Here is a 48205-nt window from a genome sequence, read left to right on the forward strand (position 1 = left end):
GGACGTGCCCGGCGCGTCCGACCAGCGAGCGTCCCTTGGTGTCGGCCAGTACCGCCAGCACACGCCAGACGGAGGTGACCTTCCCCGTGCCGTCCTTCGGCAGCAGACTCCCGGCGTCGGCGACGCCGGGGCTCAAATCCGCGTCCAGCATGTGCAGGACCGGCGTCTGGGACGCGCTCTCGATCCACATCGGCGGACCGTCCGGCGGCGACGTGGGGTCGAAGCCCACGGAGACCGTGCCGCGTCCCACTTCGGTCATGGACGCAGCGTCACGCACGACGACGTCGACCGGCCCGAGCGTCGCGTGGGCGAGCAGGCGTACCGTTGGGCGGGTCGTATCGTCAGCCGCGCCGGGGTGCTCGTCAACCGTCAGGACTCCCGCCGGCTCGGCCTGGATCGCGAGCTCCGGCCTCGTCCACCCAGTGACGCCGGTGTCGATCCCGACGTCCACCCACGACCCCGGCCAGAGCGGGCCCGTCGGCACCCCGACATGGACACCGGGAGCCACGCCAGCCGACGCGTCGAGCGCGAGCATCCGCTGCTCCCCGGTCACCACGAGCATGTCCTCGACGAGAATCGCCTGCGAGGGCTGGGAGATCCCGCGCCCTACCAGCCGCTCCAGGACGGGCGCGCCCGCGGTCACGTCGACGACGCCGACCCGGTGCGCCGGCGCGCGCTCCGTGACCAGCAGCCGGCTGCGGTCCGCGTCCACCCAGGACAGGAAGAACGGCGAGACGAGCCCGCTGAGGACGACGTCGGCCAGGCCGTCGGGTGCGTGCCGGGTCAGGTTGCCGGACCCCTGCTCGGTCACGTACACCGCACCGTCCGGGCCGAGTGCCACGCCCACCGGTGCGGCGAGGCCCGACACCAGCACGGCCATGGCTCCGGTGCCCAGGTCGACGCGGACGATGCGACCGCCGGCGCGGTCGGCGACCAGCGCCGCCGCGCCGTCGGCAGTGCGGACGACCTGGTGCGCAGCGCCCAGTCCCGAGGCCACGATCACCGCGCTCGCGCGCCCGGGGGTGGTGAGGTCCTGCCGAAGCAGGATGCCCCCGCGCTCGGTGATGAGGGCGTCGTCACCGACCAGACTGAGGGACTCGGGCTCGGTGTACCCGTCGCCCCACGGGGTCAGCTCGCCGCGCTCGACCGTGACGGCGATCAGCCGGCCTCCCGACCAGTCCGCGGCGAGCACCGTACGCCCGTTCCAGACGTCGGCTCCCACGACGGTGCCCGCGACGCCGTCGGGCCCAGATCTGCGGTTCCGCCACGATGTCCTCCGACCCCGACTCCTTGCGCCGGACCTACCAGAAGCGGCACCGAGCGCGGCGGCCGCAACTCGGCCGCGGCCGAAGGGCTCCGGGAGTGCAAGCGGGTGCGAGCGCACCGGCATCCTCACTCTGCTCGCGCCCCCGAGCCGCGTCGACGGTGGGGAGGCGACGCTTCGCCGCAGGGTCGTTGGCCCCGGCATCTCAGATGAAGGACCTGCGGACGAACTCGCGCACTGGCCGGGGTGCGTAGTCTCGACGGATGCGGGTCCGGGTTCAGAACAGGCATCAGGTTCCTGACCGGCGGCCGATCACGATCAGGCCGGGCGAGCGCGTCGAGGTCGGCGATCGTGATGACGAGTGGCCGGCCTTCGTCTTCGTCACCAATGTCGAGGGCCAGGGCTGGGTACCCGAGCGACACCTCGACCTGGCGCGTCCGACGGCGACGGTCCGCACGCCCTACGACACGCGTGAGCTGGGTGTCTCGGCCGGCGCGACGGTGACCGTGATTCGGGACGACCCCGAGAGCGAATGGGCATGGTGCCGGGACGACGCCGGGAACGAGGGGTGGGTTCCTCATCGTGTGCTGGGCGCCGGGGTCGAGTAGCCGGGGAGGATCACGACGTCGTTCTCGAGCTCTCTGGCCAGCAGAGCGCGGCGCGTGGAGGGCAGCAGGCGGGCGGCGGCCAGCCGCTCGGTGTCAGCGCTCATCGCGGTCAGCGCTCCGGTGGTCGGCGCAGATGCGCGCAGCGCCGAGGTCGTCAGGTTTCATCCGTGTCGCCGGTGGCGATGCCGCACACGGCGCGTACCGCCAGCGCCAAGGAGCGCTGGGCGCGGGCGTCGACAGCGGCTGCCCCGGCCCCGCCAGCTGGGTCCTCAGTCCCGGCCCGGCAAGGCATGTTCTACCGCCTGTGGGGCGTCGTCATCGAGATCGAACGGCACCCCCACACGGCCGCCCGGCTCCACGCCGCCGAACGTGCCGTCGACGATCCCGACCCCGACACGCGGGCCAACGCCATCCGGGAAGCCGGAGAGATCGTCCGCGCCGCCCACCGCCAACTCGCCGGTGGCTGACTGCACCCCGAGTGAGATCGCCGGCAATGTCTGCGTCAGAAACCGAGGCGCTCGGGCGCGAACATGCTCACGTCCGCGTCGCTCCCACCGTCAACGGCGTACTGTGCCGCGATCTCCCCGAAGACCGGGGCCAGCTTGAAGCCGTGCCCGGAGAAACCGGCGAGCACCGTGACGTTCTCCCCCACCGGGCCGACGGCCGGGGTCTTGTCGCGCGTGAACGCGTCAGTGTGGACGGAGTGCCTGGCCGGCTCCGGATGCAGCTCCGGCAGCAACCGCTGCACGTGCTCGCCCAACGATCGCAGCGCTTCGTCCTCCAGCCAGCGCGGGACGGAGTCCGCGTCCGGGACGGTCCCCCACATCGGACTCCCGCTGACCTTCACGCTGTACCCGTCCAGCGAAGGGGCCCCAAAGATGTGGAAGTCGCTGGTGTCCCGGATGAAGGTCGGGAAGACCTCGGGCCGATAACGACGGACGTCACGAGGTAGGAACCAGGTCAGCACGATGGTCTTCAGCGTCAGCGCCGAGGCCAGGACGGGAAACAGATCCTGCGCCCACGGGCCGAGGGTCACGACCGCGTGCCGAACCCGGTAGCGGCCGGCGCCGGTGCGGACGATCACGGCCGGCCCGTCAGTCTCGATGCCGAGGACCGGTTCACGCTCGTGGACCTCCAGCCCGTTCGTCCGGGCGCGCTCCACGGCGGACGCCACCGCCACCTCGGGTCGGAGCGCGCCGCCGAGCTCGTCCAGGATTCCGCAGTCCGAGTCCGCTACGGCGTGCTGCGGATACCGCTGACGCAGTTCGTCGGCGTCGAACAGCTGGTGGGGCAGGTCGTGGCGTCGAACCGAGTCCCGGACCTCGGACAGTGCCTCGGTAGTCGGATCCCCGAGGGAAAGTGTCCCCGTGGGCAGAAGGAGTTGCCGCCCGGACAGCGTCTCCAGCTCCTGCCACAGTCGACGGGAGCGGAGCAGCAGGGGAACGTAGCCCGCTCCTTCGTGATACGCGGTGCGGAAGAGCCTCGACTCCCCCGCGGCCGCTCCCCGCGCGTGCCCCACGCCGAACCGCTCGAAGCCGATGACCCGCGCACGGGTCCGTTCGCTGATGCGCCAGGCGGCCATGGATCCCATCGATCCGAGTCCGATGACGGCGATGTCCCCGTCCACGTCAGCTCCACTCCGCCACGAGTTCGGCGGCCTCGATGTCCGGGTCGAGCGTGGCGACGACCGCGGCGAGCACGAGGGGGATGCCCATCGCACCGGGGTCCGGTGTCCCGAGTGCTCGTTCCCCCACATAGCTCGAGCGTCCCCGGCGGGGCAGCAGATCAGCGGTGGCCGCGGCCGCAACGGCGGCGGCGCGCACCACGTCGGCGAAGGAGCCGGGGGCCTGCGCCGCCGCGTGGAGCGCGTCGACCATCGTGCGGTCCCCGGGGGCAGCGCCACCGACGCGTTGCACCGCCGCCAGCGCCGAGGACAGGCCTGCGCGCAGCGCATCGACGCCGGTCGCCGCGTCGAGGGCGCGGCGCAGGTGCTGGAAGACCAGACCGTACAGCGGGCCGCTGGACCCGCCGACGTCGTCCAGGAACGCGTGTTCCGCCGCGCGCAAACCGCGGTGGGCCGGATCGGCCAGCGCGGCCCGAACGCCCGCCTCGAGGTTGTCGCCGAAGTCCCCGTCGCCCGTCACCTGGTCGAGGCGGGTCAATTCGGGCTTGGCGGCCGCGACGAGTCGCTGCAACGTCGTCAGGAGGGGGTCCTGGTTGACGGTGGGCGTCGCGGCAGCGGCCCGGGCCACGGTCGGGGCCGGGGCGACCGGCTCGGTGCTCGGCAGGGCCGGAGTCTCGGTGCAGGCGGCCAGGAAAGCCACCCACTCCGGTTCCAGAGCGGTGAACGTGATCGAGAACCCCCGCATGTCGAGGGCCGCGACGTAGGTACCGGCCAGCGCCGCGGCCAGCGGGATGCCGCGTTCGTCCAGCCGACGTGCCACCCGGTCGAGCACGGAGAACATCTCGAGCCCGGTCACCGAGCCCAGACCGTTCACCAGGACCGCGTATCCGGTCTCGGTGACCGGCAGCCGGCCCAGCAGGTCGTCCACCATGCGGTCGACGATCTCCGCGCTGCCGCGTCGGTCGACCGTGGCCACTGCGCGCTCGCCGTGGATGCCGACGCCGTACTCCAGCTGGTCCGGCGGCAGCTCGAACGCCGGTTCACCGCTCCCGCCGGGCGCGGTGTGGGCGCGGGAGGCGACCGCGATGCTGCGTGACGCGGCCACCACCCGCCGGCCGAGGTCGGCCAGATCCGGCAGGTAGGTCCCGGCGTCCGCGGCGGCGGCCAGAATCTTCTCGACGACGACGGTGGCCCCGGTGCCGCGGCGACCGGTCGCGGTGGTGTCGCTCTCGGTGGCCAGGTCGTCGTCGACGAGGACGGTCTCGACCTCGATGCCGTCGGCCCGCAGCCGCTCGGCGGCGATGCCGAAGTTGATGACGTCGCCGGTGTAGTTCTTCACGACGAACAGCACCCCACCTGGCCGGGCGACGGCCCGGGCGCCGGCATGGATCTGCCGGTTGTGCGGCGACGCGAAGACCTGGCCGGGGATCGCTGCGTCGAGGCCGCCGCGGCCGACGAAACCGACGTGCAGCGGCTCGTGGCCGGACCCGCCGCCCGAGACGAGCGCGACGCGGCGGGTCGGGGCCGGGTCAGCGGCGGCCACGAACGCCGGGTCGAGGCTCACGCGAACAGTGGCGCCGTGGGCGCGGGCAAATCCCGCAAGCGCCGAGGCGACCGTGTCGTCAGAGGTCGCGAAGCTGAGGGACACGTGGATCTCCTTCGAAGCGAACGCTGTCGCGGGACTCGGGGCGGCAGGCGTACCCCAGGGCGAAGTCGGCTCTGCGGCCGGTGCAGTCGAAGATCACCGAAGCCGCGGTGATGGTGGCCTCGTCAGCGGACTCGTGCCGGCAGATCGACAGCGGGTGGCCGTCGTGATCGGCAAGCAGGCGCGGCAGGGCGCCGGTGCCCGACGGCAGATCCTGAGCGAGCGTCGCGGCGCGGGTGTCGCGGTGCGCCGAGGACGGGTAGACGCGTCGTTGCAGCTCCGCGTCTTCCGCGTCGCGCCCCGGCGTCGTCTTGGCGTGGTTGGTGTGGGTCAGGACGGATCCGGAGCGCGCCACTGCGGCCTCACCGCCGGCGCGCGCCTCTAGCGAGATCAACTGTCCCGAACCGTCAGCCAGCAGGTAGCTGCGCAGCGCCGGATGCAGGACAGAGAGTGCGCGGGCGAGGGCGTCCTCGGCGCTGCGTTCTTCCAGGAGCAGACGGCGGATCACCTGGCTCGGCGCGGTGAGCGCCGTCGTTCCGCCCATCAGGTCGTTGGTGACCAGCGCGACGCCGTGCTCGTTCATCCCGATCCAGCCCAGTCCGCCCGGCGATGCGAGGACGACCACGTCCGGCCGCTGCGGGTCGCGCTGGAGATGGACGGCGAGGCCCGCAGCGAGCTCAGCGTTGGCGTCCCAGTTCTGGGCCGCCACGGTCCGACCTTCCGCGGCGTACACAACGGCCGTGCAACCGCCGCGTTCGACCATCTCGACCAGGTCGAAGGCCTCGAAGCAGTTGAGCCGGAAAATGTCCTCGAACGGCGTCCCCGCGCCGGCGGCGATCCCCTCCATCTCCTGGACGAGGTGCGGCGCGGCGACCGCGGTCGCCGCGATCCACGGCTGAACCGGCAACCGGGGTTGCTGGGCCAGACGCCGGCGGATCTGCTCGGCGCGTTCGCGGCCGTGCTGTACGCCCCGGGAGTACGGATCGCCGGTGAACGTGAACACCGCTCAGACCTCGAGCAGTTCGCGGGCCGTGCCGGTCAGCCGCTCGAATCCCGCCGGCGTGATCAGCACGGTATCGCTGAACGTCATGTCGAGCCCGACGACGGCGAGCATGTGGAAGGTCATCCCCGCCGCCAGCGTCACGGGCGAGCCCTCTCGGAAATCCGCGGTCTTTCCCTCGCCCGCGATCGGCGGGAATCCGATGCCCATCGAGTAGCCCAGGCGCAGCTTGATCGGCGCCAGGCCGCGGCCGGCGAGGCTCCGCCGGGCGCGGACGGTGACGTCGTGGGTGGCGGCACCCGGGCGGAGGTCGGCGAACACCTCTTCCTGCAGATTCAGCGCGACGGCGGCCCGCTCCCGGACGCTCGCTCCGGCGCGGCCGACCGACACGGCGCGGGTGATCCCGGCGTGGTAGCGGCGACGGACGCCGAGGAACTCCAGCTTGATCAGGTCGCCGGGCTCGAGGATCTTGTCGCTCCAGGTCGCGTGCCCCACCTCGCTGCGCGCTCCCGACGAGACGTAGTGCGGCAGCGCGGGGTACTCCCCGCCGGCCAGAATGTTGGCGTGGTGGGCGGCGGCGGCCACCTCGCGCTCGGTGCGCCCGGCCGCGGCCACCCCCAGCGCGGCGGCCATGCTGGCGTCGGCGATCCGTGCGGATTCCCGGATCAGCTGTTGCTCGGCCGGACTCTTGACCAGCCGGCGGGTTTCGACGAGGTGCCCGGCGTCGACCAACCGGTGGCGGTCGAGGCCGGCTTCCAGCGCTCCGGCGACCTGGGCGGTGACGAACCAGGAGTGCTTCTCCAACGCGACCCGCACACGCGCGCCGGCGGCGATCGCCTCGACCAGGTCCACGGTCGCCCGCAGGTAGTCAGTGCCGTCGCGCCACACGTACGCACCGGGCAGCCACGTGTGCTCGTCGACGTTGAGCTGCTCGACGTTGCGGACCAGCATCGTCGGTTCGCCGGCGACCGGTACGACCATGACCTGGTACTCGAAGTAGCCGGAGGTCTCGTAGCCGGAGAGGTAGCAGATGTTCTCCGGGGTGTGGACCAGCAGGATGTCCAGCCCGGCGCGGGCCATGTCGTCCTGCACACCGCGCAGCCGGTCGGCATACTCCTGCGGCGTGAACGCCGGCGTCGCGTCGCGTCGCCGCGCGGTATGCCACCCATCACCGACTCCGACGGCTTCGACAGTGGTGTTGCGGTCGGTCATGACGGGCCTTTCATGAGGGTGAGCACGGTGCGGTGGTGAGCAGGGTGGCGAGCCCGCGCACGGTGACGGGTTGCTCGGTGCTGAGCAGATCGGCCAGCTCGCGACGCACGGCCGGATGGTCGCGCAGCAGGTGGCCGTGCTTGGCCGGGAGGAAATCGTCCGGCAGCGGCACGGTCGGGTCGCCGAGAGCGGTGGGCAGGCTGAGCGTCCACGACCGGTCGTCGGTGGTGATCGTGAGCCGGACCGGAGTGCGCTCGGGGAACCGTGCGGTCAGGTCAGGGCTCTCCCGCAGCCGCACCTGCCGGGCGGTACGGCGTACGCCGTCGTCGAGAAGGCTGTTCGCGGTGAGCGGCAACAAGGCCCGCGCGTCGGCGTGGACGGCCAGCGCAACACAGAACGGGAAGCTGTAGTGGGCCGCCTCCAGCGTGGTGGGGCACGGATCGTTCGGCAGGGTCAGCGATCGGGCGAACGTGTCGATCTCGATGGCCCGGATCCGATCCGGCGCGGGGAGTTCCCCGTCGGCCTTGAGCCGGTAGAGCAGGTCCAGCGCCGGGTGGATCCAGCGGCAGCAGGCGTACCGCTTGAAGTAGGCGCGCTCGACCGCCGGCCCCTCGGGGGCGGTGGCGAACCATCCCTCGTCGTAGTCCGGGTGGTGGTCCAGGACGTGGGTCGGCGCTCCGACACCGGCCAGCGCGAGATGGAACGCGGTGATGCCGGCCGCGGTCGCCCACGCGGTTCCTTCTTTCAGCCCGTCGGGCGTCGCCGCGGAGGGATGCACCAGCTGCGGCGACAGGGAGCCCGCGTGGGCGAGGGCGTCGGTCAGCACCTGCGTCGGGGCGTCGGTCAGGGCCCAGAGCGCGGCGGCGACGCCGTAGGCCGCCCACCGCCCGGTGGCCATCGTGGGCAGCCGGGCCGCGGTGCGTCCGGCGGCCAGGGTGGTGGCCACGTCGTAACCGAAGGCGATGGGCGCGGTCAGGTCGCGATCCGGCGCTTCGGCCTCCGCGTAGGCCAGTGCGGCGGGCACGATCGCCCCGCCGGGATGGCCGATGGCACCCCGATGCCCGTCGTCGAGGTCGTCGGCGCCCACGGCGGTGGAGTTCAGGTAGGCGGCCGCGAGCAGCGTCGTACCACGGCCGCGGTACCACAGGCTCACCGAGCCCGGCCCTCCCCACAGCGGCTCGACGACGCGCGCGACCTTGGCGTACGTCGGGGCGCGAACTCCTGCCGCCGCGCAGGCCAGGGCATCGGCCACGCAGCGGCGGACCGCGGTGGACGTCCGGGGCGAGTAGTCGGTCCGGTGTCGGACCCACTGCGCCGTCAGACGCGGGAGCAGGCTCGTCACGATGTCCTCACGTTCATACCGTCGCGGACCGGGGTCAGGCAGGCCTTGATGCGGTCCGTGCCGTCGACGGTGACGAGGCAGTCGTCGCAGACCCCGATGCCGCACCGCGGCGCACCGGCGGTGGAAAAGACACCGAGAGAGAACAGCAACGCACCCAGGGTCTGTCCCTCGGCGACGAACGTCAGCGTGCCGTCGAGGTAGATGCTGACGGTCATGGACGGGTGTCCAGCAGCCGGGTAGGGCCGGCCGGGGCCGCCGCGAGCAACTGCAGGGTGTACTCGTGCCGCGGGTCGTCGAACACATCGTCGGTCGGCCCGAACTCGACGACCGACCCGTGGCGCATCACGTACACCTCGTCGGCGATGCTGCGTACGACGCCCAGGTCGTGGGAAATGAACAGCACGGCGGTCCGGTGGGCGTCCTGCATGCGCGCGAGAGTCTCCAGGATGGCCGCCTGCACGCTGACGTCCTGACCGGAGGTGATCTCGTCCGCCACGACTACCGCCGGGTCGGCGAGGAAGGCGGCGGCGATGGCCACGCGCTGCTTCTGCCCACCGCTGAGTTCGGCTGGGTAGCGCCGCAGCAGCGCGTCGGGCAGCCGCACCGCCTCCAGGATGCCGGGAACGGCGCTCGCCGGTCGGTCGAAACAGCCGGCGACGTGGGAAAGATGGTCACCCACGGTACGGCGGGGGTTCAGCGAGCCGGCGGTGCTCTGGAAGATCAACTGGATGTCCCGGCGGTCCGATCGCGACCGGCGGCGAGGATCCCGGGGCAGCACATTGCCGCGAAACTCGAGCTTGCCGCCGTCGGGTTTGCGGAGACCGGCGATCACGCCGCCCAGCGACGACTTGCCGCTGCCGCTCTCGCCCACCAGCGCAGTGACGTTGCCGGTCCGCAGCGTGATCGACACCTCGTCGACCGCGCGCACGCCTCGGGCGTACTCGACGACGACGTCTCGGGCGGTGAGCACCGCGGATCCGAGCTCCCGCCGGCGGCGGACCTCGTTCGACGTCGCCGGGGCGAGGTTCAGCTCCCCCGCGCGGTGGCACCGCACACGCTGCGCGAACTTGGGTTTCTCTTCGCCGCAGCGCGGCTGCGCGTGGGCGCACCGCGGCGCGAACGCGCACGCGTCGAGGACCACCCGGCCGGGCGGCAGGCCAGGGATGTTGACCGGCAGCTGCTTGCGGTGCGGGGTGGGGACGGCGTCCAGCAGCGCCCGCGTGTAGGGGTGGCGGGGGCGCTGCAGGACCGTGCTCACGTCTCCGTTTTCCACGATCTCCCCGGCGTACATGACCACCAGTTCATCGGCGTACTCGGCCAGCAGCGCGATGTCGTGGCTGACGAACACGACCGCGACGTGTTCCTGGCTGGCCAGCCGGCGCAGCACGTCGACGACCAGGCGCTGGGTCGTGACGTCCAACCCCGTGGTGGGTTCGTCCAGGACGATCACGTCGGGGCCGGGGGCCAGCGCCAGCGCGATCGCGATGCGCTGCAGTTGCCCGCCGGAGAACTGGTGCGGGTACTTCGTGAGCGCCTCCGCCGGGCGCGGTAGGCCGGCGACCTCGAGCAGCGCTCGGGCCCGGGCGTCGGCCTCACCTTTGCCCAGGCCGCGGTTCAGGCGCAGGCTCTCGCGGAACTGGTGGCGGATCGTGAACGAGGGGTGCAGGGCTCCGCCGACCTCCTGGGGGACGTAGCCCACGCGCCGCCCCCAGACCCGGCGGAGCTCCCGGTCGGAGAGCGCGCAGACGTCCTCGCCCAGCACGTGGCTGCTGCCGGCGACGCGATGCAGGGCCGGGGAGGTCCAGCCGATACCGGCAAGCACCGACGTGGATTTGCCGCTGCCGCTCTCGCCGACCACACCGTAGATGCGGCCGCTGGTCACCGTGAGAGCGAAGTCGGACACCGTTGGAGTGCGGCCGCCGCGGCTCACGTAGTCGACCGTGAGATCGCGGATCTCCAGTACGTCTTTCGTCGTCATCAGCGGCGTCCTCCCAGCTGGTCCTTGGCCAGGTACGCGGCGAGTTCGTCGGCCAGCAGGCTGACACCGACGGCCAGCGCGGCGATGAGCGCGGCAGCGGTCAGCGGCGCCGCAGGGTTGGTGCGCAACAGGCTGAGCGTCTCCGACACCATCAGGCCCCAGCTCGCCGCGGGCGGCTGCGTGCCCAGCCCGAGGAAGTTCAACGTGGCGACGAACATGATGACGTTGCCCAGCCGGGCGGCGAACTCCACGATCAGGACGCCGGAGATGTTGGGCACGACGTCGCGCCACAGCGTCGCGCTCGTGCTGAGACCGCGCAGCCGCGAGGCGCTGACGAAGTCGTTGGCGACCACGGGAACGGTCACCCCGCGCACGATGCGGGTGATTCGCGGGATGAAGAACGCCGCGGTCACCAGCACCAGGACGTGCAAGGAACTACCGAAACCGGAGATGAACACGATCGCCAGCAGCAGCGGCGGCAGCGAGATCAGCACGTCCACCGAGCGCGAGACCACGACGTCGAAGCGTCCCTGGACGTAGCCCGAGGCCATGCCCAGCGCCGTGCCCAGAACGAACGCGACAACGGTGGCCAGCAACGGCACTACGACGACGTCCAGGCCACCGGAGAGGATCCGGGAGAACAGGTCGCGGCCCAGGTCGTCGGTGCCGAGCGGGTGCGCGCCGGACGGCGCCAGCCGTGGAGCGCCCACCAGCGCGTTCGGTGCGTAGGGCCGCACCAGCGGACCCAGCAGGGCGGTGCACAGGCTCATCGCGAGGGCGATCACGCCCACGACGGCGGCGACGCTGGGCTTCCGGCGCGCGCTTTTCTCGCGAGTGGCCAGGCTCATCGCGTAGCTCCCCGGGTGCGGGGGTTCATCGCGGCGTCGAGCGTGTCGGCGGCGAGGTTGATCGCCACCAGCAACGCGGCCGTGGCCACCGCCACCGCTTCGATCACCGGCAGGTCGTTGGTCTGCACGCCGGTGACGAGCAGCGTCCCCAGGCCGGGATAGGAGAAGACGTTCTCCACCACCACCACGCCACCGAGCAGATAGATGGCGTTGAGCGCGACGACGTTGACGACGGCACCGCCGGCTACCGGCAGCACGTGATGGGTCGTGACCCGCCGGGAGGACACCCCACGCAGCGTGGCGGCGCGAATGAACGGCGCCTGACCGGCCTCGATGACGCCGACGCGGGAGAAGCGGTAGACGTAGGACACCGCCATCAGCCCCAGCGTCAGCGTCGGCAGCACCAGCGCGGCGAAATTGCCGTCCTGAATGCTGGTGCTGACGAGCGGAAGCAGGCCGAGTTGGGAGGCGAAGAGCCAGGCCAGCAGGATCCCGATGACGAACTCCGGCACCGCGCTCAACGAGACGGTCAGCATGTTCACGCCGGTGTCGAAGGCTCCCCCGGGTCTCCGGGCCGCGATCATCGCCAGCGGCAGTCCGATCACCACGCTCAAGGCGACGGCGGCGAGCGCCAGGATCGCGGTGTAGTACAGGCGGGGTGCGAGCTCGTCGGCGATTGGCCGGCCCGAGACGATGCTGGTGCCGAAGTCGCCGCGCACGATCCCGCTCGCCCACCGCAGATAGCGCTCCGCGGCGCCGTCGTTCAGTCCGTGTTCCTCGCGGAACTGGGCGCGTTGCGCCTCGCTCGATTCGATGCCCAGCGCGACCCGCGCGGGGTCCTGGGGCAGGACTTCGACGGCCGCGAACACCACGACGCTGGCCAGCCATACGGTCAGGACGCCGACCACGACTTTCGAGGCGACGACGCGCAGGAACCGCCACGACGGATGCCGGAAGGGAATGAGCGCGGGAGCGGCGGTGGACTGGCTCACGACGAGACGCTCGCCTTGCGCAGGTCCAGCCAGAACACCGGGTTGGTGGTCACTCCGCGCACCCGGTCCGAGATGCCGGAGAGCCGGGACAGCTGGGCGGAGACGATCGTCGAATTCCGCTGGGCGATGAGTCGCTGGGCCACCGCGTACTGCCGCTTCTGCTCCCGAACGTCGGTCGTGGAGGCCGCGGCGGCGACGGCCGCGTCCAATTGGGGATCGCTCTGCTTGGACATGTTCCACGCGCCGTCGCTGGTGAACGCCAGCTTCAAAATCTCGTCGGGCGTGCGGCGCTGGTAGTCGTTGGAGTAGAACGGCTTCTTCAGCCACGAGTCGTCCCAGTACGTCGCGGCGGACTCGCGCGCGATCTCGAACTTGACGCCGATCTCGGCCAGCTGCTGCTGGATGACCAGCGCCATGCTCGTCGCCGACGCCTGGTCCAGGCAGGTCAGCCGGGGCAGGGTCAACCCCTTGGCGTGTCCGGCCGACGCCAGCAACGAGCGGGCTCGGGCCAGGTCGCGCGCCGGCTCGGGCAGGCCGGCGAAGGACGCGTCGTCCGCCGGGATCGGGGTGTCGTAGCCGACCGTCCCGTAGCCGCCGAGGCCCACCTCGACCACCTTCTTCCGGTCGATCGCCAGCTTCATCGCCTTGACGACCTTCGGGTCGTCGAATGGTGCGACGGTCGTGTCCAGGGCCAGCGGGATCCAGGTGGCGCTCTTCTGCTCGAGGATGCGCAGACCGTCGGCGCCCGTGATGTCGGCGGCCGCGGCGGCGGCGACCTCGAACATCAGATCCACGTCGCCGTCGATGAGCGCCGAGAGCCGGGTGGACTCGTTGGGGTAGTTGATGACCGAGACCTGCTCGATCGCCGGTGCCTCGCCCCAGTAACCCGCGAACCGCTTCGCCTCGAACGACTGACCGGCCTTGAACGAGGCGAAGGCGAACGGCCCGGTTCCGACCGGTTCGTCGAACGAGGTGGTCCCAGCCCGGTAGATGCGGGCGAACCGAGTGGCCATCGCACCAGGAAAGAACACGTATTTGGTGTCCAGCGAGAATTTGACCGTCCGGGCGTCCGGGGCCGTCATCCCCCCGGCACGCAGAATTCCCTTGAGCTGGCCGGCGAGAGAATTCCCCGACCCCTCGTTCGGGTCCAGGGCGCGCGTGATCGAGTAGATGACATCGGCCGGAGTGAGCGGCTTACCGTCGTGGAACGTCACGCCGTCACGCAGCGTGAAGGTCCACGTGGTGCCGTCGTCCTCGGTCCGGAACGACTCGGCCAGGCGGCCGACCGGCTGCATCCGGTCGTCGAAGTCGACGAGCGACTCGTACATCAGGCACGCGGTGAGGATCTGCATGGCCCGCTCCAGCCGTAACGGGTCGTAGCTGTCGTTGGTGTTGCCGTCCGAGGTCGCGATGCGCAATACGTTCGCGGAGCTGGACGAAGAGCTCCCGCCGACGCTCGGCGAGCACCCCGCGGCGCTGAATCCCACTGCCGCAGCGCCGCCGGCCGCCAGCCCCAGAAATCTGCGGCGCCCCAGTGCCTGCGGGGAACGATCAGCCATGGCGATCTCCCGGTCCATCTCTGCTCCGCCCCTGGTAGGCGAGCCGTGGGGCTAAGCATCGCCAGGAGGAACTCCATCTGTCTATACGGATCGAGAGATGCTGAGTATCTTGATTCGAGATGGAAATACGGCAGCTCGAGTATCTGCTGGCGGTGGCTGACGAAGGCTCGTTCACCCGCGCCAGCGCCCGGCTGGGCGTGGCCCAATCCGCCGTCTCCCACCAGATCGGCAAGCTCGAAGACGAATTCGGGCTGCGCCTCCTGCATCGCGACCGGCCCGCCGTACGGCCCACCGAGATCGGTGCGATCTTCGTCGGCCGGGTCACGCGTGCGCTGGCGGAGCTGGCAGCTGCGAAAGAGGAAGTCCTCAGCCTCAACGGTCAAACCGTGGGCAACGTGACGTTTGGCGCTACCTTCCCCACCGGCTCGCTGGACGTGCCCGCCGTTCTCGCCCGGTTCCGCACCCACACACCTGCCGTGCACGTCACCCTGCGTGAGGGAACGACCGTCGAACTGCTAGAGCTCGTACGCACGGATGTCGCCGACATGGCCGTCGTGGCCGGAAAGCTGCGCGACCTGCCGCAAAGCCTGGAAGGCGTGGTCGTCGGGCACGACGACCTGGTTCTGGCCGGCCCGAGCGGCCACCACCTGGAGGGGCTGTCCCAAGTACCACTACGCGAACTCAACGGGGAAGCGATGGTGGGATTCCGTCGCGGCGCCGGACTGCGGGCAGCCGTCGACGCGGTTCTCGCCGAGGAAGACGTGTCGGTCAACATCATGATCGAGTCCAACGAGCTACCGGTGCTGATCGGTCTCGTCCAGCACGGGCACGGCCTCGCGGTCCTCCCCCGCCGCTTTCTCGTCGGCGCGCCCGCCAAGGTCTGGCATCGAGACCTCCAACCGCGGATCAACCCGCCCCTCTTGCTGGTCTGGCGACGAGGACGCCGGTATCCACCCGCCGCCGAGGAATTCCTCCGATTCATCGTTGCCGAGGCGACGCGCACCGGCACCTAGCCACCGCCGCACGCGGAGCCGATGCGAAAACCGCTCGGTCGCGATGGAGTTGGCGGCGGCAAGCAGTGATAGGGGCAGCCGAGCATTCTATTGAATGTGGGGCGTAGGCGCTGGAGTGACGATCTCCGCGTGCGCGTCGCCGGTCGTAGTGATTCCTCGGGCCAGCGGCTCGTAGAGATGCCAACGCCCAGACGTAGCCGGCGGCGAGTCTTTGACTTTGCGGTGATGGACGGTTCGGCTACGGCCTGAGGCGGCGACGGAACCGGGACGGTCGCCCACCGTGGAACGGTGGCGGCCCGACCATGGCGTCCGGTAACTCGACGGCCGACGGTCGCGCTCGGATCTTCCCCAGATTCATGACGTTCTCCTTTGTGGCCCAGCCGGCGAGCGGGCGCGGCAGGACGGCGTGGCGCCACTCGGCCGGCGTCACCCTCCCCGAGGGTCACTGGCAAACGGCCGAGGCTCGTTCGCCGGGCGACCGCCACGGAGCTGCGGCACTCCAGGTCGTCGCGGATCCGCGCGTCGGCCGGGACGTACCACCAGGGGTCCATCAGTCACGGGGGACGACGCCGGGCACGCGGCCGTCGACGAAGAACTCCCCGGCCCCAGCCCAGCGCCGCCGGCAGCGCCCGGGCGGAGGCGCGGCCCGACCGGTGCACCCGGGCCACATCCAGGAGACGCCCGAGAGCTGATCCACAGGACCCGTACGGCTCAGCCGCTGAGGAGAGCCTGGCGTTCGGTGTCGGCCTCGCCGAGCGCGGCCCCCGTGGTCGCCATGCGACGGTCGAGGTGGGCGATGATCTGGTCGCAGGTGCGCAGGGCGTCGGCGACGCGGTGGCGAGCCTCACCGATGCGTCCACCCACGGACAGGTCGGTGAAGATGTTGTCGAACCAGACGTCGACGAACCGGGTCGTCGGGCTCAGGACGAGCGCCGGCGCGATCGGGGCGCCGACCGCGACATCGGCCAGCTCGATGCGCAGCGCGGCGAGGCACTGGTCGGCGTAGGCCGCCGCGCGGGCGGCGTCGTCCAGTTTGGAGTGCTTGACCATGGTGCTGAGGCCGCCACCGCCGAGGACGTCGAAGGTGGACCAGCCCGCCGCGCTCCGCAGCACGGACAGGACGTGGAACAGCGCGGCGTGAGCGGCCCGCCCGGCGTCCTGGGCCTCGCGGAGCTCGGTCAGCTCGGCGGTGAGCCGACCGCGGTCGGCGGCGAGAGCGAGCAGGCGGGCGGCCCGGGGGTCGCCCGACTCGCGCAGGCGCTGTTCCTTCAGGTCGAGGAGGCTCGCGTAGGTCGAGGGCGCCCCGGCGAGGGCGTGGAGGCGCGCCCGGGCTCCGGCGATTCCGCGCGTGGCCGCGTCGCGCCTGGCCTCGGCCTCGGCGAGGCGGTAGCGGGCGACGTCGGCCTCGGCCTTCTCGCGCGCCAGTTCGTCGTCGCGGGCGCCGTGCAGTGAGGCGAGCACGCGGGTCAGCGACAGGCCCTCCAGGCGCGCGACGTCCCTGTCCTCGACGGCGGCCTCGGCCCGGCGTGCGCTGATCTCCTGCTCGACGCCGGCCAGACGTCGTTCGAGGTCGGTCAGGCGTCGTGCGGTGAGTTCGTGCTCGTGGGCGTCCCGGGCCGCGGCGGTGAGACGGTCCTCGAAGTCGTCGGGCATGGGTCCAGTCGAGCACGGTGGCATCGTTGAGTGCGTCGACCGGCCGACACCGAGCGTGTCAGGTCCACGACACGCCCACGCCGAGAGCACCCACCGGCCACCCGCGCCTCCAAGTCCGTTCGCCGCTGGTCATGGGGTACACGTAGCCTTGCTCAGCCGGGGTCAAGCATTTTGGGCATCCGCACGAAGGAGGCACGGTGGCCGACCAAACCGTCCATCAGGATCCGCCGAACCCGTTCTACGAGACCGAATTCAGCACCTACTCACTCGGGACCGAGGAGGAGTTGACGGACGGGCCGGGCGTGATCATCAACGCCGTGGTTGCGGGCGTCGATCCCAAGGTGTTCGCGATCGTCCGGAACACCGAGGACGGAAAGGTCCTGCTCGAACTCACCAAGGATCTCCCCCGCGGCCGGGGCGGGAACATCATCGAGTTACGGACCACTCCGGCTGAGATCACCGATGAAGACGGCTGGTACGCCCGAAAGCGAGCCAGAGATCTCGCGATCAACGCGCTCAACGACCTGAAACTGCACACCGAGCTCCGCAACGGCCTACGGATCGAAGTCCTCAACCCCAATTACGCGTTCGTCAACACCGGCCGCGTGTCCGGCGACAAGATTCGGGCCACCGGCAAACAGGCCACCATCGGCATACCGTTCACCGAGATCGGGGACAACGCCGTCCTCGACTTGGAGAGCGGAGAACTCCACCAATACCTGAAACTGCCCTGGTACCGGCAGGAGTTCGTCAACCATGCCGGTATCCCGGTGACCTTCTCCCCCACCGAGAAGGTTCACGCCGCGATCGTGCTGTCGGCGGCGCTACGGACCGCGCACATCCTCGACAGATACGGCAGCATGGGGAGCGCCTCGGCGAAGGACGCCTGGGACGTCCGCCCGCGGACGCCGCCGATCAATCTGTTCCCCGACGGATTCGAGGAGCGGCTCGAGGTCATGGGTCTGCTCGTCGGGTTGCCGCCCTTGACGTGCAGGCAGGACCCAACGCCGCCGAGCAGCGACAACTGGATGATGGCCCTGCACTTCGTCGTCAAGGGGCTCCCGCTCGGCGGCACCGATCTGCCCGGCAACGAGGTCGGCGACCTTCCCGCCATGCTGTTCGAGTACCGCAGTTCGGCGTCGATCCCCGCGGCGTTCGACATGGCGTTCTGGAAGGCCGCGTACTGATCCACCCGTCCGGGGCCGGCCCACCCGTCAGGTGAGGCCGGCCTCGTGGGCCAGTAGCGCGTCCTGCACCCAATTGCGGGAGCGATCCGGAGTCGACAGTCCACTCGCCCGGGACCGCGACATGGTCCTCGACCTGACCACCCGTGACGGAAACCTGGACGCCTGAGGCACGGTCTCCGGTCCGGCGATCCGCGCCGCCCTGGCCTCCAGGGCCCAGCGTGGCCTCACCGAGTTGCACCGAGAGCTGCGGCCACCTGAGCTCACTTCGCAACTTCGGATCCAATCCTTGGATATCTGTATCCCCTAGGTACAGTGCCAGTATGACCGTCGCGCTGGCCGCCCCGCATCCCGCCGCCCTCGACGCCGCCCGGACGGTTGTGGCCGCCGGAGGTGGCGCCGTCGACGCGGCGGTGGCCGGCGCGGCCGCGCTCGCGGTGGCCTACCCGCACCAATGTTCCGCCGGCGGTGACCTGGTGGCGCTGTTCCGGCCCGCCGACGGCGGGACACGGGCGGTGCTGTCGATCGGCGCGGCCGCCACCGGTATCGACGTCGCCACGCTCGCGCGCCACGAACGGATGCCGTTCGCCGGGCCCCTGACCGTCACGGTGCCGGGCGCGGTCGCGGGTTGGGCCGGGCTCGCGACGCTCGGCGCCCGATTACCGCTGGCCGACCTGCTGGCGCCCGCTATCGCGCTGGCCGCCGAGGGCGTTCGGGCCAGTGAAGGCCTCCGGAGGGCGACCCGGAATCGGCTGGACGCCGTCCGCGCCGACCCCGGCCTGGCCGCACTGCTGATCGACACGGCGGGTGAGCCGGTGGACGTGCTCCGCCAGCCCGCACTCGCCCGGACGTTGAGCACGATCGCGGATGACTGGACGTCGTTCTACCGCGGCCGGCTCGCCGAACGGCTCCTGGCCGGGCTCTCCCGCCTGGGCAGTCCGCTGGAGGCCGCGGATCTGGCGGCCCACCGTGCCGAGGTGGTCGAGCCGCTCTCGACGACGGTCGGCGGCGTCACCTGGCATGCCGCCCCACCGCCGGCCCAGGGTGCGACGCTGCTGGCGTTACTGGGCTCCGACGACCTGCTCACCGACGCCCACCGCGCTCAGTTGGCTCGGGACGCCCTGCTGGGGGACCCGCGAGGAGGACCGGTCGACGTCGACGGTCTCCTGCTGCGGTCGCCGGTACCAGCAGGCCGGGAAGACCCTTCCCCCAAGCCCCGCGGCGACACGGTGGCGGTCACCGCCGTGGACACCGACGGCACCGCGGTGACGCTGATCCAGAGCGTCTTCCAGAGCTTCGGGTCCGGCCTGCTGGAGCCCGGCACCGGCCTGGTGCTGCACAACCGCGGCGCGGCGTTCAGCCTCCGGCCCGGGCACCCCGGCCGGCTGCAGCCCGGAGTCCGGCCGCCCCACACGCTCTGCCCGGCGCTGGCCATCACGGAGGACACGGTCGTCGCCCTGGGCTGCCAGGGCGGCCGATCACAGGCCTGGATCCTGGCCCAGGTAGCCGAGGACGTCGTCGACACCGGCGACCTGGCGTCCGTGCTGGCGCGGCCCCGCTGGGTGATCGGCTCCCGCGACCTCGGCCGCACCGTCGACACGCTCCTGCTCGAGCCGGGCATCCACGGGCTCGGGGCTACGGCCGCAGCACTCGGGTTCGCCGTCGAAACGGCGGCCGGGCGCCACGACGACGCGGGACACGTGCAGGTGGCCCGGTTACGCAACGGCGTGGTCGACGCTGCGGCTGACCCGCGCGCCGATGGCCTCGGCGACACCCTCACCAGGAGTCGGTGATGCCGGCACCCACAGCGCTGACGTTCGCGGGCGCCGAATATGCCGGACGACGCCACCGCGTGCGGGCGGAGATGTCCCGCCGGGACATCGACCTGCTGCTGGTGACCAGTCCGTCGAACCTGTACTACCTGTGCGACTACGCCGCGTCGTGGTACCCGCCCCGGTTGCCGGTGGCGCTGGCGCTCCGGGCGGACTCCGAGCACACGGTCTTCTTCGATTGGGTCCGGCACGCCGATCACGTCGAGCACAGCACACTCGCCGACGAGGCGGCCTACTACGAGTACGGCGAATCCGCCGCCGTGATCTCCGGGTTCCTCGCCGCTCGCGGAGCCGGTGACGTCGTCGCGCTCGAGTGGTCGTCTCCGACACCGTCGCCGCAGGTGGTCAACGAGCTGGCCGACGCGCTCCGATCGGCCGGCCTGCGGGTGGAGTCCGGAGACTGGATCGTCGACGACGTCCGCCTCTACAAGTCACCTGCCGAGCTCGATCGGGTGCGCGCGGCGGCCCGGATAGCGGACGCCGCGATGCTCCGCCTGCAGTCGGCCATCCGGCCCGGCATGACCGAGCTCGAGGTGTCCGCGCTGGCCACCTCCTTCCTGGCGGAGCAGGGCGGCGAGGTGGCGGCCCAGAACCCACTGGTGTCCTCCGGCCCCACCGCCTGGCGTGACGTCCACAATTTCCCGTCCGGCCGCAGGCTTCAGGAGGGGGACCTGATTTCTCTGGACCTGTCCGGCGTCGTCGACCGGTACCACGCCAACCTGGCCCGGGTCTTCAGCCTCGGCCGGGAACGACCCCGGCCGGCCGCCTGGCTGGCGGCTTCCGGGCGCGCGCTACAGACATTTCTGAACGACGCCCGGCCCGACGCCGACCCCGCGCCCGCGATGCACGCCGCCGAAGTCACGCTCCGCAGCGAGGTGCCCGCCGAGAACATCTGGTGGGCCGGGGGGTATTCGCTGGGGGCCTGCTTTCCCCCGAGCTGGGGTGGCCACGCCTACCTGCACAACGACGGCCCGACCGACGTAGCGCTCCGGGAGGGATGGGTGTCCAATTTCGAGACCGTGCTGGTCGACCGGGCCGAGGGCTGGGAACTGGCGCCGATCGACACCGTCGTGATGACCGCGACGGGGGCGGAAGTGCTCTCCGCGCTACCCCGCACGATGGTAGTCGTCCCGACGACCTGATCCCCGCTCCACGGCGCCCCGAGACGCGAAAAGAGACTCCGTGCCCAGCCATCCAGAGGCCACCGCTCGGGCCCGCTCCGTCCGGGACGTCTCGGAGCCGATCTCACCGTCGCGCAGGGATACGCGGCCGCCCGGAAGACGGCGATCAACCTGCTCGGCCTGATCGACCTGGCGGAAACCCGGAACCCCTGACGGGGGAGCTCGCCGGTCGGCGTCGGCTACTGCCCGAACATCGCCCGCCGCGGGTTGTCGACGACCATCTCATGCAGAACGTCCTCGCCGATGCCCGCCCGCACGGCCGCGGCGCGGAACTCCTCCAGCACGAACGTGAGGCCCGGGTCTCCGAGCGCGGCCTGATGCGACCGCTGGCTGACGTCCGGGGACAGCAGGATCCGGCGGTGGTGCCCCTCGTCCACCAGTTGCTTGAGGTACTGCACGCGCCGGTCGAGCTCCCACGGCACCAGCCGGCCGCCGCTCTTGCAGGCCGTCATGCAGTCGTACTGGATCCAGACGCCGCGATCGAGCAGGTCCCGGTGGTAGCGGATCTCCTTCACGGTGTCGGTGTGGCCGACGACGATCCGTTCGGGATCGACCCCTCACCGGTCAGCAGCTCGACCTGGTGTAGCCCGGCGGGAAACGTCGGGGCGTGCGTCCCGGATCGCACTCGACGACGCTCATCGAACCCTCTCAGTGGCAGCAGGAGTCGCCGGTGGCGGCGTGCTTCCTCGGTGCGGGCAGGTCCAGGGCCGGGCTCCGGTCGAAGAACCCGTCGGGTTCCAGCCGCATCCCGATGCGGTGTGCGGCCATGATCGGCCACTCCTCCGGACGCGGGTCGTGGTGCACACCGACGACCGGCCAGAGCACCAACTCCGCTCCGTCCAGAGACCGGTCGGCCCGCTGCCAGACGTGCACGCCGTCCTCCCCCAGCGGCGCCTGGTTCGGGTACTCGCCGGCGATGAAGCGTTCCTGCGAGTCGTACGCCGAGGCCCACAGGTGCCGGGAAACGAACGGGGCCTTGCGCTCGACCACGCTGCCGGGACGCGCGAAGAGACGGGTCGTGTTCGGCAGCGTCAGCCGGTACCCGGTGGCGTCGCCGAACCGGTTGGTGCGGGTCGTGCTCTCCACCAGCCAGTGCACGGCCCGGGCCGGGTCGGTCCGGCGCGCCGCGTCGGCCTCGGTGCGGATCGGGGTGCGGACCATCTTGCAGGCGTTGCCCCAGGGGTTGAGCTCCTCGTCCTCCTCGACCTCCGCGTGGATCTCCGACAGCCGGTTGAGCGGCCCGTCGATCCCGGTGTCGAGGCGGAGGCCGAAGTAGTGCTGGTGGTTGGGTGCCTGGACGTTGGGGCTGACCAGGCGGCCGTACGCCGGAACGGTGTCGTCCGCGATCCCGGAGACCGACAGGATCCCGGTCAGCTTGATCTCGAGGTCGACCATCCCGTCCTGGTAGAAGTTCCAGTAGAACCCGTAGTCGTAGTTCGCCACCGTCGCGAAGAACGACACGACGAGCCGTCGGCTGCGGCGGACGTCGGCCTCGCCCGTGCGGGTGTTGACGTGCTTCCAGAGGATCGAGTGGTCCTCCTCGTGCAGGCAGATCGCATTGCTGATCGTCCTGGCCTCACCGTGGCCGTTGAGCACGGCGGCGTCGAGGTAGCGGATCTCGCCGAGGCAGTCGCAGCCCAGTTCGAGGGAGGCCGTGAGCGGCCCGGCTCCGTACTCGCCCCAGTCGAAGAAGTTCTTGCGGTAGGCCGTCGGGTCACTGTCGAGGTAGGGCACGTACATCTCGTTGACCGAGGCCCGCTTGAGTACCGGCCGGACCTGGTCGCCGTCGTGGTAGTTCACCTCGTGCAGGACCAGCCCCTCCCGGTGCGTGAACCCGACCCGGAACGACCAGTTCTGCCAGGTGACCAGGCTGCCCTGGATCTCGAACCCGACGCCGTCGGGCTGGCTGATCTCCAGCCCGGAGACCTCGCGATCGGGGCCCCACGATCCGGAGCGGTAGTTGCCGTGCTCGGAGGCCATCGGCAGTACCCCGTGGTCCTCGATCCGCAGGACTTCCAAGCTTTCGAGGTCGAGGATCGGCACCAGCCCGGCCACCGGGCGGGCGTACCCGTTGTCGTCAGCGGTCTCGCGGTGCCAAACGGTTCCCCAGGACAGCCGGCGGTCGGCCAGGTCTTCGGGCTCGAAACCGGTGATCGACTCGGGGTCCACCCACACCAGCGACGGATCGGTGATGCCGCGCTTCGCCAGCGCGGCCTGGAACGCGGGGTCCTCGCGGCACGCCTGGGCGATCAACCGCGCCTCTTCGCTGGAGACGCCCGGACGCCGGGCGTCGACGGTGCTCCACGAGCCGATCGACGCGTCCCGATCGGTGCCTGCGGTCCACCCCGTCACTTCCCAGGCCGCGTGCTCGTCCGGGTTCATCACGACCAGCCGGACCGGCCGGCCTTCACCGGGCGCCAGGTTCCGGGCGAGCGACTCTTCGACCGCGATGCCCCAGAACCGGGGCCGCGCACCGAGGCGGGGATCGGTGCGGAGCAACGCTACGACACCGGCGATCTCTTTCTCCGTCAGCGGGTCGGACCAGTGGGCGGAGCGGCTCATACGAATCTCCTCGCAGGGATGGGGAAGACCACTCGGCCACCGACAGCGGTCTGGAGTGTGCGTGCGTTCCGGAACGCCTCGGGCCCGGCAGCGACCGGGTCGATGTCGAAAACGGTCCAGTCGGCCAGACAGCCGGCCCGGAGCATGCCGCGGCGGTCACCGGCGAACGACGCGGCGGCCGCGGCGGACGTGTAGCCGCGGAGGGCTTCCTCCATCGTGATCGCCTCCCCGGGCGCCAGCGGCGCGTCGAACCCGCGCATCCGGCGGGTGACCGCGGAGTGGATCAGTTCGCGCGGGTCGAACGGGAAGAACGGGCCGTCCGAGCCGAGCGCGACCCGCGCGCCCGCGTCCAGCCAGCTCCGCATCGGGTTGAGCGTGTGCGCGGACTCCCCCAGCTTCCCGACCAGCCCGGCGGCGTTACGCAGCGCGATCGAGGGCTGCAGGCTCGCGACGACGCCGAGCCGGGCCGCTGTGCGCATGGCTTCGACCGGCGTCTCCAGGTACCCGTGGATGATCTGCCACTGCCTACCGGCGATCGACGCCGTTGCGTCGGCCGCTTCGAACGCGGCCACCACCGCCGTCACGGCCGCGTCGCCAACCGCGTGAACCCCGATCGACCATCCGTTCTCCGCGCAGAAGCCGGCCAGCCGCGCGAACTCCTCCGACGGAATCCGCTGGTAGCCGCACGAGCCGGTGTCCGGCCACGGCGTCGAGCGCAGGGCCTGCGACTTCATGCCCTCGCCGTCGAAGTAGACCTTGATGCCGCCGAGGCGCAGGACGTCGTCGCCGAAACCGGTGCGCACGCCGATGCCCCGCAAGCGCTCGATCGCGGCGTCGACGCCCGCGTCGACGTCTGGATACGGCATCGCGACGACCCGGATCGTGAGCTCCCCGGCCTCCCAGGCGGCCTGGTAGGCGGCCACTTCCTCGTCGGTGGCCGCCGGGTCGATCACGCCGGTCAGCCCCAGTTCGTGCAGGAGCGGCTGGATCCGGCGCAGCCCGGCCAGTCGATCGGCCGTCGTCACCGGAACACCGTCCGGGTCGTCGGCGAGCCCGGTGGCGTCCATCGTCGCCAGGAAGTCGGCCAGCGGGTGCTCGGCGTCACCCATCTCCTGCAGCAGTTTCACCCCGCCGCGGACCAGGTGGAGGTGGGCGTCGATGAGCCCGGGGAGCACCGTGGCGGTCCCGACGTCGTGGACCGGCGTCCCGGCCGGGCAGGAGGCGAGCACGGTCTCCCGGTCTCCGACCGCGACGATGCGGTCGCCGTGCAGTGCCATCGCCTCGGCGAGCGGTCGCTCGGGGTCCATCGTGCGCAGGTTTCCGGCTACGACGACGATCACCGCGCCGCCAGCCAGGCGTGCACGTCGGAGGCCCGCACCAGGGCGTCGCGCTGGAGGTACCGCACGGCGTCGAGCGCGGCCAGGTGGGCCTTCTCGCTGGAGCCGCCGACGCAGTCGGTGAGCACTTTGACGTGGTAATCGTGTTGGTGGGCGTCGACCGCCGTGTAGTGGATGCAGACGTCGGTGAGCCCACCGACCAGCAGCACCGTCTCCGCCTTGTACGCCTTGAGCACGATCTCGAGCTCGGTGCCGAAGAAGGCGGAGTACCGCCGCTTCCGGATCACGAACTCCTCCGGGCGCGGCTCCAGCCATCCGGCCAGTTCGGTCTCCGGCCAGCCCTCGACGCAGTGCGGGCCCTCGGCGCCGTCCAGCTCGCGCCCGATGTCGACGAGTGAGGGCTTGTGGACCTCTTGGATGAACACGACCGGCACGTCGTTCTCCCGGCAGGCCGCGATCAGGTCGCGGACCCGGGGCGCGCGCTCCTGCCTGCCGCCCATCTCCGGGATCTCGCTCTGCGAGGCCTCGGCCGGCACCGAACCGCCCTGGATGTCGACGACGATCAGGACCGCGTTTCCTACGACGTTCATACTGCCCTCTCTCCGCGGTCGAGCAGCCGGCGCGGCTCCTCGACGAGCATTGCTGCGACGCGGCTCTCGGAGACGCCGTCGTCGAGCAGTTCCGGCACGATCCGCCCGAGCAGGTGCTCGTAGCCGTAGCCGCCGTAGTGGCGCAGCTGCGCCTTGGTCCAGGTGGAGCCGCCGAGCACGAACCGGGCCTGCGGGTGGTCGGCCAGGAAGTCCCGGAAGAACGCCAGCCGCTGCTGGTCGGACGGGTTCTCGACGCGGCCCTTCTGTCCGGCCTCGGTGCCGAAGCACATCTCCAGGACGGCGCCGGCCGCGGTCAGCTCCGCCCAGTACCCGGCGTCCAGATATTCGTCGGCGTTGGTGAACACGACCCGGTCCGGCGGCAGGTCGCAGGCCGTGCAGAGCGCGAGCACGTCGAGGCCGGGGCGGGCGTGCTGGTCGAGGCGGACGGTCAGGGCCGCACCCGCGCGGGCTGCGGCCCGCGCGCCGGCCCGGAGCCGCATACGCTCCTCGGCGGTGACGTCGCCGGTGGTGCCCATGATGCCGAGCAGCCCGGCGCGATAACCGGTGCCCGGTACGGCGTCGGTCAGCGCGAGGTAGAAGTCGTCCTCCAGCTCGGCCTCCCCCAGTGCGGCGATCGGGGACGGCAGCGTCCGCGGGAGGTAGGTGCCGTAGGAGCACACGATCGTCATGCCGGAGCGGCGCGCGATCTCCGGTAGCGCCGCATGGGAGGGCCCCAGACCCCAGGACGTTGCGTCGACCACCGCACGCTGCCCGGCGGCGACGGCCAGCGACAGCTCCTCGACGGCCAGCTCCGGATCGTCGAGGCGCAGGTTGTCGGCGAGCGCCAGCTGATTCCAGCGCAGGTGTCCGAGCATCTCGACGGTGACCTTGTCGCCGGCCGGCGCCGGCCCCCGACCCGGCCGGTGCAGACGGGAGGAGTCGGCCAGTACGTGGTCGTGCATCGAGGTCACGCCCAGGCCGGCCGCTGAGAGGGGGCCGAGGACGGTTTCGATCACCACACCCACCTTCCGCAAAATTGGATCCACTATAGGATCGCATGGATCCCTAAATGGCGACAGAGGCGAGGCGCATGACGCTCTCCGAGAACGACCGCTACATCCTCGAACACCGCGTCGCGCCGCTGATCACCGCCGACGTCATCGCCGAGCAGCGCGCCGATCCGTTCGGCCGGCAATCGCCGGACCTGACCGAGGTGCTGGACTTCCTCCGGCGCAGCCCCGATCCCGACCTACCCCGCTACATCGTGCTGGATACCGCCGACGGCTACGAGGTCGCCGTCCGCGCGGACACCCCCGGCGATCCCCCGGTGTCTCTCGCACCGCGCGAGGTACTGCCCGACCGCGGCGCCGCCGAGCATGCGATCTTCCTGCACCGTCTGCGCGACTACGGAGTGGCTCGATGAACGGTCTGATGGGTTACACCGGCGTCGTCTCCGCCGAACCCGGCGACGTCGTCGACCTGTTCGTCAGCGCGACCGGGGCGGAGTGGACCGCCGATCTGGTCCGGCTCTACGCGCTGGAGATCCCCAGCGCGGGCGTCGCGCGCCGGGAGGAGCCGGTGACGGCCGTCGCGCCCGTCACCCGGCCCGGCCTCGACCAGCCCAGCCCGATCGGCTCGTACGTCCTCGTGCCGCCGGACCCGTCCGACACCGCGGACGTGGCTCTCACGCTGACGTTCCTGCCGACGGCACCCGGCGGCACCGCCCAGACCGTCTTCGGGCAGCGCAACGAGGCCGGCGACCAGGGCTGGACGTTCGGCCTGGACGAGGCCGGTCACGCCGTGCTGACCGTAGCCACCAGCGGGGGAAAAGCCACCGCGACCACGGACGTCCCCCTCACGGCCGGCTGCTGGTACGCCGTCCGGGCCACCGTGTCCGGCGGCGTCGCCGAACTGACCGTCACCCCGGCGGGAACATTCGAGAACAACCGGGTGGTCACCGGGGTGGTCGCGCCGGCCCCGGCACGCACGACACTGACCGGCGAACCGGTCCGGGCCACCGACAGCCCGATCCTCTGGGGCGCCGGGTACCTGGCCGACGGTCGCTTCCCACGTGACTGCTTCGACGGCAAGATCGAGAACCCCACGCTGGGGACGCTGCGCTGGGACCTCGCCCACGGTATCGGCCGTGCGGGTTTCGCGCGGCCGAGCCACGTCGAGGAGGCGAACGGCCGCCACGGGCGGGCCGTCAACCACCCGACCCGGGCGGTGACCGGCTCGACCTGGGCCGGCGACACGATGGACTTCCGCTACGCACCGGACGAGTACGCGGCGATCCACTTCCACCGCACGGACATGACCGACTGCGGCTGGGAGTCGCAAACCACGATCGCACTCCCGGACACGCTTCCCAGCGGCGTCTATGCGGTCCGGCTCGTCGACTCCGACGGGCTGGAAGACCGGGTGCCACTGATCGTGCGCCCGCCCGCCGGGACGACGACCGCCGACGCGGTGCTGGTGCTGCCGACCAACTCCTACCTGGCCTACGCCAACGACCACGTGGGCGTCGACAGCCCCCGCACCCAGGTCTGGGACCAGGCCGTTCAGGTGCTCGACCCGTGGTGGCTCTACCGCGACGCGCATCGCGAGCTGGGCCTGTCGATGTACGAGTCGCACTCCGACGGGCACGGCGTCTGCTTCTCCAGCTGGCGGCGGCCGATCCTGACCCTGCGCGCGACCGTCTACAACCACGACGGCCCGGTCTGGCAGTTCACCGGTGACCTCCAGCTGATCGACTGGCTGCAGGCCACCGGGCGCACGGTCGACGTCGTCACCGACCTGGACCTGCACCGGGAGGGGCCGGACCTGCTCCGGCGGTACCGGACGGTGCTCACCGGCACCCACCCGGAGTACCCGTCGCAGGAGATGCTGGAGGCCTACGAGACCTACGTCGGCGAGGGCGGCCGGCTGATGTACCTGGGCGGCAACGGCATGTACTGGGTGACCGGTTTCGACCCCGAGGACGAACAGGTCATCGAGATCCGGCGCTGGGGCGCCACCCAGGCCTGGCTGGCCCCGCCGGGCGAGTACCACCTGAGCGTCACCGGGCGGCAGGGCGGCATCTGGCGGTTCCGCGGGCGCCCACCGCAGAAGACGTTCGGCGTCGGGTTCGTCGCGGCGGGCAAGACCAGCGGCTCCGCCGGGTACCACCGGCTGCTGCCCGCCGACTCCCCCGCCGCCTGGATCTTCGCCGGCGTGGAGACCGCCGACTTCGGGTCCTACGGCACGTCCGGCGGTGCCGCCGGACTGGAGATCGACGCGGTCAACCCGCTGCACGGCACTCCGGAGACGACGTTCACGCTGGCCACCTCGGTCGGGCACACCGACGACATCCTGGAGGCGCGGGAGAACTTCAACATGACCAGCCGGGTACTCGGCGGGGCCCGTAACCCCAAGGTGCACTCCGACCTGGTCCTGGTACCCCGGGAGAACGGCGGAGGCGTGTTCTCCGTGGGATCCATCGCGTTCGCCGGAGCGCTGGTGAACGACGACTACACCAGCGAGATCTCGACGCTTCTGGGCACCGTGTTCGACCGGTTCGTCTCCGGCGCCCCGCTACTCGATCAGGAACCGTGACACTCGTTCCCCGATGACGACCACCGGCATCGCGGTGGTCGCTCGGGGGACGCGCGGCATGATCGAGGCGTCCGCGACATACAGCCCCGCGACGCCGTGCACCTGACCGCGGTGGTCGACCACCGCCGCCGGGTCGGACGCCGGGCCCATCGCGCAGGTGCCCACCGGGTGCCAGTAGTTGTCCGGGTTGGCCACCACGTGCACGACCAGGTCGTCACGGGTCGGCGCGGCCGGGCCGGGATGGATCTCCGCACCCACCAGCGCGGCCATCCGCGGCACCGCGGCGATCTCGCGGAGCTGCTGCATGCCCTCGGCGAGCACCTTCGCGTCCCGGCCCTCCGGGTCGCTCAGGAACCGGTGGTCGATCAGCGGCTTGGCCTCCGGGTCGGTGCTCAGGATCCGGACGTACCCCCTCGACTCCGGCTGCAGCGCGCTCGCCCCGCAACTCCACCGCTTCGCGTCGCCGCGGTGGCTCGGGCTGTACGGCAGGAAGTGCAGGTCGAAGACGTCCGGGTCGAAGCTGGACGACGCCTTGGCCATGGCCTGCTCGTCCGGCGCCCAGCCGGCCCGCCGGGCCCGCGTCATCTCCGCCGTCATCCGGTCGCTACCCGCCCAGCTCATCAGCGCGAACGGCTGGTCGTGCAAATTCTCGCCGACGCCGGGCAGCGGCACGACGACCGGAATGCCGAGCGACCGCAGCAGCACGACCGGGCCGATGCCGGAGCGCTGGAGCATCTGCGGTGAGTTGAACGCGCCACCGGCCACCACGACCGTGCCCGCCCGGACGGTGTGCACCCCACCCTGGAACAGCACCTCCACGCCCTCGGCCCGGCCGTTCTCGACGAGCACCCTGGCCACGTGCGCGTCGCCGACGATCCGCAGGTTCGGCCGGGATCGCACCGGGTCGAGGTAGGCGAACGCGGTGTTCCAGCGGATGCCGTCGACGATGTTGTTGTCCTCGGGCGCGAAGCCGACCGTCTCGTCGAGGTTGTTCAGGGTTTCCAGCTGCGGCAGCCCGCGGTCGACGCCGGCGTCGTACCAGGCGTGCTGCCACGGGGTCAGCTCGGCGGCCCGGTAGCGCTTCACCCGCATGCGACGGGTGGCTTCCTCGAACAGCGGGAGCAACTCGTCGGTGGTCCAGCCGGCCGCACCCCAGCCGTCGTAGTCGCGCCGGTGGCCCCAGGTCTGGGTGGTGCCGTTGAAGTCCGAGCAGCCGCCGATCGCCCGGGCCCGCTCGAAGCCGACCCGCACCGGCAGCGTGTCGCCGGAGTCGTAACCCCAGTCGTTCGAGTGGCCCAGCCGGGTTGCGTCCAGGAGGTCGGCCGGCCAGGCGTCGGAGCCGAACGGGCCGAAGTCCGGGCCGGCCTCCAGGACCAGCACGTCCCTGCCGGCCTCGGCCAGCCGCGCGGCCACCACATTGCCCGCGGTGCCCCCGCCGACGATCACGTACTCCGCTTCGAGGGGAAGGTTCACAGCAGGTTCTCCGGTGCGAGGAAGTCCAGATCGGGGCGATCGACGCCCTCGACCAGGTCGGCCAGCGCCGCCCCGATCGCGGGCCCGAACTTGAATCCGTGCCCGGAGCAGGCGGCCGCGACGAACGTGGCCGGACGGCCCGGTACCGCGCCGATCGCGAACCGGTTCCGCGGTGCCATCGTGTACCGGCAGGTCAGCGATGACTCGACCGGCCCGTCGGCGGCCGGTACGTAGCGGCGGACGTACCGCTCCAGCGTCGCGAGCTCGGCGGCCGACGGCGGTGGAGTCCCGGTCAGCGGATCGGGCGGCCCGTCGTCGAGACCGATCTTCACGCCCCGGCCCTCGAACGCCGGAAAGCCGTAGAGCAGGCGCTCGTCGTCGGTCTGGAACGAGAAGACCCCCAGCTCGGGAGCGGTGACGCGATCCGAGGCCGACGAGGAGAAGTACGCGTTGACGATCCGGAGGACGTTCAGTACCGGCGCGAACTCCGGCAGCAGGGCGCCGTTCCACGGGCCGGCGCAGACCACGACCCGTCCGGCCGAGATCGTCCCGGCCGAGGTTTCGACATGCACACCGTCACCCGATTCGGTCCACCCCCGCACCCGGGCCGACTCGATCACCTCGACTCCGGCCACCAGCCCCAGCCGGCGCAGTGCGCGCATCGCGGCGTCGGCGCGCAAGATCCCGGCGGCCGGGTCGTAGAGGGACGTGCTCCCCTCCGGCACCCGCAGCCCGGGGAACAGCTCGGCGGCCTCGTCCGGGCCGACCAGGCGGCACCCGGGGCCGCGCAGGCCACCCTCGGTGCCCGCCGGGCGGGAGTACAGGCCGCCGACCGTGGTGAGCAGCGACTCCCCCGCCGCGTCCGCGAGCGCGTCCCAGGCCTTGTAGGCGGTGTCGACGAACGGGTCCCAGATCGGGTTCGGGTAGGCGCGGCGGATCATCCGGGTCGCCCCGTGGGAGGAACCCTCCTGGTGCCCCTCGGCGAACTGCTCGACCTGCACGACACGCAGTCCGCGCCGGGCCAGCTCCCAGGCGGTCGAACGTCCGTGCACACCGGCGCCGATGACGACGACGTCCGCCCGGCGGCTCGTCGCCGGCGCCGGGCGTGGCCTGCGGATCACGTCCTCCACGGCATCTAAATCGGTCGTGTCGTTGTAGACGTGCACCGATGCGCGGACCACCCGCTCCAAGCCGCGGCGGCCGAGGTCCCACTGCCCGTGCGCGGCGGGGACGGCCAGGACGTGGATCCGGGCCTGGGCCAGCCGGGCCACGGTCTCGCGCGGGTCTTCGCCCTCGACGACGAACGTCACGATTCCGCTGCCGGCGGCCGCCGGGGGGTCGGCCGGCACCACGCCGGGCAGCGCGGTGAGCCGCGCCCGCAGGTCGCCGGCGAGGCCGCCGATCCGCGCGGAGACGACGTCCGGTCCGGCCTCGCGCAGCTGGTCGAGCGCGACGCCCAGCCCGAGCCGCAGCGCGTGCGACGCCTCCCAGGTCTCGAATCGACGGGCGGTGTCGCTCAAGTCGAAGGTGTCCTGGCCGGTCCACTCCGCGCCGCGGACGTCCGGATTGAGCGGCCGGAGCCCGGCGCGCAACCGCGGCGACACGTAGAGGAAGCCGGTGCCGCGGGGGCCGCGGAGGAACTTGCGGCCGGTCCCGAAGATCGCGTCGGCGCCGGTGAGCGCAGCCGTCACCGGTAACTGCCCGACCGATTGGGTCGCGTCCAGGATGAACGGCACACCGGCGGCGGCGGACAGCGCACCGATCCGCGCGACCGGTTCGATCAGCCCCGACGACGTCGGGACGTGCGACGCGGTGACGAACGCGGCCGGACGGCGCAGCGCTTCCGCGAGCGCGTCCAAGTCCACCCCGCCGGAGGCGTCGCACGGCAGCACCTCGACCCTGATCCGCCGGTCACGTTCGAGCTCCAGCAGGCTCAGCGCCATGCTGACGTAGGTCGAGCGGGCGGCGATCACTCGTGCACCCGCCGGAAGCCGCAGGGCGTCGAGCAGCCGCTGCCAGGCCACGGTCGCGCTCTCGACCAGCGCGATGTCGTCGGACTCCGCGCCGAGCAGGCGGGCGACGCTCGCGTACACGGCGTCGGTCTGCGGCTGGCGCAGGACCGCGGCGGCGTACCCGCCGATCTCGGCCTCCAGCTGGAGCTGGTCGGTGACCGCGGCCAGCACTGCCGGGGTGGGCAGCGCCGCGCCGGCGGCGTTCAGATGCCGGTGGCGACTCATCAGGCATCCACTCCCCGCGCGTGTGCGATCATGCATTGGATACATACTTTATCATTTTGGATCCCAGATGAAGCATCCGTCCGTAGCCGTCTCGCTCTGGCTCATCGTGGCCGCGTCCACCTGCGCGTCACTGGCCAACGGAGCACTGACGACGTTGCTGCCCCTGTACGCCGACGACGTGCTGCACCTCGACGCGCTCGCCAGTGGCGTACTGGTCGGTGTCGCCCCGCTCGTCGGCCTGGCGGCCCAGCCCCTCGTCGGGCGGCTCGCCGACCGGAGCGGATACTTCTGCACCTGGCTCGGCGCCGGCGTCATCGGCGTGGCCGGAATCCTGCTCATGCTGGTCAGCGGCGGATTCGGCGGAGCGCTGGCCAGCCGGACGCTGTTCGGCATCCTGAGCTCCGCCGCGGGCACCGTGATGGCCGCCTGGGTGATCGGCATCGTCCCGGCCGCGCAGCGGGGCCGGGCGCTGGCGCGGTTCGGCGTCAGCGTCTGGATCGGACTGGGTGCGGGCCCCCAGTTGGGCCAGGTGGTCATCGACCGGACCGGGTACGCGGGGCTCTGGATCGTGGCGGCGGCCTTGGTGCTGGCCTCCATCGTGCTTGCCAGGCCGTTACCGGAACCGGAACTGCCCGGCGTGGCGCCGCACGCGGAGAGTGGCCAGTGGATCGCGGCGGCACGGGCGGTGCTGCTCCCCGGCACGGTGGCGGCACTCGCCTGGTCGTCGGAGGGCGTCATTCTGACCTTCGGCATCGTGCACCTGCGCGACGCCGGGCTACCGGTCGGCGGCCCGACCGGAGCCACCACCGTGCTCACGGTCTTCGCCGCCAGCGTGATCGCCGTCCGGTTCCTGCTGGGGTCGGTCACCGACCGTCTCGGTCCCGCGCGCACTGCCATCTCCTCCCTGATCCTGCTGGCCATCGCCCTGGTCGGACTCGCGCTGGCGCAGGACTTCCGGGTCGCCGCGCTGTCCGCGGTCGTCCTGGGGCTGGCCTTCGCGCCGCTCTACCCCGCGCTGACCCTGCTCGCCGACGACCGGCTCGACCCCCGGCGGCGGGCCACCGGCCTGGGCATCTTCGGCGCGCTGACCGGGGCCGGTGTCGGCGCGGGCACCCTCTACGGTGGGGCGCTGAGCGCGTGGTCGGGCACGGCGGCCGCGTTCCTCGCGACCGCCGCACTGCAACTGGCGGGGATCGTGCTCACCACACGCCGGCGATGAGCGCCGGTCAGACGGTCAGTGGCGCGACCGCGGCCTCCACCCCGATCACGTGGACGCGGGACGCGTCGAGGCAGCCCAGTCGCGCCTTACGGCCCGGCACCAGGTCGTCGGCGTCCCAGCTCGCCGGTAGCGACGCGACGACCCGGGCACCGTCCGGGGTCTCCAGCTCGAGCCGGTACCGGGTGCCCTGGTAGCTGACCATCCGGGTGACGCCCTCGACCACCCAGCCGTTGTCGGGGGTGTCGGCGTCCACCAGCACCAGGTCTTCCGGACGGATGACCGCGGTACCGGTCGTCGCGTGGGCCGATGCCGCGGGCTTGAGCCCGGAACCGGCGATCGGCAGCAGATTCGCCTCACCGAGGAAGGTTGCGACGTAGGCGTTCACCGGCCGCCGGTAGAGGTCCTTCGGCGAGTCCACCTGCACCAGGCAGCCCTCGTGCATGATCGCGACGCGATCGGACATCGTGAGCGCCTCGGTCTGGTCGTGCGTCACGGCGATCGTGGTGATGCCGACCTCCTGCTGGATCCGCTTGATCTCGACCTGCATCCGCTCGCGGAGCTGTTTGTCGAGGGCGGCCATCGGTTCGTCGAGCAGCAGCACCGCCGGATTCGCCGCCAGCGCCCGCGCCAGCGCCACCCGCTGCCGCTGTCCGCCGGAGAGAGACGCGGGCGAGCGGTCGGCCATCCCGGTCAGCTGCACCAGGTCCAGCATCTCGGCGGCCACCCGGCGGCGCTCGGCCGCCGGCCGCTTCGCGGCGCGCAGCGGGAAGCCGACGTTGTCCCCCACGGTCATGTGCGGGAACAGCGCGTACGACTGGAAGACGACGCCGACGTTGCGCTTGCGCGGTGGTGTGTCCCGGACGTCGTCGCCGCCGAAACGCAGCTCACCGGAGTCCATCGGCTGCAGTCCCGCCACGACGTTGAGCAGCGTCGACTTGCCGCTGCCGCTGGCGCCGAGCAGCGTGACGAACTCGCCTTCGGCGACGTCGAGGGAGATCCCCTTGAGCACCGGGTTGTGCCCGAGCGTCACCCGAACGTCGGACATCGTCAGCGAGACGGTCATGCGGTGGCCTCCACGGGGGCGGGACGGGAAGCCGGGGCCGACCTCCGGCGGGTGAACAGGTTGCCGACGCCGAGCACCAGCAGCGCTGCGAGGGAAACCAGAGTCGAGGCGGCGGTCAGCTCCGGGGTGACCGACTCCTGCGACTGGTTGAGCATCAGCAGCGGCAGCGTGGTGGAGCCCAGCGGCGCCACGAAGACCGCGAGCACCACGTCGTCGAACGCGGTGACGAACGCGAACAGCGCACCGGCGAAAACGCTGCCGGCGATGAGCGGGAGCTCGACCCGCAGCAGCACCATCGGCCACGGTGCGCCCATCGTGGCCGCGGCCTGCCGCAGCGCCGGGTCCAACCGGCCGACGGCACCGGAGACGACGACGAACACGTACGGCAGCGCCAGCACGGCCTCGCCGAGCACCAGGGGGGTGAAGGTCCCGTAGAGCACCGGCACGTCCAGGTTGATCCCGTAGAGGCCGACCGCGTACGCGACCGGCGGCAGCGCGATCGGCGCGATGAACAGCGTCCGCACGACCCGGGCCAGGCCACGACGGCGCAGACGCGCCAAGGCCAGCGCGCCGCCCAGGCCGAACACGGTGGCGATCAGCGTCGCCAGCGCGGAGATCCAGATCGACAGCCAGGCCGCCTGGCCCCAGTCGGGGCTGGTCAGCACCGTCCGGTACCAGTCGAACGTGAAGCCCTCCGGCGGGAAGAGCGCAAACGCGTTGTCGCTGAACGAGGTGGCGATCACGACCGCGAACGGCACCAGCAGCAAGGCCAGCGCCACGACGACGGCCACCCCGAGCGCGACGAACCGGGATCCGCCGAGCACTCCGGCGAGCGGACTCTTCATCCCTAGCCCCACTTCTCGCTGACCCGGAACAGCCGGTCCGCGGTCAGGTAGATCACCAGCGTCGCGGCGACCAGCAGGAGGCTCATCGCCGCCCCGACGGCGGGTTCGTCGGCCTGCGCCAGCTGCAGGTTGATGACACCCGAGACGGTCTGGTTGGCCGGGCCGCCGAGCAGCACCGGCGTGACGTAGAACCCCAGCGAGAGCACGAACACCAGTACGCCGGCCGTGGAGATCCCGGCCGCCAGGTGCGGCAGGATCACGGTGCGCAGCGTGAGCAGCGGCCCGGCGCCGAAGATCGTCGCGGCGTTGAGCTGGTCCGAGTCGAGGCTGTTCACCGAGGCCAGCACCGGCAGCACCGCGAACGGCAGCATCACGCTGATCATCGCCGGGTACATGCCGAGCGTCGTCTGGTAGAGCGTCACGGGTTCGTCGGTGAGGCCCAGGCCGTGCAGCGCCCAGTAGAGGCCGCCCTGCGGAATCTCCAGCAGCTGCCAGCCGAAGGTCCGCACCAGCACCGACGTCCAGAGTGAGAGCAGCAGGGCGACGACCAGCAGCGCCCGGAGCCAGGACGGGGCCACCGCGACGCCCACCGCGTACAGGGTGCCGACCACCACCACCAGCACGGTGACGATCAGCGCGAGCAGCGCGGTGCGGCCGAGCGCGGCGACGAACAGGTCCGCCTCGAACGCGGCGACGAACGCGTTGCCCCCCGTGCTGTCACCGCGCAGCGCCTGGACGACGAGCTCGGCGAGCGGAATGCCCAGCGCGACGGCGAAGAACGCCAGCGGCGGCCAGAGCAGCCAGCGGACCTCGCTCCGGTCGAGCGAGGCCGGGAGCCGCCGGCGCGGGGACCGGACCGTAGCCGGATCCGGCGTGAGAATCGTTGCCACGGGCACGTCACCCTTCCTCACCGGTCCGGGGCGGGAACGCGCGCTCCCACCCCCGGACCGTCCGTCACTTGGCGGCGGCGAGCCAGTCGCCGTAGGCCTTCAGGCAGTCGTCGTACTGCTTGGCGCGAGCCACGTCGTCGACGTCGATGACCTTGCCCTGGTTGGCCTCGGCGGTCGGCAGGTTGGCCATGGTCTTCTCCGGGACGTACTGCAGCGCGTCCTGGTTGCCCGGCGCGTAGTTGGTCAGCTCGGCGAACGCCGCCTGCTTCTTCGGGTCGGTGAAGTCCTTCGCCAGCGCGATCGCGTTCTTCTGGTTCTTCGCCCCCTTCGGGATGACGAAGACGTTCCAGGCCAGCAGCGCCTGGTTCCAGGTGACCGACACGTCGGTGCCGGCTGCCCGCAGCCCGGCGTACTGGCCGGTCGGGCTGAAGGCGATCGAGGCGCTCTTCGAGGCGAGCAGCTGCTGCACCTGCGGGTACTCGGTGTAGAAGACCACATGGCCCTTGAGCTGGTCGAGCTTCTTCACCGCCCGGGTGAGGTCCATCGGGTACAGCTTGTCCGGCGCGACGCCGTCGGCCAGCAGCGCGGCCTCGAACATGTAGTCGAACGACGCCGGCACACCCGGGATCGCCCGCTTGCCGGGGAACTTCGTGAAATCCCAGAAGTCGGCCCAGGACTGCGGACCGCCATCGGGGAAGGTCGCGGGCAGGTAGCCCTGCGCCTGTCCGACCCCGAACGTGCCCAGCGCGTACTGCCGGATGTCGGCGGGCAGCACGTCGTTGGTCCCCGTGCCCGACGGCAGCGCCACCAGGTCGTCCTTGTGGTTGTAGATGTCGTAGACGCCCGCCTGGACGACGTCGTAGTCCCCGGTGCCGCCGCTGAGCATCCGGGCGAGGACGGCGTCGGCGATGGTCGTGCTGGTGACCTTGACGCCGGTCTCCTTCTGGAACGGCGTCAGGAAGACCTTGTCCCGGCTCTTGTGGGTCGGGCCGCCGTAGTCGGCCCAGACGACGGTCCCGGACAGCCCGGAATCCGACGACGACGCGGTGGAGGACGAGGAAGAGCCGCAGGCGGCCAGCGCGAGAGCGGAGGCGGCCGCGGTAGCCGCGACGAGCAACTGTCTGCGGGACAGGGAGGAGGCGGGGGCGAGTCTCATGGGGGCAAGACCTCTCCGGAGGATGACGGGCGATGCGCGAATTGCAGGACGGCCCGGCGGTGTCTAAGAGTGGATCCAATCGTATGGTTACTGGATCCCGGTAGGTTTCGCCAGTGATTCCAGCGTGTTATTCCTTCGATGGGAGCTACAAATGAGCACAAAGACGTCACCTGAAGATCGAGTCCGCGACCTGGGCCTCCACATCCCGGACTATGCCCAACCGCCCTATGGAGGGCGTTACGGGAACGTGAAACCGTTCCACCGCAGCGGAAGCATGCTCATGCTCAGCGGGGTGACCCCGGAGGACCGCGCGGGTAACCGCTTGCACCCCGGGCGCTTCGGCGACGACCTGACCGTCGAGCAGGGCTACGCGGCTGCGCGGATGACGGCGATCAACGCGCTCGGCCTCGTCCGGCTGGCCGTGGGGAGCCTGGACCGGGTGTTCGCGATCGGGCGCAACCTGTGCTTCCTGCGGACCACCGACGACTTCGACGATCTCCATCTGGTGTCCAACGGCGCATCGGACCTCTTCATCGACGTCTTCGGCCCCGAGGCCGGTGCGGGCGGGCGCGCGTCGATCGGAGTGGCCGCCCTGTCACGGCGCAACTGCTTCGAGCTCTGGACGGAACTCGAAGTGTCCTAGCCCGACGAGACGCTGAGTAGGTATCCTCTTTTAGCTACCCTGGATCCAAACGGCCCCGGAACGAAAGCAGCATGGACGAGCAGACACCCTCGCCGAGCGCCCTGGTGGACGACACCGCGGCGGCCATCCGCAAGCTGATCATGACCGGTGAGATCCCGATCGGCGCGCAGCTGCGCCAGGCCGACCTCGCCAACCGGCTGGGGATCAGCCGCACGCCGATCCGGGAGGCCCTCCGCCAGCTGCAGAGCGGTGGTCTGATCGAGGTGGTCCCCAACCGGGGAGCCGTGGTCCGGGTACCCGCCCCGTGGGAGGTCCGCGAGGCCTACGAGGTGCGCGCCGAACTCGAAGGCCTCGCCTGCAAACGGGCCGTGCGTGTCGTCACCGACGACACGCTCGACCGCCTGCGGGAGGCCAACGAGCTGCTGCGCCGGGACGCGGCGCCGGCCCAGACCTCCACCACCGCCGCCAACGACGACTTCCACACGCTGATCCACGAGATCTCCGGCAACGAGCGCCTGGCCAAGGTGATCAAGGAGATCAACGAAGCATTCCCGCGCAACGTCTCCGCACTGGTGCTGCGGGACAGTCCACGGCACCGGGACGACAACTACAACGAGCACGTGCGCATCATCGACGCGCTGGCCGCCGGCGACGCCCGCACCGCCAGGCGCGAAATGCAGGCGCACGTGACCAGCGCCGGCGAGCAACTGGCCCGGTGGTACGAACGCCGGTCCGGGGTCGTCTTCAGAGGCTGATGACGACGCCCTTGCGTTCGCAGTAGCCGAGCACCGAGTCGTCACCGAGGTCACGGCCGAGCCCCGAGTCGCCGACCCCGCCGAACGGGAGTGCGGCGTCGAAGATGTTGTAGGTGTTGACCCAGACCGTGCCGACGCGCAGGGCTCGCGCCATCCGGTGCGCCCGGGACAGGTCCCTGGTCCACACTCCGGCGGCCAGGCCGTACGCGGTGTCGTTGCCGATGGCGATCGCCTCGTCTTCGTCCTCGAAACCGATCACGCCGGCGACCGGCCCGAAGATCTCCTCGCGCGCGATTCGCATGCTGTTGGTGACACCGGTGAACAGCGTCGGTTCGACGAAGTAGCCGGCGCGCTCGGGGCTCCCGCCTCCGACCGCGACCGTCGCCCCTTCCTGCCGCCCGATCGCGATGTACGACAGCACCTGCTGCCGCTGATCCTCCGAGACGAGCGGACCGACGGTGATCCCGCCGTCCAGTCCGTTGCCGACCGGGACCTTCCGGACGGCTTCGGCCAGGCGCTCTTCCATCTCGGCCCGGATCGAGTTCTGGACGAGGATGCGGCTGCCGGCCGTGCACATCTGACCGGAGTGACCGAAACTCGCCCGCATCGCGGTGAGGACCGCGGCGTCCAGGTCGGCGTCGGCGAAGACGATGTTCGGGCTCTTGCCGCCGAGTTCGAGCGTGAGGCGCTTGGTGGTGGGGGCGGCCGCGGCCATGACGAGGCGACCCACTTCCGTCGACCCGGTGAACGACACCTTGGCGACCTTCTCGTGCTGGGACAGCTGCGCCCCGACCCTGCCGTCACCGGTGAGCACGTTGACCACGCCGTCCGGGACGCCCGCCCGGCCGCAGATTTCGGCGAGCCGCAGCATCGTCAGCGGCGTTTGCTCGGCCGGCTTCACCACGACCGGGCAGCCGGCCGCCAGCGCCGGGGCCAGCTTGAACGACGCGGTCATGATCGGGAAGTTCCACGGCAGGATCAAGGCCGCGACACCGACCGGCTCCAGCGTCGTGTAGACGTGGTGGGCGCCGCCGTCGATCGGGACGACCGTGCCGGTCAGCCGGCCGGGCGCACCGGCGAAGTGCCGGAACGCCTTGGCGCCGGAGAGGACGTCGGCCCGGGAGCGTTCGATCGGCTTGCCGTTGTCGCGGGTCTCCAGCACCGCCAGCTCTTCGAGGTTCTCCTCCAGCAGATCGGCGATGCGGCTGAGCACCTTCGTGCGGTCCAGCGGGGCGAGCCCGCTCCACCGCCGGTCGGCATGGGCCGCGGCCGCGGCGGCGACCGCGGCGTCGACGTGCTCCGGGGTGGCCTGGGCGACGGTGGCGATCGGCTCCCCGGTGGACGGGTCGAGCACCGGGAATCGGTCGTCACCGGTGATCCACTCGCCACCGACGAGAAACGGCTGGAAAGTCATGAAGGTCCTTAGAAGAGATCGAAGTACTCGCGCTGTTCCCAGTCGGAGACGTGCGCCAGGTAGCGGGCGAACTCCGCGCGCTTGAGCCCGGCGAACCAGGCGACGACATCCTTGCCGAGCGCCTCGGCGAACGCCGGGTCGGCGTCCAGCGCGTCGAGCGCCTCGCCCAGCGATTTCGGCAGCCCCCCGGCCGGTTCGGCATAGGGATTCTCGGCCGGCTGCCCGGGGTCGAGTTCGGCCGCCAGTCCGTCGAGACCGCTGGCCACCTGGGAAGCGACGTAGAGGTAGGGGTTGGCGGCCGGCTCCCCCGAGCGGTTCTCCAGCCGGATGCCGGAGTCCAGGCCGTTACCCGCCACCCGCACCATTGCGCCTTTGTTGTCCACGCCCCAGACGACCCGGTCCGGCGCCAGCGAGTGCGGCAGGTATCGCTTGTAGCCGTTGACGGTCGGCGTAGTGAACACCGCGGCCGCCGGGGCATGCGCCAGCAGCCCGCCGAGCCAGTGCTTGCCGGTCCGCGAGAGCGGGTCACCGTCGAACGCTGGTGTGTCCGTCGGAATTTCACGCAGGGACTGGTGCAGGTGCCAGCCGGTGGACGCGGTCTCGGTTCCCGCCGGGCGGGACATGAACGTGGCGTGGTACCCGCGCCGGCGGCAGAGCTGCCGGATCGCCGAACGCACCAGCACGACGGCGTCGGCGGCCGTAGCGGCGTCGCCGGCGTCGAGGGTCAGCTCCAGCTGCGAAGGCCCGAACTCCACCTCCAGCGTGCGCAGCGGCAGATCGAGCCCGGTCAGACCGGCGTGCAGCAGCTGGACGACATCGTCGAGGCGGTCGGCGTCCTCCTCCAGCAGCAGCTGCGACCCGCGGCTGGTCGGCGCCACCTCGGAGGGGGCGCCCGGCCGGCCCGGCGCGCCGACCTGATCCGGCTCCAACCCGCCGGCCAGCGATCGGAAGACGTGGAACTCCAGCTCGACGCCGACCGTCATCGCGTAGCCACGGCCGGCCAGCCGGCCCAATTGATCGCGCAGGACGCTGCGGGTGCAGAGCGGCGTCGCCGACCCGTCCGGACGGCGGACGTCGCACAGGATCCAGCCGGTTTTCGCGGCCCACGGCAGCACGCGGAACGTCAGCGGATCCGGGACCAGCACGACGTCACCGGCGCCGGTGAAACCGCCGAAGCCCTCCGCGTCGAAAACGGGGAAGACCGACCGGCCCGACGTGTCCTTGAGCAGCAAGGACGACGGCGCAGTCAACCCCGAGCGCAACGCCGAGGCGACGCCGGCGCGGGCCACGGTCTTGCCGCGCAACAGGCCGTGGTGGTCGGCGAAGGAGAAGCGGACCAGGTCCAGCCCCAGCTCGTCGATCACGCGCCGGACCTGCGCGGCGGCGGCGTACTGCTCCGCGCTCCACAGGTCGTGCCGCTCGATGAAACCGCCGCGCTCAGCGGCGAGCATCGGCCGCGCGCCACCGCCACCGTCGGCGTACGACCGCTCGTCCGCGCTAGACATTCGTGGCCCAGGGCGACTCCGCGCGACGCTCGGCCTCACGATCGCGCCAGTTCTGCTCCCAGCCGTCGTTGCGCGCGATGGTGTCGATGCACAGCGGCCCGGTGAGCGCGGCCGCCGCCGCCTCGTCCGGCGCGGCGCCGGGCGTCGGATTGCCCGACTCGAACGCGTCGATCGCGCGCAGCAGCAGCCGCCGGTTGGCGGTGACCGCCCGGTCGGACACACCGAGCCGCTCCACCGTCCGGTCCTGGATCCGGCCCATGCTCTCCACCGCCCACTGGTCGTGGACGTTGATGTCCAAGCCCATCCCGGTGTAGGTCAGGTCCCGCTGCTCGGCCGGGTCGAAGCCCCAGTTGTTGGCGCGGTTGCGCAGCGGTCGGTAGTCCGGCAGTTCGACTTCCTTCAGACGCTGCTCGAGCAGCGTCGCCTGGTCGGTCTCCTCCCGGAAGTCGTACAGGATCATGTACCAGTAGTGGTTGAAGTCGTCGACCGGCACGTGCCACTGGATGAACGCCTTGCCGTTGCCGAACGGCACCACGAACGCGTTCGGGAACACCAGGTTGGTGATCCGGACGTGCTTGATGTCCTCGGTGAGCTGACGTAACGCGTAGACACGAAGCCCGTGCTCCACGGTCTCCACTTCGATGTCCGGCCGAAAGCTGTCGCCGACCAGCTTCGAGAGCTTCATCCCGGTGCCCTCGACCTCTTCGCTGAACTGCTGCCCGTAGACGTCACGCGGGTCCTCGCCGACGAACTTGTGGAGGAAGCTCACGTGGCTGGGGTCGATGCCGCCCTCGACGCCCTGCAGCCAGTTGCACTCCCAGAGGCCCTTGAACGCGAACGTGTACTGCTCCGGCGCGGTGAAGCAGTCGTAGTGCGGGAACGGCGGCGGGTCACCGGCGCCCAGGTACGCGAACACGATCCCGTTGCGCTCCTCGCACGGGTAGCTCGGGATGCTGATCTTCTCCGCGAACCTGCTGTGCGCGGGCTCGGCCGGCTGCTCGAGGCAACGGCCGTCCGCACCGTAGAGCCAGCCGTGGTAAAGGCAGCGCAGGCCACCGTCTTCGTGCCGGGCGTACGCGAGATCGACGCCCCGGTGCGCGCACCAGCGCCCCACCAGGCCCCAGCTGCCGGACTCCCCCTTGAACAGCACCAGGTCCTCACCCAGCAGCCGCACGGGCTTGACCGGACGGTCCGCGGGCATCTCCGACACCAGCGCGGCCGGCTGCCAGTAGGCCCGCATCAGCCGGCCCAGCGCAGTGTCCGGCCCGGTCTGTGTGACGCGCTCGTTGTCCGCCTGACTGAGCATGCCCGACCCTCCCGTTAACGCATCCCGTTTACCGGATTTTGGATCCAATCTACGGTCACGGGAGTGCGTTGGCAATGGAAGGGCGACTCTCTTGCCGCTGGACTCGAGAGTCCCGGGCTCATCCACGACAGCGCTGTCCCGGCGAAGACCTTGCCGTGTTGCTCGTGGACAGCCGGCCGATGGATGATCGCCGCCGCCCGCAGCCGCGAAAGGCCACAGAGAACCGCTCGCCCGCTCGCCGTGCCACCCTCGAAGGCCTCACCACCGATCTCGCCGCGGCCTTCGGACTCTGTGAACCCGCGATCGCGACGACCGCGAAGCCCACCGCATCGCCCGCGACCTCCTGCAGCCACTCACTACCCTGCCCGCCGTCCGGCGGCTCATCGGCACCCGCCGCCCCCCGCTGCCCTCACTCGGCCACGCGCTCGCGGACGCTCGGGCCGCCCTGCCGGAGGCGACCACCGGGCGTCGGTGCCGGCCAGTCCGTCCACCCCGCCCGACGTGTGCCGGACGGTCACCGAGAACCGGGCGCGTCGGCCCGGCGCTTCGCCTCGCGCCGGAAGCCGTGCAGTACCGGCTCGGTATAGCCGTTGGGCAGGCCGTGCCCGTCGGTGACGAGTGCCCGCGCCGCGGCGATCCATCGCACGACGTAACCCAGGATCCCCTGGACGTTGTTGTCGAGTTCCGCCGCGATCTCCTGCGCTGACCAGTCGGCGGCCGTGGGCGACGGGACCCAGGCGCACGACGCGCCGGCTCGCGGATGAGCGCGCTTCTGCTCGAGCATGTCGGCCAGGTCGTCCGGTGCGGGCCACATGCCCTTACCGATCTGGGCCCGGCCACGGAACCCGGCCCTCAGCGCGGTCTCGACGTTGTTGTCCTCGTACGCGGCGATCCCTCGTTGCGTACGCATCTCTGCTTTCCGCACCATCGGTCCGGCGAACCTCGAGGTGTGCAATTCGTCCCCGGTCCGGTCGAGGAACCCGGTGTTGACGAAGACGACCCGGTCGCGAGCCGCGTGGAGGCAGGCCGCGAGATTCGCGGAGGTGCGCCGCTCCTCGTCCGTGATGCCGATCTTGATCGTCCTGGCGGGCAGGCCCAGTATCTCCTCGACCCGCGCGAAGACCTCGACGGTGAACGCGACCTCGTCGGGGCGGTGCAGTTCGGGCTTGACCACGTACGTCGAGCCGTGTCGCGAGTTGCCGCCCCGGGCGTCGCCCCGAAGGTCGGGCAGGCTCCCCAGCCCGCGGACGAGCGCGTCGAGCAGGCCTTCCGGAACGGGCCGGCCGTCCGGACCCAACACCGCGTCGGAGCTCATCAACAGACCGACCTGCCGGAGGAACAACAGCGAGCGGCCCGGGAGGGTGAGGGCCGACCCATCGGGCTTCCGGTAGTGCCGGTCCGACGCCATGACGCGTTCGAACGTGCGACCGTCCTTGGTGACGGTGGCGGTCAGTCGCCGCTGCATGAGTCGCAGCCCGGCTCTCCCGGACTTGCCGCCGGGCCGCCTACGCGCTGTCACACCCGGCAGCGCGGTCACTGATCGGGCGAGCCCGGTGCTGATCAGATTCCATGCTGGATCGAGGTGGCAGGCAGCCAGGCCCGCCACCGGTGGCGGCGCCGTCGCCGGGCCGGTGGCTTCCTCCGCGGGGGCCGCGGAGGGAACGGCATGGAACGCACTCCAGGTGACGGACGCCGGCAACTGGAGGGAGTTCTCGTGAGCGTGCGTGGCATCGTCGTCAAGGTGGCGGTGGTCGGGATCCTGGTAGTGGGAAGCCTCGGTTTCACCGCTGGTACCGCGCAGGCCGGTACGTGCAGAAACTGGCAGGATCTCGCCTCGGCCTTTCGGGACCTGTTCATCTACGACGCTGGGCAGAGCCAGGCGGCAGGGAGCGCGAGCGCGAGGTCGTACTGGGACCAGCAGGCCCAATACGACTTCGCGAACTGGAAGTTCTACGAAGGGCGCTACAACACCTGTAACGCGCACGTTCCGTGAGGGCGGCGCAGCGCGAGTGAGGGCGGCGCAGCCTGGCGCGGCAGCCGGTCGACGTCCAGGACGTCGTCCTGGTGCATCAGCGACGCTGATGATGCGTCCGCGGCAGGGCGGGTCGGCCCGGTGAACGCGATCACCGGCCTCGACGATCCCGGCCCCGGATCGTCGGGGCCGGGGGCCTGGTCGGGCCCAAGGGAGCCCACTGCTCACCCTTGAAAACACCTGTCACGATGTCCTGGAGGCGCACACGCGGGTCGCGCCAGCCAGGGGGCGCCGCTGTGGACCGACGAAGCGTGCTGACCGGGGTCGCGGTCGCAGTGGTCGCCGCGCTGAGCGGGTGCGCGGACGACCACCGGCCGGTCCCGGCCCGGCCGAGCAACTGGGCGCCCTCGGCGGCGGGCTCGGCCACGACCGACGGAACCCCCGCCGACACGTCCAGCTCCCGCTTCGACGCGCCGGTCGGGTTGGTGAAGGCGCCGATCCCCCGCGGGACGATCACCCGGCTGCCCGGGACCGGCCGCTGCCTTGCGCTCACCATCGACGACGGCACCAGCAGCGCCGTGCTGGGCGCCTACGCGCAGCTCTGCCGGGACACCGGCCTGCGGGCCACCTTCTTCTGCAACGGAATCAACGAGAGCTGGACCGAGCACGCGCCGGTGCTGCGCCCACTGGTGGAGAACAACCAGATCTTCCTGGCCAACCACACCTGGTCGCACCCCGACCTGCTGCACCTGAGCGCCGCCGAGGTCACCGACCAGGTCCAGCGCAACGAGCAATTCCTGAAGAACACCTACGGAGTCACCGGCCGGCCCTTCCTGCGGCCGCCCTTCGGCCACGGCGACGGGCGGCTGAACAACCAGCTGGCCGACCTGGGCTACCCCGGCGTGACCATGTGGCTGGGCAGCCTCGGCGACGCGATCGTCCAACCGCCGCAGAAAATCGTCGCGCTGGCCGAACAATGGTTCCAGCCCCAGCACGTGGTGATCGGGCACGCCAACCACCGCCCGGTGATCAAGGTCATGGACCGCCTGATGGGGATCATCGAGCAGAAGCGCCTGCAGCCGGTCCACCTCGGCGACGTCTTCACCGTCTGACCCACGACCTGAATCGGACGATGGTGGCGGCGATTTCCCGACGGTCTGCCTCACCCCGCCGATCAAGTCGATCACCGGTGCGCTCGGCTGCGGTCTTCTCGGAGGGCCGGCCAGGCCTGCAGCGCTTCACGGCCCGGCGCGGGCTTTGCGGGTCAGCCGTCGCCCGGACAGAGGACGCGGCGCGGCGCACCGCGGGTCGGCGCCAAACACCACGCGACAGCGGAACTGACGGCACCACGGCGGTAGACAGGCCTGTGATTCGCCGCGGATGTTGTCCGCCGTGCGTCCGGCCCCAGTGACAGCCAGTGGAACACGTCGGGACACCACCGGACACCTCCCGGCCGATTTCGGCCGCGAAGCCAGCGGACACGGAACGACCCCCGGTCAGCGTTTCCGCCGGCCAGAGGCCGTTTTCCCTGCGTGTGGCGGGTGACGTGTTCGAACCTAAGCCGACGGATTTACAGTCCGTCGCCATTCGAGTGGGATGGCTGGCCGGGCGTTTAAGCTCGGGGGTGTGGACGACTGTCGCCCGTGTTGCCGATGGCGGTGACTGTCAGGTCGTCCATAGGCTCAACGGAGCCTCAGCCCCAAGCTTGTGGGCCTTCGCCCACTCACGGATCGCCTGGTTCTGTTGGCGGTTGGCGTGGTCAGCAGTTGAGGCCGCCGGTCCACGCCCAGAGGTTCAGCTGACGCCAGGTATTTGGTCCGACGATGCCGTCTACGGGGAGCCCGAGGCAGCGCTGGAAGCGGCGGACGGTGCTGTCGGTGGTAGCGCCGAAGCTGCCGTCCTGAGCGATTTCGACGTTGTCCATCGAATAGTTGAGCTCGCACTGCACCTGCCGAACCGCCGTGCCGGAACTGCCGCGCTGGAGGGTCGGCTGGCTGTTGGTGTACGTGCACTTGTTGGATATGAGTTGCGCACTGGCAGGCGTGGCGAGGACACCGCCGACGGCTAGGGCGGCGAGGACGGAGATAAGCAGAGCGAGAAGCCGCCCGACGGTACTGCGGGGTCCACTGTGCACGGCAGCGTTCAGCGTTTTCACGATGCAGGGCCTCCGATGGTGAGGATGAGTGTCGGTACGACATGTACGACACCAGCGCTGGCTACACATTGGATACATATTCGCTATACATGTTCGTTTACGCCCATCTGGGGTAGCGGCGCTTCGCGCCGAAATCGCCATGTGGCCAATCCGATCTGGGTTGAGCGGGGTCGCCACGTACGCGAAGTGGTTGGTCGCCCTAGCTGCGCTGTCCAGGGAGGTTGGTCAGGCGGGTGATGGGTGGCCTGACGCAGTGCAGTCCCCTAGTTGCCACAAAAGTGGTCAGCGGGGCTCGTGGTTGCCCGATAGTTCAGTGGTTCAGGCTAGCCTCAATACCGGCAACTTAGGTCTAATTCGGTCGTTGGTCAGGTCGTGCCACGTGCGGGTCAGGTAAGGGTCGTCGGTGAGCGGTTGTCGGATCGGGTCGCGCTGGGGGTGCTGACGACCCGGGTGTTCCCGAGGGCCCCGGCAAAGTCGTTAGGTGATGCCGAGTAGGGCCAGGGGTCGGGTGCTGTCGCGGGCGTGGTGTCGGGTGGCTGCGGCGATGTTGGTGA

General features: G+C 71.0%; 39 protein-coding genes and 3 pseudogenes. 13 read left to right on the forward strand and 29 right to left on the reverse strand.

The window, feature by feature from the left end; genetic code table 11:
• Positions 1 to 1222: pseudogene (locus tag ACIBZJ_RS05735) on the reverse strand (hypothetical protein); the annotation flags it as partial.
• A 305-nt stretch (positions 1223 to 1527) separates the two neighbouring features.
• Between ACIBZJ_RS05735 and ACIBZJ_RS05740 the strand changes: the two are divergent.
• A complete protein-coding gene (locus tag ACIBZJ_RS05740) occupies positions 1528 to 1872 on the forward strand; it encodes an SH3 domain-containing protein (protein ID WP_395925876.1) in 345 nt (114 codons plus the stop codon).
• Here ACIBZJ_RS05740 and ACIBZJ_RS05745 read toward each other — a convergent pair.
• On the reverse strand, positions 1842 to 1976 hold the full coding sequence (locus ACIBZJ_RS05745; protein ID WP_395925878.1) for a hypothetical protein: 135 nt from the start codon (positions 1974 to 1976) through the stop codon (positions 1842 to 1844). The two genes, ACIBZJ_RS05740 and ACIBZJ_RS05745, sit on opposite strands and share 31 nt — an antisense overlap.
• A 186-nt stretch (positions 1977 to 2162) precedes the next feature.
• Between ACIBZJ_RS05745 and ACIBZJ_RS05750 the strand changes: the two genes are divergently transcribed.
• Positions 2163 to 2339 (forward strand): hypothetical protein, encoded by a 177-nt coding sequence (locus ACIBZJ_RS05750; RefSeq protein WP_395925880.1) that lies wholly within the window; start codon positions 2163 to 2165, stop codon positions 2337 to 2339.
• Positions 2340 to 2374: 35 nt separating this feature from the next.
• On the opposite strand, the gene solA (ACIBZJ_RS05755) is transcribed toward ACIBZJ_RS05750, so the two are convergent.
• Genes solA (ACIBZJ_RS05755) through ACIBZJ_RS05800 form a run of 10 tightly spaced genes read right to left on the reverse strand, consistent with a single transcriptional unit; the run spans position 2375 to position 14072 of the window.
• Entirely contained in the window at positions 2375 to 3499 is a 1125-nt protein-coding gene (solA, locus tag ACIBZJ_RS05755; protein WP_395925882.1) for an N-methyl-L-tryptophan oxidase, read from the reverse strand.
• Position 3500: 1 nt separating this feature from the next.
• Positions 3501 to 5144, reverse strand: a complete 1644-nt coding sequence (locus ACIBZJ_RS05760; RefSeq protein WP_395925884.1) for a dihydroxyacetone kinase subunit DhaK — start codon at positions 5142 to 5144, stop codon at positions 3501 to 3503.
• Positions 5119 to 6144, reverse strand: coding sequence for a C45 family autoproteolytic acyltransferase/hydolase (locus ACIBZJ_RS05765; protein ID WP_395925886.1), 1026 nt, complete (start codon positions 6142 to 6144; stop codon positions 5119 to 5121). The genes ACIBZJ_RS05760 and ACIBZJ_RS05765 overlap by 26 nt, the downstream gene beginning before the upstream one ends.
• A 3-nt stretch (positions 6145 to 6147) precedes the next feature.
• On the reverse strand, positions 6148 to 7353 hold the full coding sequence (locus ACIBZJ_RS05770; protein ID WP_395925888.1) for a M24 family metallopeptidase: 1206 nt from the start codon (positions 7351 to 7353) through the stop codon (positions 6148 to 6150).
• Positions 7354 to 7363: 10 nt separating this feature from the next.
• On the reverse strand, positions 7364 to 8695 hold the full coding sequence (locus tag ACIBZJ_RS05775; protein ID WP_395925890.1) for an MmgE/PrpD family protein: 1332 nt from the start codon (positions 8693 to 8695) through the stop codon (positions 7364 to 7366).
• Positions 8692 to 8910, reverse strand: coding sequence for a 2Fe-2S iron-sulfur cluster-binding protein (locus tag ACIBZJ_RS05780; RefSeq protein ID WP_395925892.1), 219 nt, complete (start codon positions 8908 to 8910; stop codon positions 8692 to 8694). The genes ACIBZJ_RS05775 and ACIBZJ_RS05780 overlap by 4 nt, the downstream gene beginning before the upstream one ends.
• A complete protein-coding gene (locus ACIBZJ_RS05785) occupies positions 8907 to 10673 on the reverse strand; it encodes a dipeptide ABC transporter ATP-binding protein (RefSeq protein WP_395925894.1) in 1767 nt (588 codons plus the stop codon). The genes ACIBZJ_RS05780 and ACIBZJ_RS05785 overlap by 4 nt, the downstream gene beginning before the upstream one ends.
• Positions 10673 to 11521: an ABC transporter permease gene (locus tag ACIBZJ_RS05790; RefSeq protein WP_395925896.1), complete on the reverse strand. Its 849-nt coding sequence runs from the start codon at positions 11519 to 11521 to the stop codon at positions 10673 to 10675. Before ACIBZJ_RS05790 ends, ACIBZJ_RS05785 begins: the two co-directional genes overlap by 1 nt.
• Positions 11518 to 12513, reverse strand: coding sequence for an ABC transporter permease (locus ACIBZJ_RS05795; protein ID WP_395925898.1), 996 nt, complete (start codon positions 12511 to 12513; stop codon positions 11518 to 11520). The genes ACIBZJ_RS05790 and ACIBZJ_RS05795 overlap by 4 nt, the downstream gene beginning before the upstream one ends.
• Positions 12510 to 14072, reverse strand: a complete 1563-nt coding sequence (locus ACIBZJ_RS05800; RefSeq protein ID WP_395925900.1) for an ABC transporter substrate-binding protein — start codon at positions 14070 to 14072, stop codon at positions 12510 to 12512. The genes ACIBZJ_RS05795 and ACIBZJ_RS05800 overlap by 4 nt, the downstream gene beginning before the upstream one ends.
• Before the next feature lie 119 nt (positions 14073 to 14191).
• Between ACIBZJ_RS05800 and ACIBZJ_RS05805 the strand changes: the two genes are divergently transcribed.
• Entirely contained in the window at positions 14192 to 15085 is an 894-nt protein-coding gene (locus ACIBZJ_RS05805) for a LysR family transcriptional regulator (protein WP_395925902.1), read from the forward strand.
• 711 nt (positions 15086 to 15796) lie between these two features.
• Here the strand turns inward: ACIBZJ_RS05805 and ACIBZJ_RS05810 are convergent.
• Positions 15797 to 16738 (reverse strand): hypothetical protein, encoded by a 942-nt coding sequence (locus ACIBZJ_RS05810; protein WP_395925904.1) that lies wholly within the window; start codon positions 16736 to 16738, stop codon positions 15797 to 15799.
• A 197-nt stretch (positions 16739 to 16935) separates the two neighbouring features.
• On the opposite strand from ACIBZJ_RS05810, the gene ACIBZJ_RS05815 reads away from it, so the two are divergent.
• The 3 genes from ACIBZJ_RS05815 (at position 16936) to ACIBZJ_RS05825 (ending at position 20896) form a co-directional block, all read left to right on the forward strand.
• Positions 16936 to 17925, forward strand: coding sequence for a hypothetical protein (locus tag ACIBZJ_RS05815; RefSeq protein WP_395925906.1), 990 nt, complete (start codon positions 16936 to 16938; stop codon positions 17923 to 17925).
• 320 nt (positions 17926 to 18245) lie between these two features.
• Entirely contained in the window at positions 18246 to 19715 is a 1470-nt protein-coding gene (locus tag ACIBZJ_RS05820) for a gamma-glutamyltransferase (RefSeq protein WP_395925908.1), read from the forward strand.
• Positions 19715 to 20896: a M24 family metallopeptidase gene (locus ACIBZJ_RS05825; RefSeq protein WP_395925910.1), complete on the forward strand. Its 1182-nt coding sequence runs from the start codon at positions 19715 to 19717 to the stop codon at positions 20894 to 20896. The genes ACIBZJ_RS05820 and ACIBZJ_RS05825 overlap by 1 nt, the downstream gene beginning before the upstream one ends.
• 218 nt (positions 20897 to 21114) lie before the next feature.
• On the opposite strand, the pseudogene ACIBZJ_RS05830 reads toward ACIBZJ_RS05825, so the two are convergent.
• The 5 genes and pseudogenes from ACIBZJ_RS05830 to ACIBZJ_RS05850 all read right to left on the reverse strand — a co-directional run.
• A pseudogene (locus ACIBZJ_RS05830) lies at positions 21115 to 21480 on the reverse strand (hypothetical protein); the annotation flags it as partial.
• A gap of 103 nt (positions 21481 to 21583) precedes the next feature.
• Positions 21584 to 23497 carry a primary-amine oxidase gene (locus tag ACIBZJ_RS05835; RefSeq protein WP_395925912.1) on the reverse strand — a complete coding sequence of 638 codons (1914 nt, stop codon included), beginning with the start codon at positions 23495 to 23497 and terminating at the stop codon, positions 21584 to 21586.
• Positions 23494 to 24837 (reverse strand): amidohydrolase, encoded by a 1344-nt coding sequence (locus ACIBZJ_RS05840; RefSeq protein ID WP_395925914.1) that lies wholly within the window; start codon positions 24835 to 24837, stop codon positions 23494 to 23496. Before ACIBZJ_RS05840 ends, ACIBZJ_RS05835 begins: the two co-directional genes overlap by 4 nt.
• The gene (locus ACIBZJ_RS05845; RefSeq protein WP_395925916.1) at positions 24834 to 25424 is read right to left on the reverse strand and encodes a cysteine hydrolase family protein; all 591 of its coding nucleotides are present in this window, start codon (positions 25422 to 25424) and stop codon (positions 24834 to 24836) included. Before ACIBZJ_RS05845 ends, ACIBZJ_RS05840 begins: the two co-directional genes overlap by 4 nt.
• A complete protein-coding gene (locus ACIBZJ_RS05850) occupies positions 25421 to 26440 on the reverse strand; it encodes a phosphotriesterase (protein ID WP_395925918.1) in 1020 nt (339 codons plus the stop codon). Before ACIBZJ_RS05850 ends, ACIBZJ_RS05845 begins: the two co-directional genes overlap by 4 nt.
• A gap of 74 nt (positions 26441 to 26514) precedes the next feature.
• Here ACIBZJ_RS05850 and ACIBZJ_RS05855 point away from each other — a divergent pair, with 74 nt between their 5' ends.
• Both ACIBZJ_RS05855 and ACIBZJ_RS05860 read left to right on the forward strand, forming a co-directional pair.
• Complete coding sequence (locus tag ACIBZJ_RS05855) at positions 26515 to 26847, forward strand: hypothetical protein (protein WP_395925920.1); 333 nt, start codon at positions 26515 to 26517, stop codon at positions 26845 to 26847.
• Complete coding sequence (locus ACIBZJ_RS05860; protein WP_395925922.1) at positions 26844 to 29018, forward strand: N,N-dimethylformamidase beta subunit family domain-containing protein; 2175 nt, start codon at positions 26844 to 26846, stop codon at positions 29016 to 29018. Before ACIBZJ_RS05855 ends, ACIBZJ_RS05860 begins: the two co-directional genes overlap by 4 nt.
• Here the strand turns inward: ACIBZJ_RS05860 and ACIBZJ_RS05865 are convergent.
• Positions 28998 to 30491, reverse strand: coding sequence for a GMC family oxidoreductase (locus tag ACIBZJ_RS05865; RefSeq protein ID WP_395925924.1), 1494 nt, complete (start codon positions 30489 to 30491; stop codon positions 28998 to 29000). The genes ACIBZJ_RS05860 and ACIBZJ_RS05865 overlap by 21 nt on opposite strands.
• Entirely contained in the window at positions 30488 to 32434 is a 1947-nt protein-coding gene (gene solA, locus ACIBZJ_RS05870) for an N-methyl-L-tryptophan oxidase (RefSeq protein ID WP_395926042.1), read from the reverse strand. Before solA (ACIBZJ_RS05870) ends, ACIBZJ_RS05865 begins: the two co-directional genes overlap by 4 nt.
• 103 nt (positions 32435 to 32537) lie before the next feature.
• Here solA (ACIBZJ_RS05870) and ACIBZJ_RS05875 point away from each other — a divergent pair, with 103 nt between their 5' ends.
• A complete protein-coding gene (locus ACIBZJ_RS05875; protein ID WP_395925926.1) occupies positions 32538 to 33947 on the forward strand; it encodes an MFS transporter in 1410 nt (469 codons plus the stop codon).
• 7 nt (positions 33948 to 33954) lie between these two features.
• On the opposite strand, the gene ACIBZJ_RS05880 is transcribed toward ACIBZJ_RS05875, so the two are convergent.
• The 4 genes from ACIBZJ_RS05880 to ACIBZJ_RS05895 form a co-directional block, all read right to left on the reverse strand.
• Positions 33955 to 35010 carry an ABC transporter ATP-binding protein gene (locus ACIBZJ_RS05880; RefSeq protein WP_395925928.1) on the reverse strand — a complete coding sequence of 352 codons (1056 nt, stop codon included), beginning with the start codon at positions 35008 to 35010 and terminating at the stop codon, positions 33955 to 33957.
• Entirely contained in the window at positions 35007 to 35855 is an 849-nt protein-coding gene (locus ACIBZJ_RS05885) for an ABC transporter permease (RefSeq protein WP_395925930.1), read from the reverse strand. Before ACIBZJ_RS05885 ends, ACIBZJ_RS05880 begins: the two co-directional genes overlap by 4 nt.
• Before the next feature lie 2 nt (positions 35856 to 35857).
• Positions 35858 to 36745, reverse strand: a complete 888-nt coding sequence (locus ACIBZJ_RS05890) for an ABC transporter permease (RefSeq protein ID WP_395925932.1) — start codon at positions 36743 to 36745, stop codon at positions 35858 to 35860.
• A 64-nt stretch (positions 36746 to 36809) separates the two neighbouring features.
• A complete protein-coding gene (locus ACIBZJ_RS05895; protein ID WP_395925934.1) occupies positions 36810 to 37901 on the reverse strand; it encodes an extracellular solute-binding protein in 1092 nt (363 codons plus the stop codon).
• A gap of 151 nt (positions 37902 to 38052) precedes the next feature.
• Here ACIBZJ_RS05895 and ACIBZJ_RS05900 point away from each other — a divergent pair, with 151 nt between their 5' ends.
• On the forward strand, positions 38053 to 38544 hold the full coding sequence (locus ACIBZJ_RS05900) for a RidA family protein (RefSeq protein ID WP_395925936.1): 492 nt from the start codon (positions 38053 to 38055) through the stop codon (positions 38542 to 38544).
• Between the two features lie 71 nt (positions 38545 to 38615).
• The gene (locus ACIBZJ_RS05905) at positions 38616 to 39299 is read left to right on the forward strand and encodes a GntR family transcriptional regulator (RefSeq protein WP_395925939.1); all 684 of its coding nucleotides are present in this window, start codon (positions 38616 to 38618) and stop codon (positions 39297 to 39299) included.
• On the opposite strand, the gene ACIBZJ_RS05910 is transcribed toward ACIBZJ_RS05905, so the two are convergent.
• The 4 genes and pseudogenes from ACIBZJ_RS05910 to ACIBZJ_RS05925 form a co-directional block, all read right to left on the reverse strand.
• Positions 39289 to 40713 carry an aldehyde dehydrogenase family protein gene (locus ACIBZJ_RS05910; RefSeq protein ID WP_395925941.1) on the reverse strand — a complete coding sequence of 475 codons (1425 nt, stop codon included), beginning with the start codon at positions 40711 to 40713 and terminating at the stop codon, positions 39289 to 39291. The two genes, ACIBZJ_RS05905 and ACIBZJ_RS05910, sit on opposite strands and share 11 nt — an antisense overlap.
• An 8-nt stretch (positions 40714 to 40721) precedes the next feature.
• The gene (locus ACIBZJ_RS05915) at positions 40722 to 42164 is read right to left on the reverse strand and encodes a glutamine synthetase family protein (protein WP_395926044.1); all 1443 of its coding nucleotides are present in this window, start codon (positions 42162 to 42164) and stop codon (positions 40722 to 40724) included.
• A gap of 46 nt (positions 42165 to 42210) precedes the next feature.
• The gene (locus tag ACIBZJ_RS05920) at positions 42211 to 43524 is read right to left on the reverse strand and encodes a Rieske 2Fe-2S domain-containing protein (protein ID WP_395925944.1); all 1314 of its coding nucleotides are present in this window, start codon (positions 43522 to 43524) and stop codon (positions 42211 to 42213) included.
• Positions 43525 to 44038: 514 nt separating this feature from the next.
• Positions 44039 to 45007 (reverse strand): annotated as a pseudogene (locus ACIBZJ_RS05925) (malate synthase G); the annotation flags it as partial.
• Positions 45008 to 45238: 231 nt separating this feature from the next.
• Between ACIBZJ_RS05925 and ACIBZJ_RS05930 the strand changes: the two are divergent.
• Entirely contained in the window at positions 45239 to 45517 is a 279-nt protein-coding gene (locus ACIBZJ_RS05930; RefSeq protein ID WP_395925946.1) for a hypothetical protein, read from the forward strand.
• 275 nt (positions 45518 to 45792) lie between these two features.
• A complete protein-coding gene (locus ACIBZJ_RS05935) occupies positions 45793 to 46608 on the forward strand; it encodes a polysaccharide deacetylase family protein (RefSeq protein WP_395925948.1) in 816 nt (271 codons plus the stop codon).
• Positions 46609 to 47255: 647 nt separating this feature from the next.
• Here ACIBZJ_RS05935 and ACIBZJ_RS05940 read toward each other — a convergent pair.
• Complete coding sequence (locus ACIBZJ_RS05940; RefSeq protein ID WP_395925950.1) at positions 47256 to 47651, reverse strand: peptidoglycan-binding protein; 396 nt, start codon at positions 47649 to 47651, stop codon at positions 47256 to 47258.
• Between the last annotated feature and the right edge of the window lie 554 nt (positions 47652 to 48205).

This window comes from Cryptosporangium sp. NPDC051539, assembly GCF_044454545.1.
GTDB lineage: Bacteria > Actinomycetota > Actinomycetes > Mycobacteriales > Cryptosporangiaceae > Cryptosporangium.

Coding starts and splice junctions, on each gene's coding strand:
- ACIBZJ_RS05825 (WP_395925910.1), top strand. CDS start 19,715: ATGCCGGCACCCACAGCGCTGACGTTCGCGGGCGCCGAATATGCCGGA.
- ACIBZJ_RS05875 (WP_395925926.1), top strand. CDS start 32,538: ATGTCGTCGGACTCCGCGCCGAGCAGGCGGGCGACGCTCGCGTACACG.
- ACIBZJ_RS05845 (WP_395925916.1), bottom strand. CDS start 25,424: ATGAACGTCGTAGGAAACGCGGTCCTGATCGTCGTCGACATCCAGGGC.
- ACIBZJ_RS05770 (WP_395925888.1), bottom strand. CDS start 7,353: ATGACCGACCGCAACACCACTGTCGAAGCCGTCGGAGTCGGTGATGGG.
- ACIBZJ_RS05800 (WP_395925900.1), bottom strand. CDS start 14,072: ATGGCTGATCGTTCCCCGCAGGCACTGGGGCGCCGCAGATTTCTGGGG.
- ACIBZJ_RS05780 (WP_395925892.1), bottom strand. CDS start 8,910: ATGACCGTCAGCATCTACCTCGACGGCACGCTGACGTTCGTCGCCGAG.
- ACIBZJ_RS05910 (WP_395925941.1), bottom strand. CDS start 40,713: ATGACTTTCCAGCCGTTTCTCGTCGGTGGCGAGTGGATCACCGGTGAC.
- ACIBZJ_RS05810 (WP_395925904.1), bottom strand. CDS start 16,738: ATGCCCGACGACTTCGAGGACCGTCTCACCGCCGCGGCCCGGGACGCC.
- ACIBZJ_RS05835 (WP_395925912.1), bottom strand. CDS start 23,497: ATGAGCCGCTCCGCCCACTGGTCCGACCCGCTGACGGAGAAAGAGATC.
- ACIBZJ_RS05805 (WP_395925902.1), top strand. CDS start 14,192: ATGGAAATACGGCAGCTCGAGTATCTGCTGGCGGTGGCTGACGAAGGC.
- ACIBZJ_RS05900 (WP_395925936.1), top strand. CDS start 38,053: ATGAGCACAAAGACGTCACCTGAAGATCGAGTCCGCGACCTGGGCCTC.
- ACIBZJ_RS05740 (WP_395925876.1), top strand. CDS start 1,528: ATGCGGGTCCGGGTTCAGAACAGGCATCAGGTTCCTGACCGGCGGCCG.
- solA (WP_395926042.1), bottom strand. CDS start 32,434: ATGGCGCTGAGCCTGCTGGAGCTCGAACGTGACCGGCGGATCAGGGTC.
- ACIBZJ_RS05790 (WP_395925896.1), bottom strand. CDS start 11,521: ATGAGCCTGGCCACTCGCGAGAAAAGCGCGCGCCGGAAGCCCAGCGTC.
- ACIBZJ_RS05745 (WP_395925878.1), bottom strand. CDS start 1,976: ATGAGCGCTGACACCGAGCGGCTGGCCGCCGCCCGCCTGCTGCCCTCC.
- ACIBZJ_RS05855 (WP_395925920.1), top strand. CDS start 26,515: ATGACGCTCTCCGAGAACGACCGCTACATCCTCGAACACCGCGTCGCG.
- ACIBZJ_RS05820 (WP_395925908.1), top strand. CDS start 18,246: ATGACCGTCGCGCTGGCCGCCCCGCATCCCGCCGCCCTCGACGCCGCC.
- ACIBZJ_RS05920 (WP_395925944.1), bottom strand. CDS start 43,524: ATGCTCAGTCAGGCGGACAACGAGCGCGTCACACAGACCGGGCCGGAC.
- ACIBZJ_RS05905 (WP_395925939.1), top strand. CDS start 38,616: ATGGACGAGCAGACACCCTCGCCGAGCGCCCTGGTGGACGACACCGCG.
- ACIBZJ_RS05895 (WP_395925934.1), bottom strand. CDS start 37,901: ATGAGACTCGCCCCCGCCTCCTCCCTGTCCCGCAGACAGTTGCTCGTC.
- ACIBZJ_RS05750 (WP_395925880.1), top strand. CDS start 2,163: ATGTTCTACCGCCTGTGGGGCGTCGTCATCGAGATCGAACGGCACCCC.
- ACIBZJ_RS05785 (WP_395925894.1), bottom strand. CDS start 10,673: ATGACGACGAAAGACGTACTGGAGATCCGCGATCTCACGGTCGACTAC.
- ACIBZJ_RS05915 (WP_395926044.1), bottom strand. CDS start 42,164: ATGCTCGCCGCTGAGCGCGGCGGTTTCATCGAGCGGCACGACCTGTGG.
- ACIBZJ_RS05880 (WP_395925928.1), bottom strand. CDS start 35,010: ATGACCGTCTCGCTGACGATGTCCGACGTTCGGGTGACGCTCGGGCAC.
- ACIBZJ_RS05885 (WP_395925930.1), bottom strand. CDS start 35,855: ATGAAGAGTCCGCTCGCCGGAGTGCTCGGCGGATCCCGGTTCGTCGCG.
- ACIBZJ_RS05860 (WP_395925922.1), top strand. CDS start 26,844: ATGAACGGTCTGATGGGTTACACCGGCGTCGTCTCCGCCGAACCCGGC.